This window comes from Leptolyngbya sp. BC1307 (assembly GCF_002286735.1).
GTDB lineage: Bacteria > Cyanobacteriota > Cyanobacteriia > Phormidesmidales > Phormidesmidaceae > Phormidesmis.
Window position 1 is genome coordinate 1 of the sequence record NZ_NRTA01000031.1, and the last position, 51,194, is coordinate 51,194.

49 protein-coding genes and 1 pseudogene are annotated in these 51,194 nt (G+C 53.3%); 26 read left to right on the forward strand and 24 right to left on the reverse strand.

Going from position 1 to position 51,194, the window contains the following annotated elements:
• Nucleotides 1-160 precede the first annotated feature (160 nt).
• Nucleotides 161-1,291 (reverse strand): tRNA preQ1(34) S-adenosylmethionine ribosyltransferase-isomerase QueA, encoded by a 1,131-nt coding sequence (gene queA, locus CKL79_RS15525; protein ID WP_121970495.1) that lies wholly within the window; start codon nt 1,289-1,291, stop codon nt 161-163.
• 202 nt (nt 1,292-1,493) lie between these two features.
• Between queA and CKL79_RS15530 the strand changes: the two genes are divergently transcribed.
• Complete coding sequence (locus CKL79_RS15530) at nt 1,494-1,883, forward strand: hypothetical protein (RefSeq protein WP_121970496.1); 390 nt, start codon at nt 1,494-1,496, stop codon at nt 1,881-1,883.
• Between the two features lie 22 nt (nt 1,884-1,905).
• Here the strand turns inward: CKL79_RS15530 and CKL79_RS15535 are convergent, their stop codons facing one another.
• The 3 genes from CKL79_RS15535 to CKL79_RS15545 form a co-directional block, all read right to left on the reverse strand.
• On the reverse strand, nt 1,906-2,343 hold the full coding sequence (locus CKL79_RS15535; protein WP_121970497.1) for a YraN family protein: 438 nt from the start codon (nt 2,341-2,343) through the stop codon (nt 1,906-1,908).
• A gap of 68 nt (nt 2,344-2,411) precedes the next feature.
• Nucleotides 2,412-4,334, reverse strand: coding sequence for a DNA primase (gene dnaG, locus CKL79_RS15540; RefSeq protein ID WP_121970498.1), 1,923 nt, complete (start codon nt 4,332-4,334; stop codon nt 2,412-2,414).
• 39 nt (nt 4,335-4,373) lie between these two features.
• Complete coding sequence (locus CKL79_RS15545) at nt 4,374-5,012, reverse strand: hypothetical protein (protein WP_121970499.1); 639 nt, start codon at nt 5,010-5,012, stop codon at nt 4,374-4,376.
• Nucleotides 5,013-5,634: 622 nt separating this feature from the next.
• Here CKL79_RS15545 and CKL79_RS15550 point away from each other — a divergent pair.
• Nucleotides 5,635-6,474 (forward strand): ComF family protein, encoded by an 840-nt coding sequence (locus CKL79_RS15550; RefSeq protein WP_141242219.1) that lies wholly within the window; start codon nt 5,635-5,637, stop codon nt 6,472-6,474.
• On the opposite strand, the gene CKL79_RS15555 is transcribed toward CKL79_RS15550, so the two are convergent.
• Nucleotides 6,395-6,775, reverse strand: a complete 381-nt coding sequence (locus tag CKL79_RS15555; protein ID WP_205879112.1) for a hypothetical protein — start codon at nt 6,773-6,775, stop codon at nt 6,395-6,397. The two genes, CKL79_RS15550 and CKL79_RS15555, sit on opposite strands and share 80 nt — an antisense overlap.
• 222 nt (nt 6,776-6,997) lie before the next feature.
• Between CKL79_RS15555 and codA the strand changes: the two genes are divergently transcribed.
• Nucleotides 6,998-8,254, forward strand: a complete 1,257-nt coding sequence (gene codA / locus CKL79_RS15560; RefSeq protein ID WP_121970501.1) for a cytosine deaminase — start codon at nt 6,998-7,000, stop codon at nt 8,252-8,254.
• Here codA and CKL79_RS24225 read toward each other — a convergent pair.
• A complete protein-coding gene (locus CKL79_RS24225; RefSeq protein WP_276300470.1) occupies nt 8,235-8,363 on the reverse strand; it encodes a hypothetical protein in 129 nt (42 codons plus the stop codon). The genes codA and CKL79_RS24225 overlap by 20 nt on opposite strands.
• Before the next feature lie 5 nt (nt 8,364-8,368).
• On the opposite strand from CKL79_RS24225, the gene uvrA reads away from it, so the two are divergent.
• The 3 genes from uvrA (at nt 8,369) to CKL79_RS15575 (ending at nt 13,297) form a co-directional block, all read left to right on the forward strand.
• Nucleotides 8,369-11,578, forward strand: a complete 3,210-nt coding sequence (uvrA, locus tag CKL79_RS15565; protein WP_240518888.1) for an excinuclease ABC subunit UvrA — start codon at nt 8,369-8,371, stop codon at nt 11,576-11,578.
• A gap of 56 nt (nt 11,579-11,634) precedes the next feature.
• A complete protein-coding gene (locus CKL79_RS15570; RefSeq protein WP_121970502.1) occupies nt 11,635-12,306 on the forward strand; it encodes a hypothetical protein in 672 nt (223 codons plus the stop codon).
• A 121-nt stretch (nt 12,307-12,427) separates the two neighbouring features.
• Nucleotides 12,428-13,297: an RMD1 family protein gene (locus CKL79_RS15575; RefSeq protein WP_121970503.1), complete on the forward strand. Its 870-nt coding sequence runs from the start codon at nt 12,428-12,430 to the stop codon at nt 13,295-13,297.
• A gap of 28 nt (nt 13,298-13,325) precedes the next feature.
• Here CKL79_RS15575 and CKL79_RS15580 read toward each other — a convergent pair whose 3' ends face one another.
• The 3 genes from CKL79_RS15580 to CKL79_RS15590 all read right to left on the reverse strand — a co-directional run bounded on the left by CKL79_RS15580 (nt 13,326) and on the right by CKL79_RS15590 (nt 17,517).
• Nucleotides 13,326-14,720: an ABC transporter substrate-binding protein gene (locus CKL79_RS15580; protein ID WP_121970504.1), complete on the reverse strand. Its 1,395-nt coding sequence runs from the start codon at nt 14,718-14,720 to the stop codon at nt 13,326-13,328.
• A 55-nt stretch (nt 14,721-14,775) separates the two neighbouring features.
• A complete protein-coding gene (locus CKL79_RS15585) occupies nt 14,776-16,188 on the reverse strand; it encodes a protein kinase (RefSeq protein ID WP_121970505.1) in 1,413 nt (470 codons plus the stop codon).
• A gap of 297 nt (nt 16,189-16,485) precedes the next feature.
• Nucleotides 16,486-17,517 (reverse strand): LysR family transcriptional regulator, encoded by a 1,032-nt coding sequence (locus CKL79_RS15590; RefSeq protein WP_121970537.1) that lies wholly within the window; start codon nt 17,515-17,517, stop codon nt 16,486-16,488.
• 453 nt (nt 17,518-17,970) lie between these two features.
• Here CKL79_RS15590 and hrcA point away from each other — a divergent pair, with 453 nt between their 5' ends.
• Nucleotides 17,971-19,134 carry a heat-inducible transcriptional repressor HrcA gene (hrcA, locus tag CKL79_RS15595; protein WP_121970506.1) on the forward strand — a complete coding sequence of 388 codons (1,164 nt, stop codon included), beginning with the start codon at nt 17,971-17,973 and terminating at the stop codon, nt 19,132-19,134.
• A gap of 69 nt (nt 19,135-19,203) precedes the next feature.
• Here the strand turns inward: hrcA and CKL79_RS15600 are convergent, their stop codons facing one another.
• Nucleotides 19,204-19,782 carry a rhomboid family intramembrane serine protease gene (locus tag CKL79_RS15600; RefSeq protein ID WP_121970538.1) on the reverse strand — a complete coding sequence of 193 codons (579 nt, stop codon included), beginning with the start codon at nt 19,780-19,782 and terminating at the stop codon, nt 19,204-19,206.
• Nucleotides 19,783-19,934: 152 nt separating this feature from the next.
• Entirely contained in the window at nt 19,935-21,098 is a 1,164-nt protein-coding gene (gene hemH, locus CKL79_RS15605) for a ferrochelatase (protein WP_121970507.1), read from the reverse strand.
• A 128-nt stretch (nt 21,099-21,226) separates the two neighbouring features.
• Between hemH and CKL79_RS15610 the strand changes: the two genes are divergently transcribed.
• Nucleotides 21,227-22,378 (forward strand): site-specific integrase, encoded by a 1,152-nt coding sequence (locus CKL79_RS15610; RefSeq protein WP_121970508.1) that lies wholly within the window; start codon nt 21,227-21,229, stop codon nt 22,376-22,378.
• 44 nt (nt 22,379-22,422) lie between these two features.
• On the opposite strand, the gene fabG is transcribed toward CKL79_RS15610, so the two are convergent.
• Entirely contained in the window at nt 22,423-23,172 is a 750-nt protein-coding gene (gene fabG / locus CKL79_RS15615; protein WP_121970509.1) for a 3-oxoacyl-[acyl-carrier-protein] reductase, read from the reverse strand.
• A gap of 199 nt (nt 23,173-23,371) precedes the next feature.
• Here fabG and trxA point away from each other — a divergent pair, with 199 nt between their 5' ends.
• The 4 genes from trxA (at nt 23,372) to CKL79_RS15635 (ending at nt 26,371) form a co-directional block, all read left to right on the forward strand.
• Complete coding sequence (gene trxA, locus CKL79_RS15620; RefSeq protein WP_121970510.1) at nt 23,372-23,695, forward strand: thioredoxin; 324 nt, start codon at nt 23,372-23,374, stop codon at nt 23,693-23,695.
• Between the two features lie 16 nt (nt 23,696-23,711).
• The gene (gene folK / locus CKL79_RS15625) at nt 23,712-24,263 is read left to right on the forward strand and encodes a 2-amino-4-hydroxy-6-hydroxymethyldihydropteridine diphosphokinase (protein ID WP_121970511.1); all 552 of its coding nucleotides are present in this window, start codon (nt 23,712-23,714) and stop codon (nt 24,261-24,263) included.
• Nucleotides 24,264-24,268: 5 nt separating this feature from the next.
• Nucleotides 24,269-24,814: an NUDIX hydrolase gene (locus tag CKL79_RS15630; protein ID WP_121970512.1), complete on the forward strand. Its 546-nt coding sequence runs from the start codon at nt 24,269-24,271 to the stop codon at nt 24,812-24,814.
• Between the two features lie 93 nt (nt 24,815-24,907).
• A complete protein-coding gene (locus CKL79_RS15635) occupies nt 24,908-26,371 on the forward strand; it encodes an FAD-binding domain-containing protein (RefSeq protein ID WP_121970513.1) in 1,464 nt (487 codons plus the stop codon).
• A gap of 9 nt (nt 26,372-26,380) precedes the next feature.
• Here the strand turns inward: CKL79_RS15635 and CKL79_RS15640 are convergent, their stop codons facing one another.
• Nucleotides 26,381-27,814, reverse strand: a complete 1,434-nt coding sequence (locus CKL79_RS15640) for a hypothetical protein (protein ID WP_121970514.1) — start codon at nt 27,812-27,814, stop codon at nt 26,381-26,383.
• 304 nt (nt 27,815-28,118) lie between these two features.
• Nucleotides 28,119-28,388, reverse strand: a complete 270-nt coding sequence (locus tag CKL79_RS15645; protein ID WP_121970515.1) for a GlsB/YeaQ/YmgE family stress response membrane protein — start codon at nt 28,386-28,388, stop codon at nt 28,119-28,121.
• Nucleotides 28,389-28,652: 264 nt separating this feature from the next.
• On the opposite strand from CKL79_RS15645, the pseudogene psaI reads away from it, so the two are divergent.
• Nucleotides 28,653-28,748 (forward strand): annotated as a pseudogene (psaI, locus tag CKL79_RS24385) (photosystem I reaction center subunit VIII); the annotation flags it as partial.
• 190 nt (nt 28,749-28,938) lie between these two features.
• Here the strand turns inward: psaI and CKL79_RS15655 are convergent.
• The 6 genes from CKL79_RS15655 to CKL79_RS15680 form a co-directional block, all read right to left on the reverse strand.
• Nucleotides 28,939-29,058 carry a photosystem II reaction center protein J gene (locus tag CKL79_RS15655; RefSeq protein WP_121970517.1) on the reverse strand — a complete coding sequence of 40 codons (120 nt, stop codon included), beginning with the start codon at nt 29,056-29,058 and terminating at the stop codon, nt 28,939-28,941.
• A 161-nt stretch (nt 29,059-29,219) separates the two neighbouring features.
• Nucleotides 29,220-29,342 (reverse strand): photosystem II reaction center protein L, encoded by a 123-nt coding sequence (locus tag CKL79_RS15660; RefSeq protein ID WP_121970518.1) that lies wholly within the window; start codon nt 29,340-29,342, stop codon nt 29,220-29,222.
• Between the two features lie 9 nt (nt 29,343-29,351).
• On the reverse strand, nt 29,352-29,486 hold the full coding sequence (gene psbF, locus CKL79_RS15665) for a cytochrome b559 subunit beta (RefSeq protein WP_006455065.1): 135 nt from the start codon (nt 29,484-29,486) through the stop codon (nt 29,352-29,354).
• Nucleotides 29,487-29,559: 73 nt separating this feature from the next.
• Nucleotides 29,560-29,802: a cytochrome b559 subunit alpha gene (gene psbE / locus CKL79_RS15670; RefSeq protein WP_121970519.1), complete on the reverse strand. Its 243-nt coding sequence runs from the start codon at nt 29,800-29,802 to the stop codon at nt 29,560-29,562.
• A gap of 186 nt (nt 29,803-29,988) precedes the next feature.
• The gene (locus CKL79_RS15675) at nt 29,989-30,990 is read right to left on the reverse strand and encodes a photosynthesis system II assembly factor Ycf48 (protein ID WP_240518891.1); all 1,002 of its coding nucleotides are present in this window, start codon (nt 30,988-30,990) and stop codon (nt 29,989-29,991) included.
• A 145-nt stretch (nt 30,991-31,135) separates the two neighbouring features.
• Nucleotides 31,136-31,447 (reverse strand): rubredoxin, encoded by a 312-nt coding sequence (locus CKL79_RS15680; RefSeq protein ID WP_240518894.1) that lies wholly within the window; start codon nt 31,445-31,447, stop codon nt 31,136-31,138.
• Nucleotides 31,448-32,006: 559 nt separating this feature from the next.
• On the opposite strand from CKL79_RS15680, the gene ndhC reads away from it, so the two are divergent.
• The 3 genes from ndhC to CKL79_RS15695 all read left to right on the forward strand — a co-directional run bounded on the left by ndhC (nt 32,007) and on the right by CKL79_RS15695 (nt 33,657).
• On the forward strand, nt 32,007-32,369 hold the full coding sequence (gene ndhC, locus CKL79_RS15685) for a photosynthetic/respiratory NAD(P)H-quinone oxidoreductase subunit C (protein ID WP_121970521.1): 363 nt from the start codon (nt 32,007-32,009) through the stop codon (nt 32,367-32,369).
• 77 nt (nt 32,370-32,446) lie between these two features.
• Nucleotides 32,447-33,130 carry an NADH-quinone oxidoreductase subunit NuoB gene (nuoB, locus tag CKL79_RS15690; protein ID WP_121970540.1) on the forward strand — a complete coding sequence of 228 codons (684 nt, stop codon included), beginning with the start codon at nt 32,447-32,449 and terminating at the stop codon, nt 33,128-33,130.
• A 5-nt stretch (nt 33,131-33,135) separates the two neighbouring features.
• A complete protein-coding gene (locus tag CKL79_RS15695) occupies nt 33,136-33,657 on the forward strand; it encodes an NAD(P)H-quinone oxidoreductase subunit J (RefSeq protein WP_121970522.1) in 522 nt (173 codons plus the stop codon).
• Nucleotides 33,658-33,805: 148 nt separating this feature from the next.
• On the opposite strand, the gene CKL79_RS15700 is transcribed toward CKL79_RS15695, so the two are convergent.
• The gene (locus CKL79_RS15700) at nt 33,806-35,035 is read right to left on the reverse strand and encodes a glycosyltransferase (protein WP_121970523.1); all 1,230 of its coding nucleotides are present in this window, start codon (nt 35,033-35,035) and stop codon (nt 33,806-33,808) included.
• A 1-nt stretch (nt 35,036) separates the two neighbouring features.
• Complete coding sequence (locus CKL79_RS15705; RefSeq protein ID WP_121970541.1) at nt 35,037-36,035, reverse strand: glycosyltransferase; 999 nt, start codon at nt 36,033-36,035, stop codon at nt 35,037-35,039.
• Nucleotides 36,036-36,259: 224 nt separating this feature from the next.
• On the opposite strand from CKL79_RS15705, the gene CKL79_RS15710 reads away from it, so the two are divergent.
• Together CKL79_RS15710 and CKL79_RS15715 are read left to right on the forward strand one after the other, a co-directional pair.
• The gene (locus CKL79_RS15710) at nt 36,260-37,291 is read left to right on the forward strand and encodes a glycosyltransferase (protein WP_121970524.1); all 1,032 of its coding nucleotides are present in this window, start codon (nt 36,260-36,262) and stop codon (nt 37,289-37,291) included.
• A gap of 51 nt (nt 37,292-37,342) precedes the next feature.
• Entirely contained in the window at nt 37,343-38,251 is a 909-nt protein-coding gene (locus CKL79_RS15715) for a phosphodiester glycosidase family protein (RefSeq protein ID WP_121970525.1), read from the forward strand.
• Nucleotides 38,252-38,306: 55 nt separating this feature from the next.
• On the opposite strand, the gene CKL79_RS15720 is transcribed toward CKL79_RS15715, so the two are convergent.
• Nucleotides 38,307-38,873, reverse strand: coding sequence for a 4'-phosphopantetheinyl transferase superfamily protein (locus CKL79_RS15720; protein WP_170944080.1), 567 nt, complete (start codon nt 38,871-38,873; stop codon nt 38,307-38,309).
• Between the two features lie 545 nt (nt 38,874-39,418).
• Between CKL79_RS15720 and CKL79_RS15725 the strand changes: the two genes are divergently transcribed.
• From CKL79_RS15725 to CKL79_RS15760, 8 genes are all read left to right on the forward strand, one after another.
• Nucleotides 39,419-41,287 carry a fatty acyl-AMP ligase gene (locus CKL79_RS15725; RefSeq protein WP_121970527.1) on the forward strand — a complete coding sequence of 623 codons (1,869 nt, stop codon included), beginning with the start codon at nt 39,419-39,421 and terminating at the stop codon, nt 41,285-41,287.
• A 16-nt stretch (nt 41,288-41,303) separates the two neighbouring features.
• Nucleotides 41,304-43,130 (forward strand): acyl-CoA dehydrogenase family protein, encoded by a 1,827-nt coding sequence (locus CKL79_RS15730; RefSeq protein WP_121970528.1) that lies wholly within the window; start codon nt 41,304-41,306, stop codon nt 43,128-43,130.
• Nucleotides 43,099-43,386, forward strand: a complete 288-nt coding sequence (locus tag CKL79_RS15735; protein WP_121970529.1) for an acyl carrier protein — start codon at nt 43,099-43,101, stop codon at nt 43,384-43,386. The genes CKL79_RS15730 and CKL79_RS15735 overlap by 32 nt, the downstream gene beginning before the upstream one ends.
• A 158-nt stretch (nt 43,387-43,544) precedes the next feature.
• Complete coding sequence (locus CKL79_RS15740; RefSeq protein WP_121970530.1) at nt 43,545-45,008, forward strand: MBOAT family O-acyltransferase; 1,464 nt, start codon at nt 43,545-43,547, stop codon at nt 45,006-45,008.
• Nucleotides 45,009-45,089: 81 nt separating this feature from the next.
• Nucleotides 45,090-46,019 carry a hypothetical protein gene (locus tag CKL79_RS15745; protein ID WP_240518893.1) on the forward strand — a complete coding sequence of 310 codons (930 nt, stop codon included), beginning with the start codon at nt 45,090-45,092 and terminating at the stop codon, nt 46,017-46,019.
• The gene (locus tag CKL79_RS15750; protein ID WP_121970532.1) at nt 46,016-47,296 is read left to right on the forward strand and encodes an NAD(P)/FAD-dependent oxidoreductase; all 1,281 of its coding nucleotides are present in this window, start codon (nt 46,016-46,018) and stop codon (nt 47,294-47,296) included. Before CKL79_RS15745 ends, CKL79_RS15750 begins: the two co-directional genes overlap by 4 nt.
• 38 nt (nt 47,297-47,334) lie before the next feature.
• Nucleotides 47,335-49,224 carry a DCC1-like thiol-disulfide oxidoreductase family protein gene (locus CKL79_RS15755; protein ID WP_121970533.1) on the forward strand — a complete coding sequence of 630 codons (1,890 nt, stop codon included), beginning with the start codon at nt 47,335-47,337 and terminating at the stop codon, nt 49,222-49,224.
• A 248-nt stretch (nt 49,225-49,472) separates the two neighbouring features.
• Nucleotides 49,473-50,771, forward strand: a complete 1,299-nt coding sequence (locus tag CKL79_RS15760; protein ID WP_121970534.1) for a proton extrusion protein PcxA — start codon at nt 49,473-49,475, stop codon at nt 50,769-50,771.
• A 125-nt stretch (nt 50,772-50,896) separates the two neighbouring features.
• On the opposite strand, the gene psbM is transcribed toward CKL79_RS15760, so the two are convergent.
• On the reverse strand, nt 50,897-51,007 hold the full coding sequence (gene psbM / locus CKL79_RS15765; protein WP_121970535.1) for a photosystem II reaction center protein PsbM: 111 nt from the start codon (nt 51,005-51,007) through the stop codon (nt 50,897-50,899).
• Nucleotides 51,008-51,194 lie beyond the last annotated feature (187 nt).

Consider the following 51,194-nt stretch of genomic DNA (forward strand, 5'->3'; position numbering starts at 1 on the left):
TTGACCTGGCAGCAGGTGAAGCTGCACCGGTTGCAATGACTGCACCTGCCATCAACGCGTAGTCGTCACCTGATAACTACTCCTTGATTGGATAGCGCAAACGAAAGCCCCCCGCACGCTGCTTCTGGCAGGCCGTGCGGGGGGCTTTTTAGTGGTTATTTTAGGGCTGATCTTTAGGCACTGCTTCAGGCAGGACAATCATGGCATCGCCGAAGGAGTAAAAGCGGTATTGCCGGGCGATCGCCTCTTCATAAAGCTGCATCAGCCGCTCTCTGCCAATGAGCGCACTCACCATCATCAGCAGACTAGAGCCCGGCAGATGAAAATTAGTAATCAGCCCGTCAATCACCTGCCATCGGTAGCCCGGATAGATAAACAGATCGGTTTTACCGCTGTAAGGCTGTAGCTGACCGCAGGCGGCTACGGTTCCTTCTAGGGCTCGCGTGGAGGTGGTGCCTACCGCAATGACTCTACCGCCGCTAGCCTTAGTCTGCTGAATTTTCTCAACCGTAGCGGCACCTACCTCGATGCGTTCCTGGTGCATCGTGTGGGTTTCAATATCGGTCACTTCTACCGGTCGAAAAGTTCCGATGCCCACGTGCAAGGTCACTTCAGCGGTTTGGATACCTTTGTCAGCAAGCCCTGCTAACAACTGCTCTGTGAAGTGCAGGCCAGCAGTCGGGGCGGCGATTGCCCCGCGCCGCTGCGCAAAAACCGTCTGGTACTGCTCGGGTAAAGATTCAGTTTGGGTAATGTAAGGAGGCAGTGGCACCTGCCCGAGCTGCTCAATAAGCTCGTCAACTGGCTGGCCATTATGAGTGGTTAGCTTGAGGATGCGTCCATTAGTTGCCGGGTCGTGCGCTTCTACGAGCGCCGTCATGACCGTGCCTGCCCCGTTCCCAAACTCAATCTTGCTCCCCGGCTGAAGCCGTCGCCCTGGCTTGACCAGTGCCAGCCAGCGATCAGTAGCCACCGGCTCTATCAATAAAACCTCAGCTGCTCCGCCGCTATGTTTGGTACCGCACAGCCTGGCAGGAATAACTCGCGTATTGTTAAGAATTAATAGGTCACCTGGCAGCAGTAGATCAGAGAGATCTCTGAAATGTCGGTGCTGGCAGGTCTCCTGGCTCTCTACAACTAGCAGCTTGGCACTATCGCGAGGGGTCACCGGGTTTTGAGCAATCAATGCCTCCGGCAAATCATAGCTATAAGCAGCGAGTTGGCGATCGCGGGTAGACAGTTGACTATTAGGGCTCAAACGCTGAAAATTTTGATGGTTTAGCTGATTCATTGGACACTGAAGGCACGGCTTCGGGGAAACACTGCGCCATAATAGAACTACGTATTTTATAAACTAAGCCATTGACCTAGGGCTGTAAGCAGCAGCTCTGGTCGGCCCCTTTCTATCTATCGATCATTTTTTCGCTGGCTGCTCAGCAGTCTCGTTCACTTCAGAAAAACATTAAGACTGTAGCACCCACACCACCTAGACGATGGAATACATTTACTATCTGTCAAATGCGAGCCTAACGTTACGTGTGGTTGAACGTCTGCTGTGCGTCACGCAGCTTCCCCTAGAATTTATAACGGTCATCCACCAAATCAACGGCTGGATAGTCAAGGTGAAGCTGCACGACAGTGTTACGCCGCAGGCCCAACAGAATTTTTCCGCCTTTCTCAATGAAATCGGCACTCCCTACGAACCGGGCATTCAGGTGCGGATGGCGCTATGGGGCTTAGAGATGGGGCAATCGGCGGTAGATGTGATGCGCCGCTATCAGGTTGCGGTCGTTTCTCACGGTAAGCCAGATCGCCGGGAGATTGAAGAGTTCCGTCAGCAGTTTGTAATGGGACTGGGCTACTGCCCGGAGACGCTGGCCTAGCAGCTATCAGAGCGCATTGGCTTCAGAAAGCATTGGGTAAGTAGGTCTGCAGGGTTAAATACTTTTGCAACCCAGGAATCTGCAGATGCAGTCCTTGCGCAGGCGGGGCTGACTGACAGCGCACGAGCGCAATGTCAAAACGGCAGGGTAGTTCAGACAGGTGAGGATGCCGCAATAAAAAGTAGCGAGCGGTCGTTTGCAGTTTGCGCTGTTTGCTACGGGTGAGGGCCAGCAGTCCGTCAGCGTCCCAGTTGCCCTGGCTGCGAGTTTTGACCTCGATAAAAGCAATCATCTCGCTGCTGAGCGCGCCCTGTCCGCTATGGCCTTTAGCGATTAAGTCAATTTCACCAAAGCGGCTGTGCCACTGCTGCTGAATGACCTGCCATCGGCGCTGAGTCAGCCACTGATAGACGAGCTGCTCACCATACTGACCGAGATCTTGAGCATCGGATGTGGCCATTGGCAAAGGTATCGCAGAGACCGAGGGTTCGTACTATTGATATAGATTTCCCTGCTGATGGCGATAACCTACGAATGCTGTACCCAGGGAATGCTGGCAAGATCGGCAAAGTCTACGCTGCGTTCTGCTTCGAGTTCGGCGATGCGGCGCTTTTCGGTCACAATTTGCTTTTGATACTGGCTGTGTTTTTCGGGGGAGGCGGAGAAGTCACTGTCAGCCCACAGATTGAGCAATAGGCGGTAGCGTTTCTCGCACATGTTTTTTTCCAGGCAGGCGATCGCCGCTCGAATTACCAGCGGCGCTCTGAGCACGTCCAGCCGAGTTTTTTCTTCGAGGTAGAGCAAATGATGGACCTGAGAGAGCGAACCGGTAGATTCAGCCGAGAAATTGCGCAGGGTTTCGAGCAGGCTGGGCGTTGAGGGGTCGGCGACGGCTAGCTCCGTGACCATACGCCAAAGGGCCCGGTGATGAGAAAAGCTAAACTGCAAATCGCGCATTTCCAGGCCATCGACAATCGTTTGGCGGTGCTCGGCGCTATGGATGTAGATGCGCAGCAGGGCCGCTTCGGCCTCTTCTAAAAAGCTGCGGCTGAGTATCTGTACGTCATGCGCGGCTTTCGTCCCGTCTGGGGTACGGCGCTTGCGGCGTACCTGGGCCAAAAAGTTTTCTGCCAGCAGCGGCACGATTCGGCTATCGCCCTGGCTAAAAATCTCGGCGCAGTGACGAATGTAGTGGGTACGGGTGTCGGCATTGGCAATATCGCTCAGTAAGCCGACGACGGCCTGAGCCGCCTGCTGAAACTGGTCAGCCTGTTTGAGATCTAAGTTGCACAGCAGATTGCTGATCTGCCAGTCTAGCCAGAGCGGGGCACTGTCAGCTAGCGCGGTGTATTCTGCTGAGGTGTGCGCCCGCAAGTAGTCGTCTGGATCTTTACCGTCAGGAATATTGAGAATGCGCAGCTGCACATCGCCCCGGTAGGCCATTTCTGCTACTTCGCCGATGGCTCGCTCAGCGGCTTTAATCCCTGCCGCATCCGCATCAAAGTTGAAGATAATCTGCTTGGATTCGGTATAGCGCAGAAGCTGTTTTACCTGGCCCACATTCAGCGCCGTGCCCAAGGAAGCGACCGCATAGGTGATCCCGGCGGCATGAAGGGCAATCACATCAAAGTAGCCCTCGACGACAATAGCGCGATCTTGCTGGGCGATCGCCGCCTTAGCCTTATCCAGGCCAAACAGAGTTTTTCCTTTATCAAACAGTTCGGTCTCAGGCGAGTTGAGATATTTAGGCTTAGCCTCAGCCGTCAGTCCCCGGCCACCAAAGCCAATCAGCCGGTTTTGAGCGTCGTGAATCGGCACCATCAGGCGATCGCGAAACCGGTCGTAATAGCCGCTTCCCCCCTGACGCGGCACAATCAGCCCGGCCTGCTCCACTAGCTTGACCGGATAGCGCTTTTGCTCAACTAAGTAGCCGTAGAGCGTTTGCCAGCCTTCAGGCGCATAGCCAAGCTGAAAGTGCTTGATCGTCTGCTCGCTGAGCTGCCGTTCCTGCCGCAAGTAGGTGACCGCCTGCTGCCCACCCGGCTGAAATAGGGCGTGCTCATAAAACTTTGCGGCCACCGCTACAATCTCGTAGAGCTGTTCGCGCAGGGTGAGCTTACGCTGCAACTCCTGCTGCTGAGCAGGCTCCATAGTCGTGACAGGCACCTGATAGCGACGGGCCAGATCAAGAACCACATCGGCAAATGAGCGCTTGCCTAGCTCCATTAAAAATTTAAAGGCATTGCCCCCGGCCCCACAGCTAAAGCAGTAATAAAACTGCTTAGCCGGGCTGACGCTAAAGCTAGGCGACTTATCATCGTGAAAGGGACAGAGACCAACAAAGTCTTTGCCCTGCTTTTTGAGCACCACCTGCTCAGAGATGATATCGACGATATCTGCCCGCTGCCGGACGGCGTCAATCGTATCAGGGTGAAGCCGGGGGCTGCTCATCAGGATGTCTCTACCGCTCGTCGGGATTGCTTGTTGGGATTACTCGTCGGGATCGTCATCTGTATCCATGCGACCAGGCAGATTACCCAGTGACGTTTCTACAGCGCGGGCAGCGGCTAAAATATCTTGCTCAGCGCCCCCGAGGTAGAGCCTGCCGAAGCTACCGATCGCAGAAATTTGCAAAATGTTGATGAAGGCGGCTTTTTCGGCTTCGTTAGCTGCGAAGGAAGCATAGGCAGCAGGCTGACACTCCATGACATAGAGCGTTTCGCCGGCTAAAATCATCTGGCCTCGACGGGTGCGGTTAATCAGCTGCACATGATGCGGATCTAGATTGCGAATCACCTGATTGGACATCAGTTCAGGCTTAAGAGAGTCGCCTATGCTCAGACCAAGGTAGGCCAAAATCGCTCGCCCAGCCGCCTTGACTTCGCCCTGACTGCCGTGAATCTCTAAGACGCCATACAGACGCTCTACGACCTGTACTCCCGGACGCACCACGGCTGATTTGAGCGCTACGTCGGTAATCCGGTTGATTTCAATGCCGGGTGATACCTCAATCCACAGAGAGGCATCGCCCGGGAGTGGCAAAAAGCCAATCGATACGGTGCCAATATAGGCCGCGTGCTGCGGCTGAAGATTGTCGAGATAAACGTAGCTGCGAAGTTCTACACCCAAGGGTTCTGCCGAAAAAAGTTAATATGCTGGACACTGACGAGACTTAATATGCGCTTTTAGAGATCTCTGTATGCAATTACCGCAAGTAACGGGGCGCATCTCAGAAAAACCACGCAAAGACTATTACCCCATATAAAGCCACTATCAACCTGCTGCCCAAATTCGCCAGAGGTTCAAGAGGAACGGGTAAAGCAGCTTTTTTTCGATGCTCAGGAAGTGCTTGTAAAATGGCTATGCATGTTGATGGGTATAGGATGCAGTCGGCGATAACCTTTTCTTTCTCGGCATCAGCTGACACCTGAAAAGTTGACTACTTATACGCTCGCCAGGCCAGACCCGATTTGGGACAATGAAACAACGCCACTGAGTTTCTATCTACATCATCGTTAATCACCATGCATTCATCCAAGTTCTCTGAGTCACCTGAGCTATCAACCCACGCCTCAGACGAGAACCCAACCCCTTCTGCTCCATCAGATCAGACGGATTGCTCTGACAAAGACGTGATGTGTTTGGTGTATCCAGACGGCAAGCTCACCACTGTTGAATTTGAGCCAGAACCAGACTAGAAGATATTGCCACTTTATCGGCGACTTCTCAAATGTTCTTTTAGGAAAGCACCTTGACTCATTGTAAAGCTAATTGGGTGAGCCGTTTCGGTGCCGAGCAGTCAGGTCGGGTGGGGCTGAGAAACCTGCTAGGCGTATTTTTGGCTCAGGGCTGCCCGGTGTGCGATCGCCCCACATCCCAGACCCTTTGCACCGACTGTCAGCGGCAGATCCAGGCAGGCCCGTCTGTACCGCTGCCTTTACCTCTAAGGGTGGCCGCCGCCCAAACAGAATTTCATGCTGAATTTCAGCTGCCGGTTGGGGCTCTCGGCACCTACAGCGGCACCCTCAAGCGGGCAATTTTAGCGCTGAAGTATGGCGATCGCCCTGACGTAGCCACCCCCTTAGGTGCAGCGCTAGGTCAGCAGTGGGTAAGCCAGCGCCAATCGGGCATCGCTACAGTGAGTGCCGCGACCCGGCTCTATGCGCTGCCTATTCCGCTCCATGCTGAGCGCCAAAAGTCACGCGGCTACAATCAGGCTCAGCTGATCGCACAAGCGTTTTGTCAGGTGAGCGGGCTACCGCTGCTGGCAGATGGCCTGATCCGTACCCAGGCAACCTTGCCGCAGCATCAGCTCAGCCTAACCGCCCGGCAGCAAAACCTGACTCAGGTTTTTCAGGTGGGGCGATCGCTGCGTCAGATCTTGCGTCAGCGCTCAGCCGCCGCTGTGCTGATTGATGACATCTACACCACAGGCACGACCGCGCAGAGTGCGGCTGTTACCCTGGCGCAGGCGGGCGTAACCGTCGTCGCGATGATGAGCGTCGCGAGAGCTACTCTGTCGTCGCCTGCGTCGGCATCGTCGCTGGGTGATGCAGGGCGGCAAAAGCCAGCTGTGGATCTAGCCCGGTGATCTGCTCAAACTGAGCGGGCGTGAGGAGAGCGGGCAGCGGCTCTAGCTGCCACTGCTTGATCCAGTCATGAGCTGCCGCTAGGAAGGGCACGCCCTTTTCCATCGGGATGGTCAGCCAGTTTTTAACCAGGGTTTCGACTAAAGCTAGCTCAATTAGGCCGTGAGGATACTGATCTAAAAGCTCACTGAGATAGGCGTCAAATGCATCAGCCTCGTCACCGGCCAGGGCATAGCTGTCAATAATGTGCTTGACGCGCTGCCGACTAAGCTGCTGCTGGGTGATCTGCTGCTGTATGTCCATAGATTTATTGGCCTGACACACCTGATGGCGTGATGATCTGCCTACATAAAAATGATCTTATACTTTTGAGGCGTATTCGCTAGGTTTGCTTTATGTAGCGCAAACTCAAGCACATAGCGCCAGGACGTTTGAAAACTTAAGAATAAGCCGGGATAAAGTTAACGATTCGTTAACCCCAGAGATTTAGGCCCCTAGATTACCTAAGCCTGCGCCCCTTCGTTTATGAATGCTTCTTTGCTGTTACGGCGCTGTCAACTGATTGCTCAGGAAGCGTCAGGCCAGACGGTGGATATAGCGATCGCCGCCGGTCAAATTATGGCGATCGCCCCGACCCTAGAAATATCTGCTCCTATCGAACTGGATATCGGCGGGCAGCTGGTGAGCGCCCCTTTTGTCGAGTCGCATATTCACCTCGATTCAGCGCTAACAGCAGGGCAGCCCCGGTGGAATCTGAGCGGCACGCTGTTTGAAGGGATTGAGATTTGGCGCGATCGCAAAGCCGACCTGACGATTGAAGATGTCAAAACGCGGGCGATCCAGGCGCTGAAGCAGCAAGCTAGTCTGGGCGTGCTGTTTGTCCGCAGTCATGCCGATGTCAGCGAACCCAGCCTGAGCGCACTCAAAGGGCTGTTGGCTGTCCGTGAAGCCGTCAAAGACTGGATGACCCTACAGGTCGTTGCCTTCCCGCAAGACGGGCTCTATGGCAGTGAAACGAACGCAGCGCTGATGGAAGAATCGCTAAAGCTTGGCGCTGACGCAGTCGGTGGCATTCCCCACTACGAACTCACCCGCGAAGACGGTGTGCGGTCGGTGCACAAAATTTTTGAGCTGGCTCAAAAGTATGATCGGCTGATTGACATTCACTGCGATGAGATTGACGATCCGCAGTCGCGCTTTTTAGAAGTGGTCGCAGCCTGCGCTATTCGCAGCGGGCTCGGGCCAAGAGTCACCGCTAGCCACACCACAGCTTTTGGCTCTTATAACGACGCCTACGCGCTAAAGCTGATGGGGATTTTGCAGCGAGCCCAGCTAAACTTTATTGCCAATCCGCTGATTAATATCACCTTGCAAGGGCGTACCGACACCTATCCGAAACGGCGAGGCGTGACCCGGGTAAAAGAGCTGTGGCAGAGCGGCCTGAATGTGAGCTTGGGCCATGACTGCATTCAAGATCCGTGGTATAGCCTGGGTACGGGAAATCTACTGGCGGTGGCGGAGATGGCGGTTCACGTCTGCCAGATGACCGGCCAGGATGAAATCGACGCCTGCTTCGATATGGTCACCAGCCACGGCGCACGCACGCTCAATCTGCAGGCAGACTATGGCATTGCCGAGGGCCAACCAGCGAACCTGATAGTGTTAGATGCGCGGAGCCGCTACGAGGCAATTTTGAACCGGGCGACAGTGAAGTACGTGATTTCGCGCGGACAAGTGTTAGTCGAGACAGCGCCACCAGCCGTTACCTGGCATGGCGAATGAGCCTGCTAATAGTCACAGCAGAGTCAGCAGCAGGCGCTACCAGCAGCAGCAACACCCAGATAAACAGAGACTCAGCGTAGTGGTCTATCATGAAAAAATGTTTTGACATGCCCCATGCCTTCACCCAAAAAGAAATCCAGCCAGGACAAGACCACCCCAGACTCTGCTGCTAAGGCTAGCAAAACCAAAACAGCGAAAGCTAAATCCGCTCAACCGAAAGCGGCTCAGACTAAGGCTGCACAGACCAAGGCTGCACAGACCAAGGCCACCCGGACCAAAGCTGCTGCTGCTAAAACAACGAGCAGAAAGTCGGCAAAGGCCAGACCTGCGGCTCATCTTAACGGTGACCAGCCTGATGCTATTGATCTTTCAGACACTCAAGATCTGATTCGCATCAGCGGGGCCCGGCAGCACAATCTTAAAAATATCAGCCTCGATCTGCCTCGCAATAAGCTGATTGTGTTCACCGGGGTCTCGGGCTCGGGTAAGTCTTCGCTGGCGTTTGACACGATTTTTGCGGAGGGTCAGCGGCGCTATGTAGAGTCGCTTAGCGCCTATGCTCGTCAGTTTTTGGGTCAGGTAGATAAGCCCGATGTAGATGCTATCGAAGGGCTCAGTCCGGCGATTTCTATCGATCAAAAGTCTACCTCTCATAACCCGCGCTCTACCGTGGGGACGGTGACGGAGATCTACGACTATCTGCGTTTGCTCTATGGCCGGGCCGGACAGCCGCATTGCCCGCAGTGCGATCGCTCTATCGCGCCTCAAAGCATTGATCAAATGGTCGATCAGGTGATGGAATTACCTGATCGCACCCGATTTCAGATTTTAGCGCCAGTCGTGCGGGGCAAAAAGGGCACTCATCAAAAGCTGATTTCGGCTTTGGCAGCAGAGGGATTTGTCCGAGTACGGGTGAATGGAGAAGCCCGTGAACTGAGCGACAACATTGAGCTGGATAAAAACAAAATCCACGACATTGAAGTGGTCGTGGATCGGCTGGTGAAGAAGGACGACTTGCAAGAGCGGCTGGTTGATTCATTGACGACGGCCCTGAAGCGCTCCGAAGGCATTGCGATTATTGACGTCCTGCCCGAGCGGCAGGCTGAAAAAACGACGCCTGAGCGGCAGTCTAAAGAGTCTAAGCAGGCAGATGGCGAACAGGGTGAGGATCAGCCCGCCCCGCCTGAGGACATTATCTTTTCGGAGAACTTTGCCTGCCCAGAACATGGGGCGGTGATGGACGAGCTGTCGCCTCGCTTGTTTTCGTTTAACTCGCCCTATGGGGCCTGTCCTAACTGTCACGGCTTGGGCAGTTTGCAGCGGTTCTCGGCTGACCTAGTGGTGCCAGATCCGAGTTCGCCTGTGTATGCGGCGATCGCCCCCTGGTCAGAAAAAGATAACACCTACTACTTTTCACTGCTCTACAGCGTCGGGCAGGCTTTTGGCTTTGAGCTACAGTCCAGCTGGGCCAGCCTCACCAGCGAACAGCAGCATACGATTCTGCACGGCTCTAAAGAGAAGATCTATATTGAGACCGACTCTCGCTACGGTACTAATAAGGGCTACCATCGCCGCTATGAAGGCGTGCTGCCGATGCTCCAGCGGCAGTATCAGGAGGCGACTTCTGACGCTTACAAACAAAAGCTAGAAAAGTACTTGATTGACCAGCCCTGTGAGATTTGTCAGGGGGCCAGGCTGAAGCCTGAATCTTTGGCCGTGCGGATTGGCCCTTACAACATTAAAGACTTTACCAGCGTATCGATTCGAGAATGCCGCGATCGCGTCTATGAGCTAGTCGGCGAAAACGGCGAAGCCCCTCAGCTCACTAACCGCCAGATTGCCATTGGCGAACTCGTCCTCAAAGAAATCAAAGCCCGTCTTACCTTCTTACTTGATGTTGGCCTTGACTATCTGACTCTAGACCGTACGGCCCGCACCCTCTCCGGCGGTGAAGCGCAGCGCATTCGTTTGGCCACCCAGATTGGCGCGGGACTGAGCGGCGTGCTGTACGTGCTTGATGAACCCAGTATCGGTCTGCATCAGCGAGACAATGACCGGCTGCTGAAAACTCTAGACCGGCTGCGCGACCTGGGCAATACGCTGGTCGTGGTCGAGCACGATGAAGACACCATGCGAGCGGCAGACTACATTGTTGACATTGGCCCTGGCGCAGGGATTCATGGTGGTCAGATCGTCGCCCAAGGCCAGCTAGAAGATATTCTTAATGCCGAAGACTCGCTGACAGGCGCATACCTATCAGGGCGCAAAAAGATCGAGACGCCTGCCGAGCGCAGACCGGGTAACAATCGCAGCATTCAAATTCGCAATGCCTACCGCAACAACTTACAAAATATTGACGTAGATATTCCGCTGGGCAAATTTGTCTGTATTACTGGCGTGTCCGGCTCCGGTAAATCTACCTTAATCAACGATTTACTGTACCCAGCCATTCGCCACTTCTTTGGCAGCAAGATTCCTGAGCCTAAGGCAATGGACCCGATCAAAGGGCTTAAAGCGCTAGATAAAGCGATTGTGATTGACCAGTCACCGATAGGCCGCACGCCTCGTTCTAACCCGGCCACCTATACCGGCATCTTCGATGTTGTCCGCGATCTTTATACCGAAACTATCGAGGCAAAGGCCCGGGGCTATAAACGCGGTCAGTTTTCCTTCAATGTCAAGGGCGGACGCTGCGAGGCCTGCGGCGGGCAGGGGGTGAACGTGATTGAGATGAACTTTTTGCCAGATGTCTATGTGGAATGTGAGGTGTGCAAAGGCGCACGCTACAACCGCGAGACTTTGCAGGTGAAGTATAAGGGAAAGAACATTTCCGATGTGCTCCATACGACTGCTGAAGAGGGCTTAGAGTTTTTTGAAAACATTCCCAAAGCTGCGAGCCGTCTGCAAACGATGGTGGATGTAGGATTGGGCTATGTGCGCTTAGGGCAAACTGCGCCGACCCTCTCTGGTGGCGAAGCGCAGCGGATGAAGCTGGCCAGTGAACTGGCTCGCCGATCTACGGGTAAAACGCTTTACCTGATTGACGAACCGACGACCGGCCTCTCTTTTTACGATGTGCACAAGCTGTTGGATGTTGTGCAGCGTCTGGTAGATAAGGGCAATTCGGTGATTATGATTGAGCATAATCTGGATATGATTCGCTGTTCTGACTGGGTGATTGACTTGGGGCCGGAGGGCGGCGATCGCGGCGGCCAAGTTATCGCTCAGGGCACCCCTGAAGCTGTTGCCGCAGTCGAAGGTTCTTATACGGGTCAATATCTCAAGGATGTACTCGCCCAACATCCGCCAATGCCCAGTAAGTAGACCCGTCAGACAGAGAAGAAAGATGAGATGATCTGTCCATTCACCGGTTTGCGCCTATGAGACGAGTTATTCGGCTGTTTCCGCAGCGCCGCCAGGCCATTAACAGTGAGCAACTTCCTGAAAGCTATGCGCGATCGCCCGAAGGCCAAGCTATTATCCGTCTGCGCCTGAGTTCGCCCGCTGCTCTACTGATGCCCTTTGAGAGCTTCCCGATTAACTTCGGCAAAGAAGACCCTGAAAAGGACGCTCCGGTGCTCAATCTCAACCAAGACTTCGTTGACTATCTCTTTGCCCGCATTGCTGAACTCGGTGATGAATCCTTACTGCTGCGCATTACCCTACCTGCCGAAACCACCGATGAGACCGCCGATGAACCCGCCTCAAAATTTTCCGCTCAGGCCCTACATGCCGCTGTTCAGCGCTACTTTGCCTATTTAGAGAGCGTCTGCCGCCAGAGCTTAAAGAAGCTTGCTTGGGACGCGGCGCTGTTAGGTCTATTAGGATCAGCCGCTCTGGGGCTGTCGGCTTTTCTAGAAGTTCGTAACGCTGCTGTTGAGACAGGTATTGGACTGCTGCTGCTGAGCCAGGGGGTGACGGTCTTTGGCTGGCTCACCTTTTGGGAAGCGCTCGCCAATGCCCTTTGGAACTGGCGACCGCTTTACCGGCAGCTACGGATGTGCCAACGCTTGCAGCTCGCGCAGTTGGAACTGGCGGCTGACGTATCCTAAAGCTGGTCTAACATTTGCGATGCTTTGAAATATTTTCAGAGTGGCCGCAACCCCTCATCTTTAAACTAGAAGCTCTAAACTAAGAGAGTTTTCCATCTGCTGCTACGCTTGCCTCATCTTTATGATTTCTCTCGACAATACGGCTTCTCAAAATTCTGACTCGCAAACGCTAATTCCTGCTGTTGGCATCAACTGGTCTAATAAAGCAGCGATCGCTGCCCGCGCCCGCATCGTCGGCGAGCGGATCGTCCTCAAAGGGCTCGAAAAGGTTGAACCGCTGGCAACTAATCCTTTAATTATTCGAGCCGGTATGACAGGGTGCGCTGTCCTGCTGCGCTACGGCATTATCGTCACCTTCGATCTGAGCGCTGAGGAAGAAAGCGAACTGGTTGAAATGCTGCGGCCCCATATTCGCGAACCGTTACCGTCGAACGTTTCAGAAGAACTGGCGATCGCCTTTCGCTCCCAAGCCGAAGAACGTCCCAAAGAACGCTTAGAAGGCAATACCCTCTGGCTCCAAGAATGCAGCGCCGAACGCCTGCAAATTGTCGCCGAAGCCCTGGGTAAAAGCGTTGCTCTAGACTATTACGAAACCGAAGTGTCAAGCCTCTTTGAGCGGATCAAGCCCTTCACGACTGCCATTCAAGGCAAGAACCTGCGTCCGCCCAAAGAGAAAGAATTGCTCAGCTACATTGGCGGTATGCTGCTGATTCAGCAAAAAATGTTGGGCATCGTTGAAGTTGGCGAAAAACCTGACCCTGTTTGGGATTATCCCGAACTAGACCGTCTCTATCTGCGTCTGGAAAACGAATATGAACTCCGAGAGCGGCTAGTCGCCCTGGAGCAAAAGCTAGCGCTAGTGTCCAGAACGGTCGAAACCTCTTTGGGGGTTTTGCAGCGTGACAGCAGTCATCGGGTGGAATGGTACATCGTCATTTTGATTGTGGTCGAAATCGTCTTGTCAATTTACGATATGTGGTTCCGGCAGTGATCGGGTGATGTCTTCATCTGCCTGAAAACTACTGCACAGGCACAAAGTCGTAGCCGCTGCCGGAGCGGTTGCCGGGTACGACTTCTACGAGCTGAGAGGTTTGATTGCGATCGCCCGACGGAAAAAAGCTCACTGTGTCAGTCGCGCCCTCAGCGCTAAAGCCGGAACTCGCTAGCGCTGCCGCGACACCCGCCCGAGTGGGGTCTGATTGAATCCCTGCTGCCAGCGTCTTGGTCGCATCGTAAGCCATCACCGTGCGCCAGTTGACATCGCCGCCCCAAAGCTGCCGCGACTCGCTAACAAACGGACTCTGCGAATGGCTGAGAATGTGCCAGGGCACCGCTATGGTGAGCCCCAAGGCATCTTCACGCCCGACATCAAGCACTTTCGGATCGTACAGGTCGTCACTGCCAACAACAGGCAGTTCTCGCTGATTGACAGACATGATTTGGATAGAGGTAGCAGCAGTGTCTGCGGTGAGGGCAAGCATGATCACGTCGGCCCCGGACTCTTTTGCCATTTGTACCGCTTTGCCTGCGCTAAAGCCTGCCTCGCTGATGTCAAAGTTAGCGACTACTTCACCGCCGTTACTGAGCAGCTCAGTGGTAAATTCTGACTCGATCGATTGGCTGTAGGTGCTGTCACTGGTATAGAAAACAGCGGCTTGCTTTTTGTTTAAGGTATTGAGCACGTAGCGGGCTAGGGTGGCAGCGGCTAAGCGATCGCTCGGCACCGTGCGAAAAATATAGTCGCCCGCATCGGCAATCTTGACAGCAGTGCTAGTAGGAGAAATCATGGCCAGCTGACCTGTCTCGTAGACCTTTGCCGCCGCTAGGGTAGTGTCGCTTGAGTAGTGACCGATGACCCCGAGCACATCTTTGTTTTTGACCAGCTGATCAGCTACTGCCGCCGCTGTGTCAGGCTGGCCGCTATCGTTGGCTAATATCACTTTTAGCGGTGTGCCGTTAATTCCGCCCGCCTGGTTAATGTCTGCTTGGGCCTGGGCTACCCCGCGCAAAATTTCTAGCGCCGGATTGACTAGTTTGCTCGCAGGCACCGGCACCGCAATCGTATAGGCTGAGCCGTTGCCAATTTTGGCATTGTTGAGATAGATCAGCGCTTCTGGATCGTTGCGCTGGGCTTGCAGGGCGGCTGTCAGTTCGGTTTGGGCCGTGGCATAGTCACCCGCCGCCAAAGTCTCAAGACCTTTTTGCTTAGATGCAGAAACTGCCCCTGGTAAGATGGACTGGTTCGGCTGATTACCTGCCTCAGACGTGTTCTGACTGGATGCGGCTGAGCCAGTCGAAGGCGAACCTTCTGAACTAAAAAAATTATTCTTGAGCCACCAAGCGCCGCCGCCTAAGAGCGCTACAGTAATCAGCAAAGATGCGACAAGGGCTGGCAGCTCGTTTCGTTTGCCCATATGACTCTATCAAACCCCATTATTATAAGGATGCTCAAAAAAAGCCTATCTTAAGTCACATGATACGGGAAACCAAGCGGAAAATAAGTCTGAAGATAACGGCGATCGCCACCCCTAACCCGCCTGCCATCACCGTCACTACCAAAATCATGCTCAAGCCGCCCACCAACAAATTATGAAGGGGCGGAAAAAAGATAACCGCCGCCAACGTTAGTCCGGCAATAATCACCAGATCCGTTCCTTCTATCACCCGGCGTGCTTGGAGCAGCACCAGACCAGCCAGCATCGCTAGCCAAACGCCGCCGCCCCAAAAAGTTGTGCCCAGAAGACTAATAGCGGCGATCGCCAGCAGTCCCCCTTCTGCCCCTGCAAAGGCCGCATTGCCTAAAAAACGAGGCAGCGACAGCGGTTGAATGGGTTGAGGGGCCGGCTGCACAGGTGGTCGCGCAGGCGGCGCAGAGGAAGCAACCGGGGTGGGTGGCGTTACGAGCGGTGACGGGACTGACGGGGGCTGGCTGCTACCTGCAGACAGGGCGGCTAAAACGGCTTTGGCGGAAGGATAGCGATCGCTCGGCTTGGCCCGCAACATTCGATCAAGTACCTGGGCAAACCCTGGCGAAACTCGGGCCTCAGATCGCCAGTTCCAGCTATTAGAAGAGCTATCGCGCAGCTCGCTAGAGTCTTTGTCAGTCAGCAGCACCACACAGGTCGCTGCCAGCGCATAGAGATCAGAAGTGGCATCGACCGTGCCATTCATAATTTGCTCCGGTGGCGCGTAGTCCGGTGAGCAGATGGTCGTCGGGCCACGCTGTACCCCAGTGGGTGTCGTCACCTCTTTGACAGCGCCAAAATCGAGCAGCGACAGCCGACCGTTTTGGCTGTGAATAATATTAGATGGCTTTACATCTCGGTGAATAGCGCCGTTGCTGTGGACAAAGTCCAGCACATCGAGCATGGCCCGCAGCACCTTATCGACCTCAGCCTCTGTGAGCTTGCCCTGGCGATGGCGAACCTTTTCGAGATCTTCACCGTCTACATACTCTTGCACCAGGTAGAACAGCTCTTCTAGCTGGTTGGTGAGCGGATTGGTAATCGGCAGCGGGAAATAGGCGTAAAGGTTAGGGATCTGCGGGTGCTGTAAGCCCAGCCGCTCTAGCACTTCGGCCTCTCTGGCAAACAGTCGCTGCGCGGTGGCCATCTGCTGAGGCGTTAGCGTCACCGGCGGCTGAAACAGCTTAACCACGCAGCGGCGCTGCGTCGGCGAGTCGAAATCGCGAGCCAAAAAAGCCGTCCCAAACCCGCCCTGCCCAAGCACGCTCACCGGCAGGTAGCGCCCACCCAAAATCAGCTCCATTCGACAAGCGCTGCAGAACTTTTGTTTCAGCGGTCGAGAGATTTTGGGATTGTCAAGATCGCTGAAGTGATTGCTCGGGGAGGGACAGTTGGGTCGGGTGCAGTGCAGTTGCATGAGTGATTTTACAATAGGCCAGCCGCTCAGGACTGGGGTTCTGCATCAACTGCTGCTTCGGCCTAGTCAGGCATAGCAGAGGCAAGATGAGTGGCGATATGCTTCAGACAATGGCGATCGCGCCTACGCTTAAAGATGGCTTTTGTAAACTTTAACCCGCAGATCGTTAACTCGTGAAAAATCCTCCTAGCGCTAGCAGCGAGCCCCACTTACACTCTTTGTCTGCACCGAAAGCGAAAGCACAAAGGCGCTCCGCCTCAGCGGCTATTCTCAGTAGCCATATTCAGTAGCCCATACTCAGTGGCTATCGGCATCAACCACCGCATTAACCTTTGCCGGTACTTTAGCAGAAGCATTTTTACTAGCCGCCGCCCGACCATCGGCATTCGCTTTAGTAAAGGCCAGCTCGCGGTTGGTGAACTGAGGCAAAATCTCCTTGGTAAATGCTTCTGCGGCCTTAGAGCGATAGCGATTGGGGTTAAAGATCACCGACAGCGTTCGCTTTACTTCAACTGACTCAATGCGAGCCCGGTGAATGACGCCCATCTGCAGCTCTTTCTCTATCGAAGAGGTTGAGGCAAAGGCGACGCCCAGGCCCGACTGCACCGCATTTTTGATCGCTTCAATCGAATTTAGCTCCATCTCTACTCGCAGTCGCCGGGTTTCAATGCCGCCCCGGGTCAGCACCTGATCGATCACCTTGCGAATGGTGGACTGAGAGTCGAGCGTAATAAACTTCAGCTTGTAGAGGTCGCTGCGGGCGATCATTTCACTTGAGGCCAGCGGGTGAAAGACTGGCATGATCAGCGCTAGCTCGTCTTCGGCGTAGGGGGCGACTTCTAGAGAATCTTGCAGCTCTGGGGGAATCTCGCCGCCGATAATGGCCAGGTCTATTTGACCGTTGGCGACGCTCCAAGCCGTCCGCCGAGTGGAGTGTACGTGCAACTGCACAGCGACTTCGGGGTAGCGCTGGCGAAACTGACCGATCATTCGCGGCAGCATGTAAGTGCCCGTGGTTTGGCTGGCCCCAATAATGAGAGTACCGCCCTGCAGGTTTTGCAGATCTTCAATCGCCCGACAGGTCTCCTGGCAAAGGCTGAGGATGCGATCGCCATATTTCAGCAGTAGATGCCCAGCTTCGGTCAGCTGCGCCCGGCGACCGCCCCGGTCAAACAAGGGCACATCTAGCTGGCGCTCCAGATTTTGCACTTGCAGACTTACCGCTGGCTGCGACACATACAGACTGTCAGCAGCACGCTTAAAGCTACCCTCAGCAGCAATAGCCTTCAAAATGCGGAGCTGATCGAGGGTAAAGGGAAGGTCAGACATGATGGCATCACCTGGCACAGCAGGAATCCGGTGGGGGTGAGAACGCAGCCCTGAGTAAGCAAACTTACTTATCGGGCCTTTACCATGCGCCCTGAGGTCACAGCAGTATTGCCATGACTCTCTGAATTTACCAGGATATTGAAGCGATTGCCGAAGATTGCTGAGTTCGGATGATCTCAGGGGATCATTTTGTAATGACAGCCACAGCCGCTGGAGGAGGATCTGTTAATGTGGTGCAAAATTAAAGGGGGGCACTCTATAGTTTGCTTGACCTATCGCTAATCTGTAGTGACCGAGGCAGTTAGCGATCGCAACGGCAGGTCAAACTTAGATCCGACATTGGCCGAGTTGCCAAGTTAGCGACGTACAGTTTTAGATAGGGCTGAACGCCTAATATCGCCCAAAGGCTAGCCAGTTTCGTTAAAGTGCAAGTATTCCATAGGCAAAGCGTCCATGCAGCTCACCCCCAGACAGCAGAATGTTCTCCGGGCGACAGTGCGCCACTATGTCAGCACAGCGGAGCCAGTCGGCTCAAAATCTCTGGCCAAAGGCTACAACCTGCGGGTGAGTTCGGCCACCATTCGCAGCGTCATGAGCGTCTTAGAAGACTCTGGCTTACTCTATCAGCCGCATACGTCAGCTGGGCGGATTCCGTCGGACTCCGGCTACCGGGCCTATGTGAATGAGCTGATGACCCCGTCTGAGCCGCTGACCCGGCGCATGGAGACCACGCTCAATCAGCGCATTGGCTGGCAGGGACAGGCAATAGAGGCGCTGCTGCAAGAATCAGCGCAGATTTTGGCGAGTCTCAGTGGCTATATTGCTCTGGTGACCATGCCTCAGCTAGATGAACCTAAGATCAAGCATTTGCAGCTCGTGCGGGTCAGCGATCGCCAACTGCTGCTGCTAGTCGTCTTTGACGTTTACAGCAATCACTCGATTTTGCTGCCGCTACCCCGCCAGAGCGATCGGCCCCTCAATGAAGTGGGCAGCGCCGATAGCGATTCCATCAGTCTGGAAGAAATCGACCGAGAACTTCAGGTGCTCTCAAATTTTCTCACTGAGCAACTGCGGGGAGGTGTACTGAACGACGTTGTTTTAGACTGGTCTGATCTCGATCTGGCGTTTCAGCGATATATCAGTGGATTGCAGCAGGGCATGGTCGATCTGGCGCGGCGATCGCGCGTCAACCCCGCCACCCAAATTCTCGTCAGCGGCCTGGCCGAAGTCCTTGATCAGCCAGAATTTGCCGAGCGCAGCCAGGTCCGCAGCCTCGTTCAGCTTTTAGAAGACGGTCGCGACCAGCTGTGGCCGCTCATCTCTACCGCCCGACTGGCTGGGGAGACTGATGCTCTAGTAGGCGCAGAAATCTCCAATAATCGGCGGCTACGTATCTGGATTGGTACCGAAAACCCAGTAGCGCCCATGCAAACTTGCGCCCTAGTGACCTCGCTATATGGCAGTGCGCCTGGCCCCGTCGGTAGCTTAGGCGTATTAGGGCCAACGCGGATGCTTTATGAGAATGCGGTCGCCGCCGTAGAAGCTGCGGCCAACCATCTGACTGAAGCGGTCTCCAGCACTCTGCAGCTAGGAGAGCAGCTGACGCCGGAAGGCTAAGGAATTAGAAGCAATACTGCTAGCAGATGGGGCTGCTAGCAGATGGGGCCGCTAGCAGATGGGGCGAGTCTAAAAATCTTTGGGCTGTGGCTGACGACGAGGCTTGGCCAATAGGCGCGCCGCAAGTATGCCGCCTAAAAAGCCAAACAGATGACCTTCCCATGAAATGTTGGGCTGGTTGGGCAACAGGCCCCAGATGATGCCGCCATAGAGAAAAGTCACTAAAACTGAAAAGGCGATCGCCACCGCGCTGCGCTCAAAATAGCCTCGCAGCAGCAAAAAGCCAAAGTAGCCAAAGATAACGCCGCTAGCCCCAATATGGTATGAACCTGGCGCGCCAATCAGCCAGGTGCCCAAACCACTGCATAGCGCTGCAATCGCGCTGACAACTAGCCAGTCGCCGGTCTCGCGCAGCATAATCAGCCAGCCCAGACTTACCAGCGGCACGGTATTGGCCAGTAGGTGGGCAAAGTTGCCATGCAGAAAAGGAGCCCACAAAATGCCCCACAGACCGGAGAGCGATCGCGGTCGAATGCCCAACCGGTATAGGTTGCCGCGAAACACCACCTGATCGACAATTTCAATCGCCCATAGCAAAGCGACTAGCCCGAGCAGCGTCGTTATTTGTAGCTTAAATTCGCCCGTCATAGAGCGCTTAGATTCTACAGAGCGATTGGGTTCCATCAGAACTCTCCTTTCAATGAGCTAGCTCAGCAAAGCCGCGATCACAATTGTTTAAAGCAGTCTTCGTACAGACACACCCATTCGGTCTACGATTCCAGGCAACCCTACAGAAAGCGCTACAGCAATCCGATCAGATGTAGCGGGCCATGACCGGTCACAATTTCTGCCAGCAATGCTAAAAAGCCCAGCATCGCCAAGCGACCGTTCCACACTTCTGCCACTGGCGTCATTCCCCAAGCAGACTTGTCTTGAGGATAGATCTTGACTTTCTTTTGAGGCTTTTCCAGGTCGGAAAAATGGACGGGTTTAGCGATCGCTGCCTCTTCTACCATCTCTGCGAGATCGGTAATAAAGCCACTGTACGTATTGAGCGCTGGCACCCGGTAAAAATGCTCAATGCCCGCTTCTTCAGCCACTTCTCGATATTCAATATCGATTTCTTGTAGCGTCTCAATATGTTCAGAAACAAAGCTGATAGGTACGACCATCAGCTCATCAACGCCCGCTTCTGCCAGTGATTTGATGGCATCTTCGGTGTAGGGCTGCAGCCACTCAATTGGCCCTACCCGGCTCTGATAGGCCAGCGTATAGTCATTAGGCCGTCCCAAAGCCTGCATAATCAGGTCAGTGCAGTGCTCAATCTCCCTTTGGTAGGGGTCGCCAAACTCTTCGACATAGCTGACGGGCACCCCGTGAGCGCTAAAGAAAATATGAGCGCTATCCGGGTTAGGAAGTTTATCTAGTTCAGTACGAATCAGATCAGCCATGGCATTGACATAGCCAGGCCGGGCATACCACGAAGGGATTAGGGTGTACTCAATCGAGGCCAGCTTCGGATCGTCTTGCCAGAGCTGCTCTAGCAGGCGAAAGCTCGATCCGCTGGTGCTGATAGAATACTGCGGGTATAGCGGCAGCACCACCAGCTTGTCGATACTGTCGCGCTTAATTTGGGCGATCGCCTCTTCGGTAAACGGATGCCAGTAGCGCATACCGATATAGACTTCAGCGTCGTGACCCTTCTCCTCTAAAGCAACCTTGAGAGCCTCGCCTTGCTCTTCAGTAATGCGGCGCAGCGGGGAGCCACCGCCGATTTGCTGATAGTTTTCCCGCGAAGTGGCGGCCCGGCGACTAGAGATAAACCAGGCTAAGGGTTTTTGCAGCCAGGGAAACGGAATACGAATAATCTCAGGGTCTGAAAACAGATTAAACAGGAAGGGACGAACGTCCCCCGGCTTTTCTGGCCCGCCCAAATTCAGCAGTAAAACTCCCACACGGCTCATAATGAATCGCGTACCTTTATGTTTAACGTTTTAATCATCTTTGCTTATCGTAACAACTAACGCTAAGCCTGAATCATTTCCTTTAGTGGAAATAATTGAAGTATCGCGTTGGTTCCCACTTTTGGCATATGACAATTCATCCTTTCGATGTCCAAATCAGCACGGCTAACCAGCGGTTAAAAGCCGCTCAGATGGGTTTAAAGATTGACAGACGCGGCGAAAAGCTGAGCCTGCGTGGAACCTTTCCGCCTCGTCCGGGTAGTCCTAAGCTGCGCGCCTATCAGCAGCGGATTCCTTTGGGTTTGCCTGCTACTAAGGCCGGACTCAAGCAGATTGAAAAAGCCGCCAAGGTGATTGCTGCCCAGCTGATCGAAAATACCTTTGACTGGCAGGACTATTTGGGGCCAGTTGCTGGTCTTAGGCGAGCCGGGGCCGATTTGTCAGCGCAGATCGCAGCCTTCGAGACTTATTTCTTTGATCTGCGCCAGGGTACCAGTCAGCCCGCTTCGGTGCGAACCACCTGGGAAAAAGCCTACGTGCCGTATTTGAGGAAATTGCAGGCGATCGCCACCCAGCACCCCAGCTTCTCCCTGCCCGAAGCCATCTACGCCACCGTGCAAAGCACAAGTGCCAACTCTCGCAGCCGCCAGGTCTGCTGCACGGCCCTAGACGCGCTTGCCACCTTTCTCAATACGCCCCTACCCACACCGCTCAAGTCCTTTTGGGGCAATTACGGCAACAGCAAGACTCAAGTTCGCCATCTGCCCACCGACGAAGAAATCCTCAGCGCCTACGAACGCATTCCCAACCCCACCTGGAAATTTGTCTACGGCATCATGGCCACCTACGGCCTGCGCAACCACGAGGTATTTTTCTGCGACTATACCCTACTGGCTAGCGGCGATGAGGAAGCCGCTATCGAAGTCTTAGCGCACACTAAAACCGGCCAGCACGACGTTTGGCCTTTTTATCCAGAGTGGATAGACGCCTTTAACCTGCGCCAGGTTACCCTTCCCAAAATCAACACCGACTTGAATATCACCACTTTGCAGCGAGTGGGTCAAACCGTTTCCAAGCAGTTTGAGCGCTACGACGTGCCTTTCAATCCTTACGATCTCCGTCATGCCTGGGCTGTCCGCACCGTCCACATGGGTCTGCCTGACACCGTCTCTGCCCGCATGATGGGCCACTCAGTCGCCATCCACAACCGCACTTACCATCGCTGGATCACTCGCCGCGACCAGAGCGCCGCTGTAAAAGCGGCCTTGAGGAATAACTAAGCGCTAGACGACGTAGCCTTCATTTAGTCTGATGTTTTCCCGTGCTAGTGCATGACCATGCCGCCATCTACATTCATCACTTGCCCGGTGATGTAAGCAGCGGCTGGGTCGGCTGCTAAAAAGAGAATTAAACCCGCCACTTCCTCCGGCTGACCGTAGCGGCCCAGGGGAATGTACTTCAGAATTTCCTCAGTGTTCTTGAGATCTTCTGTCATATCGGTCGCGATAAAGCCGGGAGCGACTGCGTTGGCGGTGATGCCGCGCGGGGCGAGTTCTTTGGCAATGGTTTTGGTAAAGCCGATGACGCCTGCTTTGGCCGCGCTGTAGTTGGCCTGCCCCGGATTGCCCATGAGCCCGGCGACAGAGGAAATATTGATGATGCGACCAGAACGCTGCTTCAGCATGATTTTGCTCACTGCGCGGGTGCATAAGAAAACGCCTGTCAGGTTCAGGTCGATCACAGCCTGCCAGTCTTCGGGTTTCATGCGCAGTAGCAGCGTGTCGCGGGTAATGCCCGCATTGTTGACCAGCACGTCGATGCGGCCAAACTTATCCATAGTGGCTTTGACCATCGCATCTACCTGGTTGGCTTTAGAGACATCGGCTTGAAGAGCGAGTGCCTCACTCCCCGCTTCAGAAATTGCCGCGACTACTGCATCTGCCGCGTCGCTAGAGCGAGCATAGTTCACCACGACCTTGGCTCCGGCTTGAGCTAGTGCCATTGCCGCCGCCTTCCCAATGCCTCGCGAAGCGCCCGTAATGATGGCCACTTTGTCTGTCAGCGCTCCAGCCATGACGTATCTCCTTATAAATTCGCTCACTCACTGTAATATTTCGCGAGGTGCGGAGCAATCTATCGCTACAGCTCAAAAGAAACCTTAGAAAAGCTCCTAAATCCCTAAAGAACTCTAAATTATTGGCGCGTAACCTACACACAATCCAGATCAGCCCATTAGCATAAGGAAGTTATTTCCCTCTCCAACTCGCACGCCCATGGCAGTCAAACAGCAGTTCAATAGCTTCGATGAGATGATCAGTGGTTCCGATCAGCCGCTGCTGGTCGATTTTTATGCCGATTGGTGCGGCCCCTGCCAGATGATGGCAAAAATTTTGGTTCAGGTGGGCGCTGAGATGAAGGGCGAAGTCAAAGTCGTCAAAATCGACACTGAGAAGTACCCTGCGATCGCTTCCCAACACCAGATTCATGCGCTGCCGACGCTCGTTCTCTTTAAGCAGGGGCAGCCAGTTGACCGGATTGAAGGCGTTCTCACAGCTGATCAGCTTGTGGCGCGGGTTCGAGGGGTGCTGGGCGAGTAGGCTCAGGCAAGGATGCATGACCGCACTGTCAGATAGCAGCGAACTTAGGCGGGTAGGCCGTCCGGTGCGGGCGGCGATCGCCCTCGGCGGCAATTTGGGCAATTCTCAGCAAATCTTGCCAGCGGCGGTGCAGGCGATTGACCAGGAATTGGGGATCACGGTGGTCGCGCGATCGCCCCTCTACAAAACCGCGCCGGTTGGCCCGCCCCAGCCTGACTATCTCAATGCTTGTGTGCTGGTAGAGACCGTGTTGACAGCGCGATCGCTTTTGTCCCGGTTGCTCGCGATTGAAACCCAGTTTGGTCGCATTCGTCAGGAAAGGTGGGGAGCGCGATCGCTCGATTTAGATTTGCTGCTGTTTGGCGACCAGATTATTGACCTACCTGGTCTCACAGTGCCCCACCCCCGGCTGCACGAACGGCCCTTCGTGCTGGTACCGCTGGCAGATATTGCGTCCGCTTGGCCTCACCCCATTTTTGGTAAAACCATTGCGCAGCTACTGGAGCAGTTACCTATCGCTGGGGTAAAGTCGTCTGTAGAAGCGATCGCTAGCCCTCAATCTCCTTAACGCTTATGGCAGCCGGACAAGAACCGCCGCAGTTAATCAAACACCGCCTATTCTACGAAGGGCGCAAATTTAACTTTGAGGTGTCGCGCTTCCGGCTGCCCAATAGGTCCGTTGGCGACTATGAATGTATTCGCCATCCCGGCGGATCAATGGCCGTACCGGTGACTGCTGAGGGGCAGTTTGTGCTGGTGCGTCAATATCGGTTTGCCATGCAGGGCCGCCTGCTGGAGTTCCCAGCAGGCACAGTCGAAAAGGGAGAAAATCCACTGGGCACGATTCAGCGCGAAATCCAGGAAGAGACGGGCTACCGGGCACATACCTGGAAAACACTGGGCAAGTTCCCAAATGCACCGGGCTATTCTGACGAAATTATCTACGCTTATCTGGCCACCGATTTAGAGAAACTGACCGAGGCGCTGGCATTAGATGAGGACGAAGACCTCGAAGTGTTGCTCATGAGCGCTGATGAATTAGAAAAGGCGATTTTGACGGGCGTCGCGATTGATGCAAAATCCATCGCAGCGTTTTATATGGCCAAAGCCTACCTGTAAGGCGATAATGCCTATGACCGATGGTCGCCCTTACTAAGCTCGCTATACTATGGCCCGTGATCTTCTAGAAACTGTTTTTGGGAATGGGGGACTATGGCTGCTGAGCTAGTGCTGTTTTGGCATCGTCGGGATTTGCGAATTCGAGACAATTTGGGCTTGGCGGCGGCACGCGATCGCACCCCCAAAATTATCGGCGTCTTCTGCCTCGATCCCGGCATTTTAGATGGCGACGACATTGCCCCAGCCCGCGTTACTTACCTGATCGGATCCCTGGCTGAACTGCAAGAGAGCTACAAGTCTGCCGGTAGCGAACTGCTGATTCTGAAAGGTAAGCCAGAAGAAGCCATCCCCCCATTAGCCAGTGCCCTGGGAGCCGTTGCCGTTTACTGGAACCGCGATGTAGAACCCTATTCGCGTCAGCGCGACACCACCGTTGCCAAAGCGCTAAAAGACAACGGCATCGAGATGCATACAAAGTTCTGGGATCAGCTTCTGCACGACCCAGACAGCATCAAAACCGGCAGTGGCGATCCCTACAAGGTGTACACACCCTTTTGGCGGAACTGGATTAAGCACGATAAACCCAACCCGATCAAGGCACTCTCTAATGTGACCGGACTGAGCCCTCAAGAAAAAGCCACGGCTAATGATGCCGGAAATATTGAGCTGCCAACGGCTAAAGATTTGGGCTATGAGTGGGATCATGAGCTTTTGCTGGCACCAGGGGAAGCAGCGGCGCTAGCTCAGTTGGAGAAATTTTGTGATGACCAGCGGGCGTTGACGGAGTCTCTCCAAGGGAGAATCGCCGAATACGACGAACAGCGCAATTTCCCCGCCATCCCCGGCACCTCAACCCTCAGCGCCGCGCTCAAATTTGGCACCATCGGTATTCGCACCGTCTGGCAAGCTGCCGATGAAGCTTACAGCCGTGCCCGCAGCGACGAAACCCACGAAAATATTCGCACCTGGCAACAAGAACTCGCCTGGCGCGAATTCTATCAGGGTGTCATGTACTTTTTCCCAAGACTCGCCGAAGGCCCGTACCGAGATCCGCTTAAAGACTTTCCCTGGGACAATGACCAAGATCATTTTCAAGCCTGGTGCGAAGGTAGAACCGGTTATCCCATCGTCGATGCTGCCATGCGCCAGCTCAACAGCCTCGGCTGGATGCACAACCGCTGCCGGATGATCGTCGCTAGCTTCCTCACCAAAGATCTGATCATCGACTGGCGCTGGGGCGAAAAATACTTCATGCAAAAGCTGTATGACGGCGATCTTTCTGCTAATAACGGCGGCTGGCAGTGGAGCGCCTCTAGCGGTATGGATCCCAAGCCACTCCGAATCTTTAATCCTGCGAGTCAGGCCAAAAAGTACGATCCAGACGCTGAATACATCCGCGAATGGATCCCCGAAATTCGCCACCTCGACACTGGCGTGTTAATCACTGGCGACATTCCCGAGGCGGAACTAGAAGGCACTGACTACCCAATGCCGATTGTGAACCACAAGCGACAGCAGGCTGAATTTAAGGAGCGCTACAAAGCACAAAAGAGTTAGCTCTTTGCCTCACGCGCCAAAGCCCGACTTTTTCTTGGCTTTTTTCTTAGCGGTGCTTTTACTCACGGTTTGCAGTGCCGATTGAAAAAGGTTGTGCAAATGTAGGGGGACGCTAGCGGATTCGGGAATCTGAGGGGTGAGCAGCTTGCCGTAGCGGGCGATCGCTCCATCTAGATCTTGCTCAATATCAAAGTCAGGGTTGCCCAATATTCGGCGCAGTGATGCCTCTAGCGGCTTGCCATGTTCTTTTGCGAGGTGATACCAGACCGGCGCGATCGCCTGCTCATTTTCCAAATGCTTGATGACTAAGCGATCTAGCTTGGCCGTTTCTTCAGCTTCTGCTTGTTCGCCTGCCGCACCTGATCGGGCCAGCAATTCTTTCAGGCGGCTATAGTCTGTCAAAAACGTCTGGCCCCACCGAGGATGAGCAAACACGGTTACAGATTCTGCATGGCGCAGCTCATCGGGCAGGTCTACTTTGGGCATGACCATTTTGAGCGATCGCCCACTTTCCAGCAGACGCTTGGCCACCTTGCTCTCCTCGCCCAGCGCCGTCATAGCCTCTTCTATTTCTTCTGCCGATAGCCCAGAGTCTTCCGCCAGCGTTTGCAGTGACTTTGAGCTATCCAGCCCAGCTTGCGCAAACTGGCTTTCGGTAGCCTGTTCTTGATAGACCTTTAGCTTTTGGTTCAGCTCGCGCCCAGGCATCGTCAGCTTCTCTGCCCCAAAAAAGGCCACAAAGTCTTCGTGCTGCTGCTTCACCGAGTCCCAAGCTGCTTCTTTCAGCTCAGGGGCGTCGCCATAGAGATATTGCGGAAACCACTGCTTAAAGTTGCCAATCGCTACGGCCAGCTTAGGTTCACCTAGCTTTCCTAACAGCGTCAGCGGTCCTGAAAAAGTCCATGCTCTATCGGTAACTGGCAGCAGTCTAGCAATGACAATTTCCCCTGGGCTCAGCCTGGAGAGTACCGTCGGAGCCTGGAATTGATTTGGCGTAACGCTGTAGAGTTTTTCTGTTAGCCAGTTCATCAGCACATAGCGTTCCGGCTTGGCGCTACATACGGCAAATAGTCCGCTAAAGCCTTTTTTCCATTGCTTCAACCAGTTCTGGGATGCGGCTGACAGCTCGCGATCTGACTGAATAAACAGATCGATGACGGACTGATCGGCTACTTGCCCTTCAGTCAAAAACATATCAACCGCCAGATCTGTGCGGCTAATGCCTGACAAACTCGGCTTGGCCCACCGGCTCAGCTGCTGAGCACTGAAGGCTTCTAGGGCGATCGCTACCTCATCTTCAGCCTCTAACACAAAGTCAAACAGCTTCTGCTTTAAAGCCATCTGCTGCTGAACTTGCTGATCTAAATCTGCACCGCTCAAAGGCTCTTTATTTACTTTGCTGGTTTTGACTGTGACGGATTTATTCGCCTGTTTATCCACCATCGGCTCGAATCGTTCTCCTAAAAGATAAGCAGGCTCGTCTTCAGCTTCTGCGCTAAGTCGCCGCGCGGCTTAATTTAATCGGTGACAGTAACGTCTATCAATGATTAAGATTGCCCTCATCTTAACAGCACAATAGGTCAACCAGGCATGCGCCCAATTGACCTACCGTGCATCAGTCTTGCATTAGCTTCAGCGACTGCTCATCGATCCTTTGCTGCAGCTGCTGCAGTGACCTCTCAATGCGTCGCTGCGTCCTACAAATGCCCCACAGAGGGGAGGAGAGCTGGCCCCTGAGGAGCCGCTTCTATGCCGCGCGCTTGGTAGCTGCGTAGTAGATGAACAGCGTGAGGATGGCACCCAATACTGCAACGATAACGCCACCGATACTGAGACTGGCACCACCAAAGGCAATCGAGCCTGTCGCAATCAGTGAGTAAATGGCACCACCAATGAATGCACCGACGATGCCTAGCAACATAGTGCCGAGGATGCCGCCACCCTGATGGCCAGGATAGATAGCCCGGGCGATCGCCCCAGCAATTAAACCCAAAACAATCCAAGCGATAATATTCATTATGACTTTCTCTCCAAAATTTCTGATTTAGCTAAAGGAAATGAGCATTCCCCTTCGGTTGTCATCAATTTAGCGGAATGTGCTAGCATAGCGCGACTCTCTCAAGACTGAGATGTCCTATGCCTTACGTCAGATAGCTGACTATCTCTCAAGAAGGTTAACCCTGATTCGTTAATTTCAGCTAAGGAAGACGTACTTTGCTGCCAATTCAAAGTAGGGTTGTAATGCTGATGAACAATTTGTATTTAAAAAAGGACCCGCGACATGACAGCTTCTTTTTTACCCACTATCCTGGTTCCCCTAGTTGGTTTAGTCTTTCCTGCAGTTACTATGGCTGCTCTGTTTCTCTATATTGAGCGCGGCCAGGCCAAGACTGGGGGCGACACTACCCCTTGGGGTCAACTATCCGAAGACAGCCAGAAGGAAGTTGTCTAGCCGGTACGGCTGCTTGCAATAGGTCATACACCACTAAAATTAATCAAAAAAGCGACCTTGCCGAACAGCAGGTCGCTTTTTGTGTGTAGCTATACTATGAGCTAAGGGAGGTGCACTAAAGCGCCGAGCCAGTCCCTATGTAAGAGCCATAGAAAAAGATGCCAACGACAACTAGCACGCCTGTGCCAGCTACTGTCGCCACAATCCAAAGGGGAATTTTACCGTTCTGAAACATGAGACTCTCTCCTACTCACAACATGGAGGGTATTAACCAACCACGCTGCCCATAGCCAACTGGAACGAACGCTGGTTAAACCCTGCTGATTTATCTGTCAATTTGTCTGTATCGGGCTGGCAAGACAGCAGTCTTCAATCGCAATCACTATAGCTAAGGTCTTAGTTAAAGAAGTAGCTAGAGAACAGCAGTCCAGTTACAAAGACCAAGAGCAAACCTAAGAACAAAGACGTTCGGTTTAGCTCAACAGGTTGCTTATTAGGGTTAGTGGGTCTATCAGCCATAGGATCCTCCTAGCGTTGAATAAATTGCATAGCGGCGATCGCGCCTAAAAAGAAAACTGAAGGCACAGCCAGAGCATGTACAGACAGCCAGCGTACGGTGAAAATCGGGTAGGAAATCGGTTCGTTAGGGTTTCCACTGGTCATGGCAATTCTCCAGAAATAGTCGTCGTTAATATCGTCTTAGTCGGGGTGCGATCGCGAGCGATCGCCAGGGCCGCTAGTCGTTATAGCGTAGCGTCCGGTCAGGATCGTAGCGATCATCTACGATGGGTAACTCCATCTGATTGTTCGGATAGTACTCATTCGGGCGAGGCGTGCCAAATGCGTCGTACGCGAGCCCCGTTGAGACAAACAGCCAGCCTGCAATAAACAAAGCCGGAATCGTGATGCTGTGAATAATCCAATAGCGAACGCTCGTTACAATGTCGCCAAAAGGTCTTTCACCGGTATCGCCAGCCATACTTCAAAATCTCCTAAACTAAAGCAGTCAGTCCTTATTATCCATCATACGGAACTCTCAGGTCTCCTCACAAGCAATTCCTAAAAGTTTGGTACTCGCAGCGCGATCGCCCCTTACAACAGATCTCTACAGCCGCGCTAGCGCAATCAATCAGACCTGCGAGCATTCCTCCCATACCACCGTTGGCTATACCGTAGGTTCTTTCTCATAGCGTAGCAAATAGCCTCGCTGCCCTAACACGTAGCCCCGATCCCCCTCCAAAAACTTAATGCGATAAAAGTTAGTGGGTACGTTTTCAACAGCCTTGTCTTTGAACCAGGTCTCACCCCCGTCTGGGCTCATGAGCAAATTGCCACTGCCGCCTGTCACCCACAGCTCCTTAGAGGTGCGGTAGGCAACATCCAGCAGTCCCCAGCTAGAGGCAAACTCAGGGTTAATCGGCTCAGTCCACTCTTCGTAATCAGTCTGCTCAGTCCCAAACTGCATTTGGCCGCCCCTAGCAATTAGCCATAGCAAGCCGTCCTTACTGAAGCCCATATTCTGCAAGCGCTTAGAATTTTCCCGGTTGTGGGATTGCCAAGCCGCTTGCCCAGGCAACCAGGTCGAATAAAAGTTTCCCCGAGACGACACTGCCACGTATCGCCCCTCAGGGCTGCGAGTCATATTTCGCACCACCCCGACAGCTGATTCTACTAAACCCTTCCAATGCTCTCCACCATCGTCAGTGCGGTAGATCGCGCCGATATCGGTTGCTAGTTCAGCCGATTGACTATCGATAGCTGTCACTAGCAGTGGCTGTCCAGGCAGCTGCGGATCAAGCGGAATATTGGACCAGGACATGCCGCCATCGGTGGTATGTAGCATGACGCTCGGTTGCCCAACCAACCAACCCTCATCGCCATTAAAGTCAATAGAAGTGAAGGTATACCGCTGCTCGCCTAGCTCTAGAATACGCGGTTCCCAAGTTTGGCCCGCATCGGTAGACTCCAGCAGCGTTGTCCGGCTACCCACGAGCCAGCCATGTTCACCGCCCTTGGCAAAGGCCACATCCGAAATCGAAGCTTCGGTCGGCAAGGCAATCACCTCCCATGGGTTGGTTCCCATGTCCGATAGGAACACGTTGCCGCAGCTAGTGGTCAGCACAGCCACTAAGAGCAGCCCCACGACCCTTACTCCGGCTCTATTCACAGCCCTCTTCAAACCCTCTAAACCCGTCTGCATGACAACTCCAGCAAAAATCACTCACTCAAAAACTTGCGTATATGACGACTCTCAGAAAAAGCCAACAAGCGTTCGTCAGCACTACGAACTCTCCCTCATCGACCAAGTAATCCTATCGAAGACCGTACAGACTCAAGAAAAACAGCACAGCAATACCCAGCGCACCAAAGATCAAAAGGTTCTTTTGGCCAGGCGTGAGGGTATTGACCCCAAACCCATACTTCAGGTTTTCCTTAAAGCCTGACGCTGTACCCGCTGGCCCAACATTGCTAAATTGCCGGGTGCTAGCACCGCACACCGGGCAGCGCCAGCCTGAAGGCAGTTCTTCAAAAGCCACGCCCGGTGGTGTATCGGTTCGACTATCGCCTTTAGCGGGCTCGTAGGTATAGCCACAGGCGCGACATTCGTAGCGATCGATCTCCAGAGGCGTGAGTGGCCTATCTTCGCTGTCCGGTTCGCCTTCAGAGCTGCCAGCAGCATCGGTAGCACCTTCAGATTTAACCAAAGGGATCGTTTCTTCAATCGGCGACGACTGTTCCGGCTCAATATTAGGCTGTGGCTCGGTACTCATTGCTTTAATTGGAATCCATCGTCTTTCAAATCGCGTGAGGCGCAGCCTCCACAGTTGCCAATGTATTTGCAACCTATTGCAACCTATACAGTCTGATCGCAATCTGACCGACGGTTGCTATTTTCAGTCACCTCTGTCGAACCCGCTAGCTGGGGAAGGCGGCCAAAACCAAAGGAAAAAGCGCTATCCAAAGCTAACTGGAAAGTATGAGAATCTCTGTAAACTATTATTGCATACGGTGGGTTTTCTGCTGTAGGCAACGCTCCTTAGAGGTAATCAAGTTAGACGTACTCAAGTCAGTCAGGTGTCAGGTGTCTTTGCAGGGACTAGCGCCGCCAAAATTACGGGGTTCCGCCTATGGCTGAGGCCGCTACAATGTAAACTGTTGCGAAACATGTTGAAGGCATAGCCTGTGTTTGTTTTAAGTGGATACGAGTATTTTCTCGGCTTTTTGCTGATCAGTAGCCTAGTCCCAGTCGTCGCCTTAGGCGCATCTAAGCTGCTGCGGCCCGCTAGTGCCGGCCCAGCCGGACGCACAACCTACGAATCTGGCTGCGAGCCAATTGGTGGCGCTTGGATTCAGTTCAACATTCGCTACTACATGTTTGCACTGGTCTTCGTTATCTTCGATGTAGAGACCGTGTTCTTATACCCTTGGGCGGTCGCCTTTCACACCCTGGGAGTCTTAGCCTTTGTAGAGGCATTGATTTTTATCGCCATTTTGGTGGTCGGTTTAGTTTACGCATGGCGCAAGGGAGCTTTGGAATGGTCGTAGGATCGAGTATGCAGTCAGGAGTCAAACAGAACGGAGCGAATGCCAGAGGGCCTTTAATCGACCCTGGTGAGCGGATTATGAATCCGGCAGTTAATACCGGAGTCACCCAAGATCTCTCAGAGAATGTCATCTTGACGACAGTTGATGACCTTTACAATTGGACTCGTCTGTCGAGTTTATTCCCACTGCTGTACGGCACGGCCTGCTGCTTTATTGAGTTCGCGGCGCTAATTGGCTCTCGCTTTGACTTTGACCGATTTGGCCTGCTGCCTCGGGCTAGCCCCCGTCAGGCCGACTTGATCATCGTGGCGGGCACGGTGACTATGAAGATGGCGCCAGCCCTGGTTCGCCTTTACGAACAAATGCCAAAGCCTGCTTACGTAATGGCAATGGGTGCCTGCACAATTACAGGCGGCATGTTCAGCGTTGATTCACCGACTGCCATTCGCGGCGTCGATAAAATTATTCCGGTGGATGTCTATATTCCGGGATGCCCACCTCGACCTGAAGCAATTTTTGATGCCATTATCAAGCTGCGTAAGAAAATTGCCAACGAGTCTATGCAGGAGCGAGGGCAGTTAGTTGAGACGCATCGCTTTTATACCCGTTCTCACAACATGAAGACAGTTGCGCCCATATTGACCGGCCAATATCTGGCTTCTGAGAAACGATACGCCCCGCCGAAAGAGCTAGCTGAGGCAATGGGGGCACCTGTGGCACTTACCGAGTCCGAGGCAAAAGTAGCAGAGGAGCAAGCATAAAGTAGATGGCTGATAAAGAAGATAGCAAGGTATCTAAATCGGCGATTGTCGAAGCGGGTGAGGTTTCTATTTGGCTAAGTGAGCAAGGGTTCGCCCATGAGGTAATGGAGCGCGATCATTCGGGTATAGAAGTTCTGAAGATCGATCCTCAGTTTCTGTTGCCTTTTTCGACAGCGCTGTATGCCTATGGCTTTAACTACTTGCGCTGTCAGTGTGCTTATGATTCTGGGCCAGGTAAAGAGTTAGTGAGTGTCTACGACCTCACCAAACTCAATGACGATGCTGATGCGCCCGAAGAGGTGCGGATTAAGTGCTTTCTGCCTCGCGACAATCCCAAAGTGCCTTCGGTATATTGGATTTGGAAGGCCGCTGATTGGCAGGAGCGCGAGTGCTACGATTTGTTTGGCATTACCTACGAAGGACATCCGAATCTGAAGCGGCTGCTGATGCCAGAAGACTGGGAAGGCTATCCACTACGTAAAGACTACATTTCACCCGATTTCTACGAGTTGCAGGACGCTTACTAAGCCAATTTGCATGACTTTGAGAGCCCTCTACGGTATGTGGAGGGCTTTTGGTTTTGGCAAATTTGATGCTGATACTGGCTTGCTTTAGGCATGAGGGAATGGCTGTATCTCCTCAAGAAGTGTTCACAAAATGGCGAGCCAGTGACATTCAAACTCGCGTCGCATTTAGCAAGATCTGCTCGTATCGGCTACCGGCGATCGCCCAAGTAAATTCTTCCTCAATCATCTCCCGCCCGTTTTCCGCTAGCTTCTGGCGCAGTTCAGCCGAATCAAACAGCCGCCCAATTGCCGCCGCATATTCAGCCGCTGTGTTTGCTCGCAAAGCCCGCAGCGGGATGCCCTTACCCTCTATAGTCAGACCTTCTAAACCGCGATCGCTCGCCACCACCGGAATCCCCGCCGCCATCGCTTCCAGGGTTTTATTTTTAATGCCATAGCCCGTTCGCATCGGAATCACGCAGACGGTCGAATTATGCAGATAGGGCGTCATCTCAGGGACCTTACCTGTCACCTCTACGTGAGGGATTTCCTGCAAAGCCTTTACCGCTGGCGTTGGTCTAGCCCCTACTAGCGATAGCGTTGCCTGAGGATAAGCCTGTTGCACCAGCGGAAAGATATCTCTAGCCAAAAAGGTGACTGCATCTATATTAGGCAGATTATCCATTGCGCCAATAAAAACCAGAGCGTGTCCCCCCGGATCTTGAGAGCGCGGCGTAAACATGTCTAAATCAACGCCGTTAGGAATGACAGAAATGCTTTCTTTGCCACTCAAAGCGGTCATTTGCTGTTTGTCTTCAGCGGTAGTAACGACCAGATCGGAAAACTTTTGGCAGTAGCGCTGTTCATAGCGTTTGAGCAGTGGAAGGTTAAGGCGATCGCGCCAGGGTTTCTCAGCCGTACCGCCCGCCAGCTGATGGGCGCAAGTACCATACACAGAGCTGTGGATATTCACCACCGACTTAGGGATGTATCGCCCAATATCATCCGGCACATAGACTTCATTGACGCTGTGCTCGCAGGTAATTGCATCAAAGTCACCGCTAGCAATCTGCCGATCTACCCAGGACTGCATTTCGTCCGACCGGGTGGTGATCACATTCGGCGGCGTACCTCCCAGCGCAAAATTTGCCAGCCGCTCTACCTTTCCGAAAGCGCCCGTCTGCTCGCTACCAGCCGGGCGAGAGAACACAGCTAAACAATCTACCCAGCCCTCTAAGGCCGCAATCTCATCATCCGTTACATCTTCTGAGCGATGCGTTGCCAGCGTAATCCGGTGATTTTGCTGCTTGAGGTATTTGAGTAGATTAAACGTTCTCACTGAAGTCCCCCCTCTTGTCGGGGGGTAAGGAAACGTTGCCGAAAGCATCAAAATATTCATTTTAGCTGGCAGGTTGTTCAACGGCATGATGCAAAGCCAGTAGATAAGCCTTGTCCCGAGCATTCTCGGGTAGCCGGGCTTCCTTTTGGCCGCGATCGCGAGCCCGGGCGCAGTAGATATCCAAAGGCGTCGTCAGCATCCCTACAGCCGGTTCGCCTGCGATAGACTTCACAGCCGCCTGAGGCAACTCTTTAACCGCCCATCGCAGCAGGCTGCGGTTGCGCTCTTTTTTAGGCAGCGGCCAGGCTAACTTCACCCCGTGCAAGTCGTGCAGGTATCGGTTCGATTTGCCGTAGCGATACCACTGAGCGTACAAATCCTTCAGCGTTTGCCGGTGGCGATGTTGAACCACCGCATCGGTAGCGTAATGAATTTTCCAGTGGTCTTCTCGCTGCACTCGCCAGCAGATATCGGCATCGCCGCCCGTCGTCATATAGGGGCGAAACAAACCAACCTTCTCTAGCGCTTTCAGGCGAATGCCGAGGTTGGCGGTTTGGCCATACGGACAAAACTGATGGGCTAGCGTATCTTTCTGACTCATGGTGCGTTTGCGCTCGGCGTAGCGCTCTAGCCAGGTAGTCCCTGGAAAGGCTGTGATTTCGCCTGCCACTAACCCAACGCTGTCGTCTTGAAAAGGTCGTATCAGGCCCGTTAACCAGTCGGGCTGTGGGTAGCAGTCAGCATCGGTAAAGGCTAAAAGTTCGCCAGTCGCTTGCCGAATGCCAATGTTGCGAGCAGCATAGGCACTCTGAATCTCCCGTTCGCTCAGGGCTTTAAAGGTGAGTCCTTTAGCGGCGAATTGCTCAGCAGCAGCGGCTAGAATCTGGGAGGTGCGATCGCTACTGGCGTTATCTACCAGCAGGTACTCCACCTGCCCTGCCGGATAGGTCTGCGCCATCAAACAGTTAAGCAGGCCCGGCAAATCTTGCTCGCCATTGTAAATGGGCACAATGACAGAAACCCGAGGAAAATCGGAAGTAGGCTCAGAGAGCGCCATCATGAAAAGTGCCTGCTGTGTCAAATCCATTCATCTAGTACTCGCTGATCATGTCAGCTTTTTCGATATTCACTGGCGATCAAATGGCGATCTTCAAGATATTCTTACAAGATTTAGCTTGCCCACGAAGAATATTTACACGCAGTTAATCTGAACTCGCAGATCAGCAATTACGCTGACTAATAGAATCAGCAGCTTTCATAGCTATCCTTCCAAAACACAGTACTGTGACCAACGATCCTTCTCCTAACCGCGATGCGGCGGCTCGGCCTAAAGTCAGCGTTTGCATTCCTACTTACAACCGCGCTGGAATTTTGCCCTATGCGGTGGAAAGCGTGCTGGGCCAAACCTACCCCAACTTTGAGCTGTTAATCTGCGACGATGCCTCTCCCGACCATACCCCTCAAGTGGTTAGCCAATGGTCAGATCCGCGCATTCGCTACATTCGTCACCCTGAAAATATCAAACGCAGCCGCAATATGCGCTCCGGCTACGAAGCCGCTCAAGGCGAATACTTCATCAAGTTTGACGATGATGATGCCCTGACACCTACCTTTTTAGAAAAAGCAGTCACCATTTTAGATGATCAGCCTGCAGTAGATTTCGTCTGCTCCGACCATTGGGTTATCAACGCTCGCAACCAGCGAGACGAGGCAGCGACGGCGGCTAATTCAACCAAGTGGGGAAAAGATCGGCTGGGCGATGGCATTATCGACGATGTGCTCACAGAAACTTTTGTGCATCAGAGTCTTCAGGTAGGTTCCTCACTCTTTCGCAAAAGCAGCTTAGAATCGGTAGATTTTATGCGGTTTGAGGCCGACGGCTGCGAAGACTTTGACCTGCTGGTGAGATGTGCGATCGCCAACCAGACGGCCTATTTCATTCCCGAGCGCCTGATGGAGTACCGTTTTCACGGCGGTCAAACCAGCCTTAAGCAAGACATTCATTTTCTCACTGCTAAGTCTTTTTGTCTGGCGAGCTATCGCTTTCCGCACCGGCCTGAGCTAGAGCAGGTCAGACTCAATAAGCTCAATGGCCTCAAGCAGGTGCTGGCCATGCGCCTGATCGAAAAAGGCGAAACCCAAAAAGGCAGAAACCTGATCGCCGAACTCAAGGCGATCGGCACTCTTTCGAATCGCGCTCAGGTCGGTCAGGTTCTATCCTACCTACCCGGCTGGGCTAGACAGTTAGCTTTCCAGGGCTTTCGCCAAGTGCGTCCCAAAGACTACAGCGAGAAAGTACGCAATGCTGCGGGATAAGCTATTCTCCAATAGTAAGGCTTGTCCCCGCCTCAGCTCTGACCGAACGCTATGCGAAAAATACAGGCTCTCTGCTGCGGACTGCTGGTATTGTCAGGTCTAATCTGGCTCAGACCTAGAAAACCTGAGAAAACCTTCTCAGCCGCCGCCAAATCGGAGCAAATATCAGAACCGCCAGCAGCTCCTGTCTCGGAGCAAAGCATCACCTACCAAACCTACGATTTGGGCTCAGCCACCGTGTATGTGGTGAGTGTGCCTGTTGGAATCCCTATCTCTGTAGCTGTAGCAGACGAACTGACAACGGTCGCAGCCTTCGCTCGCCGCGAAAATGCCCTCGCCGTCCTTAACGGCGGATTTTTCGATCCTCAGAACGGCAAAACCACTTCTTACCTGACCGCCCAGGGCCAACCAACTGGCAACCCTGCGAACAACGAGCGACTGACGGGCAATCCTACACTAGCGCCCTATCTCAATCAGATCTTTAATCGCTCAGAGTTTCGGGCCTACCGCTGCGAGTCATCCGCTAGCTTGCGCTACGACATTACCCAACATGACGCTCCCTTGCCCGATAGCTGCCAATTAGAAAGTGCTTTGGGCGCAGGCCCCCAGCTGCTGCCCGAAAATACCGCCGCCACTGAAGCCTTTACCGACTACGACAAGGGCGAACTCATCCGCGATGCAATCGGGAGTGTACAGCCCAATGCCCGGAGCGCGATCGCCCTGCAGCCAGATGGAACCGTGCGCTTACTCATGGTTGCCCAGCGACCCAATGCCCCCGGCATGACCCTCGCTGATTTGGCTGAATTTGCCACCTCTCTAGGCGCAACTCAGCTGCTCAATCTGGATGGCGGCAGCTCATCTTCGCTTTACTACAACGGGCAAACCTACTTAGGCCGCCTGGATACCGACGGTAATCTGGTCGAACGCCCGGTGAAATCCGTCATCTTAGTTGGGCAGTAAACCTTTTTCATAGTGCGATCCAATGGTTTTGGCCCAGATACAGAGGTCGAAAACGCTACTTGCTATAGGTAATCTGAACAACCTTCGCATGACCTGCCACTACCAACGTGCCAACGTAGCCCTCTGGTAAAGCAAGCGTGTGTAAGCACCACCCGTCCGAGCAGCTGTGGGGCACATGGAGAAGCCGAGGCGGAGTCAGCTGTACCTCTACCGTCCGCATCGACTGAGTCAGACCTAGTCCGATCGCTTTAAGATAGGCTTCTTTACAGGTCCAAGTCTGTAGAAAGGCGCGAGGTTGGTCGTCAGCAGACTGGGCCTTTACCTGCTCTTTCTCCTGATCGGATAGGCAACGGTCCATCAGGCTTTCTAGCCGCTTGAGTGGCCTGATGCTTTCTATATCTATACCTACTTTGCGCCGGTACCCCAGAGCGCACAGGGCTAGTTCACCCGAGTGAGTGAGATTAAAGTGAAAATCACCCCCCGGTTGGAGTAGAGAACTCCTCTGAGTATCAGGCAGTGCCTCAATAAATGGCTTGCCATACTCGCTATAGCAAAAGCTGATCCGATCCGGCGATTGATGCAGCTGACGGGCCAGTATATGCCGGAGGGCACCTCGCGACACAATAAAACGACGTCTGTCGTCAGCAAAACGAAAACGGTTTGCTCTGGACTTTTCATCCTGGGAAAGGCACGTAAGATAGCCCTCCAATATGTCTTGAGGTGCGCTTAGCTGAATTTGCCAAATCTGAACAGTATCACTCATATACTGGCCGAAGTTACAGCCCTCTTGCACGTGGGAAATCTGAGAAAGCTGTGCTTTGCCAGTTTTATTGGCCTGCCAGTAGAGCGCTGCCTTGATTCATGCCTGCAATGTAAAAGCTGCAAAAGCTTGTTTTTTTTGTAAAGAGGATAGATAGCGGTGTTTGGCCTTAGAGAGGCTATGTCAGTATGCCTCTAAGCAGCCGGCATCAGGCTTACATTTTAATATCTTCTGTTTCGGTAGCCATCTACTATCCCAATAAATCAAGGCAAAGCAGCCACCATCCTAATTTCAATACAGATAGTTGCTAGCTTATCCGATTCGGAGATGTCTTCCATTTCGTAACGTTACCGCTATAGCGCTTGCGCACAGATCGCTACCCGATTGCTACTTCTTTGGCATCAGCAATGGTTTATTCTCCACCTAAAAATACTCAGGGCAAAAATACTCAGAGCCTCAGCGATCAGGGCGTTGCTCAATTTTCCACTCTTGTTGAGCTGCTTCAGCACAGGGCTAAAGAACAGCCCAGTGACCTTGCCTATCAGTTCTTAGTGGATGGCAAAAAAGAAGGGACTGCCTACACCTACGCCGAATTGGATGAGTGGGCAAGGGCGATCGCCGCACTTCTCCAGCAGCAGCAAGCCAAAGGCGAACGTGCCCTTTTGCTCTATCCTCAGGGCGTAGAAGTCGTCGCGGCTTTTTGCGGTAGCCTCTATGCCGGCGTGATCGCCATCCCCGTACCGCCACCCGATGCGGGTCGAATGAAGCGCACCCTACCACGCCTGCGCGAAATTATCAAAGATGCCCAGGCCACCATTGTTCTCAGTAACGCCCGCATCATTGAAATTATTCAAGAGTCCGACATCGATTTCCCCGAGTTTGAAACGATGCGCTGGATTGACACCGAAACGGTGAATCTAGACCTAGCCAAACAGTGGCAGGATCCGGGCATAAACAAAGACGCACTGGCCTACTTACAGTACACCTCAGGCTCTACCTCTACGCCCAAAGGCGTGATGCTCAGCCACTACAATCTGCTGCATCACTCTGCCTACTTACAGCGGGGCTGCGGCTACCGCGCTGACGGCCCTACCGTCACCTGGATGCCCTACTTTCACGACTACGGTTTGGTAGAAGGGCTGATACAGCCACTTTACAATGGCGCGCCCTGCTACATCATGGCCCCGCTAGCCTTTGTGAAGCGTCCTCTCCGCTGGCTGCAAGCTATTCAGAAATACGGCGCTACCCACAGTCAGGCTCCTAACTTTGCCTATGACCTGTGCGTCCGTCGGACCAAGCCCGCCCAGCGCGAAGCTCTAGACCTTAGCGGTTGGCTGAGCGCCGGCAATGCGGCTGAACCGATCAACCCTCGGGTGATGCGGGACTTTTGCGAGGCGTTTGTAGACTCTGGATTTCGCTGGGAGAGCTTCTCACCTGCCTATGGCCTAGCTGAGGCTACTTTGTTGGTTTCTGCAACGCCTTTAGGCCGCGAGCCGATTATCTTGTCGCTAGAAGCCAGTGAGCTAGAGCAGGGTAAAGTCGTCGCAGCCGAACCCAATTCTTCCTATGTGCGCGAAGCCGTGAGCTGCGGGCCTTTGGTCTGCGAGACCGAGGTTGCCATCGTCAATCCTGACGAGCTGACTCGCTGCGCCACTGCTGAGGTCGGTGAAATTTGGGTGAACGACCCCGGTGTGGCCCACGGTTACTGGCAGCGTCCCGAGGCTACTCGGGAAACCTTCGAAGCTCAAATTGCTGGCGAAGGCGCAACTCGTTATCTGCGGACGGGCGACTTAGGCTTCATAAAAGACGGTGAACTCTATATCACTGGCCGTATCAAAGATCTGATTATCATTCGCGGCACCAATCACTACCCCCAAGATATCGAATGGACAGTGCAGCAAACCCACCAGGCAATGCGGCCAGACTATGGCGCGTGCTTCTCCATTATTGAAGAGGGAGAAGAGCAGCTCATCGTGGTGCAAGAAATTGAGCGTCAGCATCAGCAGAATCTAGAAGCAGACGAACTGATTGCCGAAATTCGCCAGGCTATATCTGAGGCTCACGAGCTGCAAGTATATGCAGTGGCCCTAGTGAAGTCGGGCAATGTGCTTAAGACTTCGAGCGGTAAAATTCAGCGCCGAAAGTGTAAAGCCAGCTTTTTATCTGGGGATCTAGAGGTGCTCGCTGACTGGAGCGAAAACCCCAGACTGACTACCAAGGTGCGCAGCCTGCAAAACGAGGTGGAATTCTTAGCTCAGCAGTTGAACCAGAAATAACCGAAGGGAAGCATTCATGACGCTAACGCAATATCAATTAGCCGAGCAGCTAGAGCAGGCTCTAGGCAACCCTAATCAGCCCGATAGCTTAATGTCTTTTCAGCACACCGCTGAGCTAGACGAAGCCGAGCAGTTTCCCCACGACGAGATTGCCTGGCTCTATCAGTGGGGCCTGCAGAATTACTACATTCCAACCGAGTGCGGCGGCAAGTTTACCTCTTTTGAAGAGTTTGTTGCCTTTGTGCGAGTTCTAGCCCGCCGCGATCTCAATATATCCATTGCCTTTACGACTTTATTTTGGTCATTTCTGACCTGGATGGCAGGCAATGAAGCTCAAAAAGAAAAGCTCTCTCGCCTGATGCGCGAGGACCAGGTAGCCATGTGCCTGTCCTACTCTGAGCGCGGACACGGCAGTGACCTAGTCGGCGGCAGTGTGATTGCAACCAAGACAGAGGGTGGCTATGTGCTCAACGGTGAGAAATGGCCGATTAACCGGGCAACTATTTCTGGCATTACTTTCGTCTTGGCGCGCACTGCAGTAGAGGGCGGTAATCGGGGGCTGTCTCTTTTCATGGTTGATAAGAGCGAGCTTAATCCCAGTCAGTACTACAACCTGCCCAAAATAAAAACTCACGGCATCCGCGCTGCTGATATGAGCGGCATCGGCTTTAGCGACTGCTTTATTCCTACGAGCACGCTTATAGGTAGAGAAGGAGAGGGCTTAGAACTGGCTCTGAAGGGCTTTCAGATCACTCGGGCTCTGTGCGCTGCTTTTTCTCAAGGTGCGGCAGATACCAGCATGCGCACCACCCTCAATTTTGCAGTGAATCGTCGGCTTTACAACAAGACTGTCATCGACATGCCCCATGCGCGACGTACGCTGACTCACGCTTTCACCGACATGCTGATTTGCGACTGTGTCAACATTGGTGCGGCCCGAGGGTTTCATGTCGCGCCAGGGCAGTTCAGCGTGTGGTCAGCGGTCGATAAATACTTTGTTCCGGTAACTCTGGAGCAGGTAATGAAAGATACCTCTGTGGTGCTAGGCTCGCGCTTTTACATGCGCGACGAGCACGACGCCGGCGTGTTTCAAAAGATGCTGAGAGACAGTGCCATTATCAGCATGTTTGACGGTAGCTCAGTAGTGAATCTACACGCTCTAATTTTGCAGCGACGGCAGCTAGCCAAAGCTCGGGTTCGTCGTAAGCCCGAAAAGCTTGAGGCATTGAAGGCGCGACTGGCCCAGAGCTTTTCACTTGATCAGCCTGTGCCGACCTTTGATGCGACCAAGCTAGAGCTAATTAGCCGAGGGGCGGACGATGTTATGCAGGGGCTGGAGAACACCCTGGCACAGCTAGAAGCCCTCAAGGTTAATACCAGTGACCCTACTTTGGATCAGGCTGTACTTTCCCAGGTGCTGGAATTTGGTCAGGTCATTCTCGAAGAACTCAACGCCCAAGATGAGCTGATTACCCAGTCGGCTTTTGAGCATGGGCACGAGCAGTCGTTTGAGAGTTTTGACCTGGCCAAGCAGTATTGCCGTCTGCACGCGGCGATCGCCTGCATCCTCATGTGGATGCACAACCGCCAGCGCAACCGCGAGGCCCTTGGTGATTTCTTTTCCAGGGGTGAGTGGCTGGTGCTGAGTCTGCACCGCCTGCTCTCGCACTTTCGGATGGCTTTAGAGCGTCCGCCGGAGGCGTATTACGAAAACGTCGCCCAAGAACTCTTGCGGCTACACCAAGAGGACAAAATGTTCTCGATTGTACCTTTCCAACTTGCTAAATCATCTACAAAGGAGGACATTTCCCATGCAACAGCTCCAGAACTCCAGCTCCACTGAAGCCACTTCTTCGGTCACAGCTATCCAATCCTGGTTGGTTGAGCAGCTCGCCGACGTGCTCTCTATCGAACCTAGCACGATTGATGTCAAGCAGCCCCTCACCCGCTACGGCTTGGATTCAATCGACGCCGTCACACTGGTGGGCGATCTCGAAGACTGGCTCGATCTTGAGCTTCCTTCTACACTGCTGTGGGACTATCCCAGCATCGAAAAAGCCTCAGCATACATGGTAGAAGAGTTCGACGTGTCCCTCTAGAACAACTCTTTGGCTAGGGGCGATGAGCAGACGCAACATTCATCAAAGCGTCTGCCAGTTATGGATATGGGGCTTTCTACCGTTTGAGTAGGGAGCCTCAGTGATGAGCAAATTAGGTCATTTGTAGGGGCTTTGCCCGTAGCGATAGAGCAAAGACATTGAACTTCTCTGAATTTTCATTTTGGTGGGTGCTATTGCTGACGAGCGTGCCGTTTTTCACGGTGCGCTACTTTGGCAAAGCGTTTGACTGGTGGCATAACCGCTTTGATACCGTTGGGCTTGCGGCCCTTTCGCTGCTGCTATTTCTCAATACCAGCCGTACCAGTTTTGCAGTGTTTCTGTTTGAGATTCTGTTTAACTACTTTATGGTGAGCTTGATGCTGCGCCGGGAGGGTAAACAGGCCCGGCTGATTGCGGCTACCGTCATTATTTTTGATGTGGCGGTGCTGGCCTACTTTAAGTACCTCACCTTTTTTATAGAAGATTTCGTTGGGCTAGCGACGCCCCTGCCAGTCAATTGGCAAGCAGGTTTTCCGCTGCCCATCTTTGAAACTATTCCGCCGGGGGTGTCATTCTATACCTTCCAGATGGTGGCCTTTGTGGTCGATTCTTACACCGCGCGCCGCAAAAAGCCGATTAAGTTGCTGGACTACATCAACTTCGTCTCGTTCTTCCCGCAGATCGTAGCTGGGCCAATTGAGCGCCGCAGCAAGCTTCTGCCTCAGATTCAAGACTTTAAGTTTCAGTTCAGTGCTGTCAATTTTGATGTGGGGATGCGGTGGCTGTCGCTGGGCATGTTCATGAAGTTTGTGCTAGCAGATAACATCGCCCCTTATATTACTGATGGCATGTTAGAGACTGCCAACCCTTGGTTGGTATGGTTTTACGCCTTCTTGTTTACTCTGCGCATCTACTTTGACTTTGGGGGCTACAGCTTTATGGCGGTAGGGATTGCCCGCATCGTTGGTGTCAAGCTGACGATTAACTTCCTAGCGCCCTATACTTCTCAGAGTATCAACGAATTCTGGCGGCGCTGGCATGTGACGCTGAGCACCTGGTTTCGCGACTATGTCTTCATCCCGCTGATGGGAAAACGCAAAAAGTGGGCGGCTTTTTTCCTGTTTATTACCTTCACGCTGTCAGGGTTTTGGCATGGTGCAGCCTGGAACTTCATGATTTGGGGAGCCTACCACGGCGCGCTGCTGCTGCTACTGCGCTACGCTGGACGGCCCTTTGCGCGGGCAACTAATAAGTTTGTCCGGCGGCCTCAAGTCGTGTCTTGGGCACTGACCTTTGGGGCCGTTATTTTAGGCTGTCTCTTTTTCATGGAGACTAATATTGAGCGGCTGATGGCCAAGCTCTTGACCATTGTCACGCCCTGGGCCTACTCACCTGCCAACTTGATTCAGGCGGTCAATACGTTCAATTCGCCGGAAGGGTTAGTGCTAGGCGTGGCGCTGTTGCTGGCGATCGCCTTCCTAGCCCTTGAGCACATCGCCGTATGGCAAGAGCGGCCTGAATATGAGCTGCTGACCTCCCCCTGGATGTCTAGAGTGTTGCTGGGCCTAACGATTCTTCTGGCCGCTAATATTCCAGCCGACTTTATCTACTTTGAATTTTAGAAACGTCTCTGCGATCTCTGGGAAGCAGCAGAGGTCAGTCACGTGAGCTGTTTAGAATAGGATCTCTTGAACGAAATGACTGTGTCCGCAAAGCCTCCAAAGTTTTTAAGCTGGTTAGCAGTTGCAGGGTTGGCCTGGGGAGCCGGGTTTGTCTACAACGTATATTTAGGCGGTGAAGCGCATTGGCTGAAAGGGCTGTACCAGAATAAAGTGGCGATCGCCGCTGAAACTTCTGACCCCAAGCTGATTATTACGGGGGGCTCGGGTGCGCATTACACCGTAGATTCTGCCTTGCTCTCCCAAGAACTGGGAATGCCCGTGGTCAATCTGGGTCTAGACGGCCCTTTAGGTCTGGATGTGATTTTGGCGAGCGTTTTAGAAGCCGTTCAGCCAGGCGATGTGGTACTGCTCATTCCTGAATACCTGATTTTGGAAGGAGACGGCTTTGGACCAAAGTCTGGCCTGTTTGGGATCGCGGTTGGTAAGCCGGGAATGGGGGGTGTCCCTGCTAAGCAGCTAGCGCTAGATACTTTACAGCTAGGCATTCCCTCTCTGCGATGGACTGTTAAATCGGTCACTAACCTGGCTGAGGAAGGGCGCTTTACTGGCTATTATGACGGTCCGCTGACAGCGCAGGGAGACCCGACTGAGACCAAGCAGCGCGAAGGGGACTGGTGGCCTCTAAAAATCAACAGCGCTGCCTCTCCTCACGCTGTTGAGCGCATTGCCCAGTTCAAAACGGAGGTAGAAGACAGGGGGGGGCAGCTAATTGTGTCGATTCCCTGGGTCTATGGCGATGTCAATAGCGAGCAAACCATAGAAAGCGTTAGAGACACCGCTCAAGCGCTAGGCGAGATTGCCCCGGTCCTGGTAGACGAAGAAACTCTAAACATTCAGGACAGTCCAACGCTGTTTGCTGACACTCACTACCATTTGAAACCAGAAGGTAGAGAAGTGCGATCGCAGCAGCTAGCTCAACAGCTCAAACCCCTTCTCTTAGAGATGCAATGATCCATCAGCAGCCAGCCGGACGCACCTCCAATAGCAACCCACCCACTGGCTCGCAGATCTGCATTGTGGGTGGCGGTTTCGGGGGGCTTTACACGGCGCTGTACCTGCAGAAATACCGTCATCTGCGCAACAGCCAAATTACGCTGATTGAACCCAAGGGGCGGTTTTTGTTCACGCCGATGATGTACGAACTCATCACCGACGAGCTCAAAGAGTGGGAGATAGCACCGACCTACAGCAGCCTGCTCGCGGGGACTAACGTGAGCTGGCTGCAGACCCGCGCAGAGGCCGTAGACTTGCAGCGTCAGGTGGTAACGGTGACAGGCGGTGACAGTATTGCTTACGACTATTTAGTGCTAGCAACCGGCGCTGACAGCCGACCAGTTGATATTCCTGGTGTCGATCAGCACACGCTGACCTTTCGTTCTTTGGATGATGCCTTGAGCTTGAAAGCGCGGCTTTCTCAGCTGCTGCAGGTTCAAGCGATGGGGCCTCAAGCCAGTGCCGCTCCCGTCTATGTCACTGTGATCGGAGGTGGACCTAGCGGTGTAGAGCTAGCAGGTAAGGTGTCTGACTATCTAGGTGCCCGAGGTCAGATTACTCTGGTAGACCGGGGAGCAACCATTCTTAAGCCCTTTGAGAAAGGTCTCAGACGGCTCGCGCAGCAGGCATTAGCCCGACGAGATATTCGTGTGCTAACTGAGACCTCAGTAGCAGCAGTGAGCGCTGATACAGTGACCATCGAGGCAGGCGGTGAACAGCAGGTGCTGCTAAGTCACCTCACGCTGTGGGCAGTAGGGACGCAGCCCAATCCCTGGCTAGGCGAGCAAGCTGTCGATCACAATGAACAGGGCCAACGGCTGACTCGGCGATCGCTCCAGCTGATAGACCATGACAATGTTTTCGTGCTGGGCGATAGCGCTGATGTCCGAGGGTCCAAGCGCAACGCTGCTCCGAATACAGCTCAAGCTGCCTATCAAGCCGCTAGCCGAGTGGCGGCGAATCTGGCGGCCATGACCAGAGGGCGATCGCCCAAGCCCTTCAACTATCTGCACTTAGGTGACATGGTTACCCTGGGCGTCGGCGATGCCGGGCTGTGGAGCTTTGGGATTACGCTGGGCGGGCGCATAGCGGCGCTCTGTCGGCGCGGGGTGTACATCTTTCGGATGCCGACTCGGCGTCACCGGGCTAAAGTAGCCCGCCGCGCCTTGGGTGAACTCGGGCGAGCTGTCTTCTTGCCCTGGCGAAAACGACGGGATCCTGGCTACGAAAGCTAAGTCTTAAATCAAGCAATTCTAAACTCCAAAAAGCAGCTATGACTTCTGTTCAGCCTGAAAAAAAGGGCCGCTGGTGGGCTACATTGCGCGATCTCTACAGTTTAGATATGCGATCGCTCGCTCTATTGAGAATTGGCCTGGCACTGACGCTACTCGCTGACCTGGCGACGCGCTTCGGCGATCTGACTGCTCACTATAGCGATCTGGGTGTACTGCCGCGAGCGGTGCTGACAGACGGCATCTTGAAACCTGGCTATTGGTCACTTCACCTGCTGAGCGGGCAGCCGATCTTCCAGGGAGTGCTCTTTTTACTAGCGGCAGCTAGCGCGGTAGCGATGCTGTTTGGCTATCGCAGTCGGCTAGCCACCGTTGCCTCCTGGGTGCTGCTGATTTCCGTGCATAACCGCAATCCGCTGCTGATTTTTGCGGCAGATGATGTGTTGCGAGCGGTGATGTTTTGGGCCATGTTTTTGCCTTTAGGGGCAGCTTACTCAGTTGACCGGGCCCTGAATACAGCCACCCGGCCGATCCCAGTGCGCATTTTCTCAGGCGCAACGCTAGCGCTGATGGCTCAGCAGTGCTTTATCTATATCTTTTCAGCTGTCTTTAAGACGACCAACTCTGCTTGGTGGCCAGATGGCACAGCGGTTTACTATTCGCTTAGCTACGATCAGTACGCCACACCGCTGGGACATTTTCTGCTCAATTTGGGGCCGCTGCTCACTGTCTTTACATTCGTGACGCTGGTGTTGGAGTGTGTAGGACCGCTGCTGATTTGGTCACCGATACGCCATGACTTTTGCCGAATGGTCGCAGTAGTCCTCTTCGTCGGTCTTCATGCGGGGTTTGGCCTGACGCTAAATCTGGGTATCTTCCCTTTCTTAAGTATCGTTACCTGGCTAGCTTTTATCCCGACCTCGGTATGGGAGGCTTTGAGCAAGCGGGTCTACGGGCCACCGCGCTCGGGCCTGAGAATTTTTTACGATGCTGACTGCGGCTTTTGCAAAAAGGTGGTGCATTTGATCCGAATGCTGCTGGTGCTTCCGCACACCCCTTTAGCGACGGCCCAAAGTATTCCAGAGATCAATCAGGCGATGGAGCTGCAAAACTCCTGGGTGATTGTTGACTGGAAGGGAAGGCACCACTACAAGTTTGAAGGCATTGCCTATGTCGTCAGTTTGTCGCCAGTCTTTCGCTTTTTCGCCCCGCTGCTGCGCTGGTCGCCAGTGATGGCCGTGGGCACTCGTTTCTATGAGTGGATAGCGACGAATCGGCGAGTGGCAGGGCGCTTTACTCGACCGTTTAAATTTAAGCCGCTGCCTGTTAAAAATCCTAGCTGGCTGAGTGCGATTGCCCTCTTGCTGCTAACTCTGACTTTCATGTGGAATCTCCGCAGTATCGTCACCCATCGGTCTTTTGTGGAAAGCTCGCAGCCAGCGGTCAGCATCGTTCGCCGGGTAACTAATAGCCGTACGGCGCAGCGTATAGACTGGCTAAGCCGCGTGACCCGACTTGATCAGTCATGGAGTATTTTTGCGCCTGGGCCGCCGCGAGACGACGGCTGGCATGTCGTAGCGGGTACGCCGCTGCCTGCGCCTAGTCAAACGGACGAGGCGATCGCCACTACGGAGATCGATGTGCTGCGGCCCGAGCGACAGATCGCGTTTGATAAGCCATCCTTGGGCGATCGCACTCGCTTTTACAAAAACATGCAGTGGCGAACCTTCTACATCAATCTCAATCGTCAGATTGGCCAAAAGGTCTTTCCTAGCTATGGAAACTACCTCTGTCAGCAGAGCGCCCGTCAAAGACACCCGCTCAAAGACCTGCAGGTTTACTTTATCGACGAGCGTACCGCCCCCCCCGGAGAGCCTCAGCCCGTAGAGCAAAAACTGATCTGGGAGCAGTCCTGTCAGGCACAGCAATAAATTGAGCTGTTCATACCAATCCCTTCTAGATCTTGAGACCGGCTTCTGTGCCTGGCGAATGACAAACTCGCCTACGCAATAACGCCAAAGACGCTCAACTAGATAGTCGCCATCCTCTGAAAGCTGCAAAATAGATATGGGGCATCATTTATTTTGATCATTATTGCGCTGAGCGCTTTAAGATGGGCGATCGTCCCCGTAATATAGAGTGACTCATCCCACCGTTGGGTTGCCGCTTTGGTTAAGCAATGACAAACTCTTCGCAGCGTTTCTGGCTGTTTGGTAGTCTTCGGCAGTGGTTTGCGAAAACGCCCACTCGGGCACTCGATCAAGCCTACGAAGCGGCCCTCAAAATTCGCCAAATCGAAACAAACCACTTCGACGGTAATCCCATCTCCGAAAACTACGGTGACTATAGCCGCAGCTCCTACCGGCTGCTGCAAAAAGACCTGAAAAAGCATCTCAGCACACTCCAGCGGCGAATGGCTGAATTTAGAACTAGCAGTTCAGTCTTCCAAATTCCTAGCATGGGTCAACTGACTGTCCCATTACTAGACGATGTCCCGCTCGATCAAATTAATGGACCCGCTGTTTTCTTCAGCAAGCTAAAGCTGGTCGATGAAATCCTGGAGCGTTACCAACAGCCTTCCGTTTTTGCGCTAAGCCAGCTACAGACCCGCCCCACCAAAGGCATATCAACTCTACAAACAGACACAGCCCAACCTCAAGACAACCCTAACGAGGCCTTGAGCAGCCGTAGCAGCGTCCTGCCTCGGTCGATTTTACGAACAGTAGATCGCATCAAGCAGGACCTCGATCCCGATGCGGAAGTAGAAGTTGTGCGTAACTTTCGCAGCTCTAAAGCTCAGACTACGGTTGCAGTTACCTTTGTCTTACAGCTAGTTATCATTCCGCTGCTGGCCCAGTATCTCAGCAAAAACTTTATCATCGGTCCGATTGTGGACTATAGCCGTGATATGGCCAAAGCCGAGGTCTTCTTAAATATGGAGATGGAGGAAGACGCCTTGCACGAGCTGCAGCAGTACGAAGAGCGATTCCGCTTTGAGGTTCTTATCGGCAAGGCTCCGGGGCTCAATGAGCAGGAAATTGAAAATCGAGTCAGGCAAAAAGCCTTTCAAATTGAAGAAGAATACCGGCAGCGCAGCGCCGATGCCATCAAAAATGTTTTTGCCGATGTGGTTGCCGTTCTTACATTCTCGCTTTTTCTCACGAACTGTAAGCAGCAGATTGCCATTCTCAAGTCATTTATTGACGAAATTATCTACGGCCTCAGCGATAGTGCCAAGGCTTTTATTATCATTCTCTTTACCGATATCTTTGTCGGCTTCCACTCTCCCCACGGATGGGAAGTTTTGCTAGAGGGAATGGCCAATCATTTGGGATTACCCGCCAACCGCAACTTCATCTTTTTGTTCATTGCGACTTTTCCGGTGATTCTAGATACGGTCTTTAAATACTGGATTTTCCGGTATCTCAACCGTATTTCACCTTCGGCGGTGGCTACTTACAAGAATATGAACGAGTAGCTAGCACAATTCTGTCAGAAGAATGACAGAGGGCGATATGTGCTGAAACAGCGATCACCAAAAAGCCTTTGCCCTTATCAATTTTGCCCTGACTAGCTGACGCTAATTGCTTGGGGAAGGCTGAATTATGTACCCGTATTTTTGCTAGCCGTCTGAATATATAGAATCAGCAAAAATACAGTGGGTACGAAGACGAACAAGACGCTGGCGACAAACCCTAATTTGTTAGTTTCCATAAGACTGCTAAGCCTACTCCTGAGTGTTCATTGCTTTTGAGTTCTAGCATATCATTCTGAAGCCTTACGAGTAGCAGGGCCATTAAACGCCAGCAATTCTCATTATGAGGTTAGCTAGTGTCAGCAGGCACTTTAAGCTCAAGCCCTCCGAGCATGAAGGTCAGTAGATGATCCCAACTATCAAAGC

Excerpts from the sequence above, each read along its gene's own strand:
- CKL79_RS15695 (WP_121970522.1), top strand. The coding sequence starts at position 33,136 with ATGGCTGATAAAGAAGATAGCAAGGTATCTAAATCGGCGATTGTCGAA.
- CKL79_RS15555 (WP_205879112.1), bottom strand. The coding sequence starts at position 6,775 with ATGGACATACAGCAGCAGATCACCCAGCAGCAGCTTAGTCGGCAGCGC.
- CKL79_RS15655 (WP_121970517.1), bottom strand. The coding sequence starts at position 29,058 with ATGTTTCAGAACGGTAAAATTCCCCTTTGGATTGTGGCGACAGTAGCT.
- CKL79_RS15730 (WP_121970528.1), top strand. The coding sequence starts at position 41,304 with ATGACGCTAACGCAATATCAATTAGCCGAGCAGCTAGAGCAGGCTCTA.
- CKL79_RS15575 (WP_121970503.1), top strand. The coding sequence starts at position 12,428 with ATGATTTCTCTCGACAATACGGCTTCTCAAAATTCTGACTCGCAAACG.
- CKL79_RS15610 (WP_121970508.1), top strand. The coding sequence starts at position 21,227 with ATGACAATTCATCCTTTCGATGTCCAAATCAGCACGGCTAACCAGCGG.
- trxA (WP_121970510.1), top strand. The coding sequence starts at position 23,372 with ATGGCAGTCAAACAGCAGTTCAATAGCTTCGATGAGATGATCAGTGGT.
- psbF (WP_006455065.1), bottom strand. The coding sequence starts at position 29,486 with ATGACCAGTGGAAACCCTAACGAACCGATTTCCTACCCGATTTTCACC.
- CKL79_RS15735 (WP_121970529.1), top strand. The coding sequence starts at position 43,099 with ATGCAACAGCTCCAGAACTCCAGCTCCACTGAAGCCACTTCTTCGGTC.
- CKL79_RS15700 (WP_121970523.1), bottom strand. The coding sequence starts at position 35,035 with ATGAATATTTTGATGCTTTCGGCAACGTTTCCTTACCCCCCGACAAGA.
- CKL79_RS15630 (WP_121970512.1), top strand. The coding sequence starts at position 24,269 with ATGGCAGCCGGACAAGAACCGCCGCAGTTAATCAAACACCGCCTATTC.
- CKL79_RS15660 (WP_121970518.1), bottom strand. The coding sequence starts at position 29,342 with ATGGCTGATAGACCCACTAACCCTAATAAGCAACCTGTTGAGCTAAAC.
- CKL79_RS15600 (WP_121970538.1), bottom strand. The coding sequence starts at position 19,782 with ATGACGGGCGAATTTAAGCTACAAATAACGACGCTGCTCGGGCTAGTC.
- queA (WP_121970495.1), bottom strand. The coding sequence starts at position 1,291 with ATGAATCAGCTAAACCATCAAAATTTTCAGCGTTTGAGCCCTAATAGT.
- hrcA (WP_121970506.1), top strand. The coding sequence starts at position 17,971 with ATGCAGCTCACCCCCAGACAGCAGAATGTTCTCCGGGCGACAGTGCGC.
- fabG (WP_121970509.1), bottom strand. The coding sequence starts at position 23,172 with ATGGCTGGAGCGCTGACAGACAAAGTGGCCATCATTACGGGCGCTTCG.
- uvrA (WP_240518888.1), top strand. The coding sequence starts at position 8,369 with ATGCCTTCACCCAAAAAGAAATCCAGCCAGGACAAGACCACCCCAGAC.
- CKL79_RS15580 (WP_121970504.1), bottom strand. The coding sequence starts at position 14,720 with ATGGGCAAACGAAACGAGCTGCCAGCCCTTGTCGCATCTTTGCTGATT.
- codA (WP_121970501.1), top strand. The coding sequence starts at position 6,998 with ATGAATGCTTCTTTGCTGTTACGGCGCTGTCAACTGATTGCTCAGGAA.
- nuoB (WP_121970540.1), top strand. The coding sequence starts at position 32,447 with ATGAATCCGGCAGTTAATACCGGAGTCACCCAAGATCTCTCAGAGAAT.
- CKL79_RS15640 (WP_121970514.1), bottom strand. The coding sequence starts at position 27,814 with ATGGTGGATAAACAGGCGAATAAATCCGTCACAGTCAAAACCAGCAAA.
- psbM (WP_121970535.1), bottom strand. The coding sequence starts at position 51,007 with ATGGAAACTAACAAATTAGGGTTTGTCGCCAGCGTCTTGTTCGTCTTC.
- CKL79_RS15755 (WP_121970533.1), top strand. The coding sequence starts at position 47,335 with ATGACTTCTGTTCAGCCTGAAAAAAAGGGCCGCTGGTGGGCTACATTG.
- CKL79_RS15715 (WP_121970525.1), top strand. The coding sequence starts at position 37,343 with ATGCGAAAAATACAGGCTCTCTGCTGCGGACTGCTGGTATTGTCAGGT.
- CKL79_RS15535 (WP_121970497.1), bottom strand. The coding sequence starts at position 2,343 with ATGGCCACATCCGATGCTCAAGATCTCGGTCAGTATGGTGAGCAGCTC.
- CKL79_RS15760 (WP_121970534.1), top strand. The coding sequence starts at position 49,473 with ATGACAAACTCTTCGCAGCGTTTCTGGCTGTTTGGTAGTCTTCGGCAG.
- CKL79_RS15725 (WP_121970527.1), top strand. The coding sequence starts at position 39,419 with ATGGTTTATTCTCCACCTAAAAATACTCAGGGCAAAAATACTCAGAGC.
- CKL79_RS15570 (WP_121970502.1), top strand. The coding sequence starts at position 11,635 with ATGAGACGAGTTATTCGGCTGTTTCCGCAGCGCCGCCAGGCCATTAAC.
- dnaG (WP_121970498.1), bottom strand. The coding sequence starts at position 4,334 with ATGAGCAGCCCCCGGCTTCACCCTGATACGATTGACGCCGTCCGGCAG.
- CKL79_RS24225 (WP_276300470.1), bottom strand. The coding sequence starts at position 8,363 with ATGTCAAAACATTTTTTCATGATAGACCACTACGCTGAGTCTCTGTTT.
- CKL79_RS15750 (WP_121970532.1), top strand. The coding sequence starts at position 46,016 with ATGATCCATCAGCAGCCAGCCGGACGCACCTCCAATAGCAACCCACCC.
- CKL79_RS15590 (WP_121970537.1), bottom strand. The coding sequence starts at position 17,517 with ATGTCTGACCTTCCCTTTACCCTCGATCAGCTCCGCATTTTGAAGGCT.
- CKL79_RS15635 (WP_121970513.1), top strand. The coding sequence starts at position 24,908 with ATGGCTGCTGAGCTAGTGCTGTTTTGGCATCGTCGGGATTTGCGAATT.
- CKL79_RS15530 (WP_121970496.1), top strand. The coding sequence starts at position 1,494 with ATGGAATACATTTACTATCTGTCAAATGCGAGCCTAACGTTACGTGTG.
- hemH (WP_121970507.1), bottom strand. The coding sequence starts at position 21,098 with ATGAGCCGTGTGGGAGTTTTACTGCTGAATTTGGGCGGGCCAGAAAAG.
- CKL79_RS15645 (WP_121970515.1), bottom strand. The coding sequence starts at position 28,388 with ATGAATATTATCGCTTGGATTGTTTTGGGTTTAATTGCTGGGGCGATC.
- CKL79_RS15705 (WP_121970541.1), bottom strand. The coding sequence starts at position 36,035 with ATGATGGCGCTCTCTGAGCCTACTTCCGATTTTCCTCGGGTTTCTGTC.
- CKL79_RS15585 (WP_121970505.1), bottom strand. The coding sequence starts at position 16,188 with ATGCAACTGCACTGCACCCGACCCAACTGTCCCTCCCCGAGCAATCAC.
- psbE (WP_121970519.1), bottom strand. The coding sequence starts at position 29,802 with ATGGCTGGCGATACCGGTGAAAGACCTTTTGGCGACATTGTAACGAGC.
- folK (WP_121970511.1), top strand. The coding sequence starts at position 23,712 with ATGACCGCACTGTCAGATAGCAGCGAACTTAGGCGGGTAGGCCGTCCG.